Consider the following 57,671-nt stretch of genomic DNA (forward strand, 5'->3'; position numbering starts at 1 on the left):
TATCAACATATCTGGCGTTGATTTTTGGCACGCTGTTGAGTTCTCAAGGAACGGACGCTTCCTTTGTACTCACCCTCTCGGGCTTTCCTCCGGGCGCTTCCCTTCGGTGTTCCACACTCTATCAGTGTTTTTCCGTCCCCCTGACCACCTTCCTGCAGGCATGCGGAAGGTGACCCCGAGATAGGATCTGACAAGTATGGGTGCCGCTGAAGCCAGGACGCTCAGTCGCGCCGCTCGGCCCCAAGCAGGAGTACGACTGTACACGCGGCCGGGAAGCGGGTGCAAATCGATGGAGCTGGTGGTCTAGACCACTATCCGGTATCTTCCATGCGGAACCGGCAGTTCATCTGACATACCCTGCTCCACAGTGCGCCGTCCGGCACAAGCAGTGACGGCCCTATGGATCTCCATCTCTGGGAGGCTTCCCATGACCACCGTGACGTCCCCGATTGCAGGACGCGCCATCGGCCTGGCAGCAGTGCCGGATCCAGTCTTCTCCGGGGCCATGGTTGGCCCGGGTACGGCCATCGACCCCGTGCGCGAGCCGTCCGAGGCCGTTGCTCCCGTGGCCGGAGTCATCGTCTCTCTCCATCCGCACGCCTTCGTCGTTGTCGACGCGCACGGGCACGGTGTCCTCACACACCTGGGTATCGACACCGTGCAGCTCAACGGTGACGGCTTCGAGCTGCTCGTGAACAAGGGCGACACCGTGACGCGGGGACAGGGCGTGGTGCGCTGGAACCCGGCTGCCGTGGAAGCGGCCGGCAAGTCGGCGGTGTGCCCCATCGTGGCGCTCGAGGCCGCTGCCGAGGCTCTCTCCGATCTTCGTGACGATGGTGACGTGAAGGCGGGCGACAGTCTCTTCGTCTGGAAGTGACGTAAGTGCCGTCCTATGACGGCGAGCAGGACAACCACAGCGGCGGCGGGACCCGCCGCACTATCGGAGACGGTGAGATGGAGACAACGCTGCGAGGCGTCGGTGTGAGTCACGGTGTGGCGATCGGCGAGGTTCGGCACATGGGAACAGCGGTGCTGGAGCCGCCTGCCAAGCAGATTCCGGCGGAGGACGCGGAGCGTGAACAGGGGCGCGCCCGCCAGGCCGTGGACGCTGTGGCGGCCGATCTGATGGCGCGCGGCAATCTGGCCGGGGGCGAGGCCCAGGCGGTGCTCGAGGCGCAGGCCATGATGGCGCAGGACCCCGAGCTGATGGCGGATGTCGAACGGCGTATCACTGTCGGGAGCAGCGCCGAGCGTGCCGTGTACGACGCTTTCGCCGCGTACCGGGCCCTGCTGGCCGGTGCCGGCGAGTACCTGGCGGGTCGGGTGGCCGACCTGGATGACGTGCGGAATCGTATCGTCGCCCGGCTGCTCGGAGTGCCGATGCCGGGTGTTCCGGACAGCGACGAGCCGTACGTTCTTATTGCACGTGACCTTGCGCCTGCTGACACAGCCCTGCTCGATCCCGCCCTGGTCCTCGGTTTCGTCACCGAAGAGGGTGGGCCGACCAGCCACAGTGCGATTCTTGCGCGGGCGCTCGGTGTTCCGGCCGTGGTGGCGCTACCGGGTGCCGGTGAGCTGGCCGAGGGCACGGTGATCGCTGTCGACGGCAGCACCGGCGAGATCTTTGTGAACCCAAGCGAGGAGAAGAAGGGGCAGCTGGAGGCCGCGGCCGCCGAGCGCAAGGCGGCGCTCGCCGCCTCTACCGGCCCGGGCGCCACCTCAGACGGTCACAAGGTGCCGTTGCTGGCCAATGTCGGCGGGCCTGCGGATGTGCCCGCCGCAGTCGAGGCCGGGGCCGAGGGTGTGGGTCTGTTCCGCACTGAGTTCCTGTTCCTGGACGACAGCAAGAACGCCCCGTCGGAGGCGAAGCAGGTCGAGGCGTACCGGCAGGTGCTCGAGGCGTTCCCCGAGGGCCGTGTGGTGGTCCGTGTGCTCGACGCCGGCGCGGACAAGCCGCTGGAGTTCCTCACGCCCGCCGACGAACCCAATCCGGCGTTGGGCGTACGGGGTCTTCGGACGCTGCTCGATCACCCCGAGGTTCTGCGCACCCAGCTGACGGCACTCGCGAAGGCCGCGGAGGGGCTGCCGGTGTACCTCGAGGTCATGGCCCCGATGGTCGCGGACCGTGCCGATGCCAAGGCCTTCGCGGACGCGTGCCGTGAAGCAGGACTGCAGGCGAAGTTCGGCGCCATGGTCGAGATTCCTTCGGCTGCACTACGGGCTCGGTCGATTCTGCAGGAGGTCGAGTTCCTGTCGCTGGGCACCAACGACCTCGCGCAGTACACGTTCGCGGCCGACCGTCAGGTGGGTGCGGTCTCCCGCCTGCAGGATCCGTGGCAGCCTGCGCTGCTCGACCTGGTGGCGCTGTCCGCGGAGGCGGCGAGGGCCGAGGGCAAGAGCTGTGGTGTCTGCGGTGAGGCGGCGTCCGACCCGCTGCTCGCGTGTGTGCTGACCGGTCTTGGTGTCACCTCCCTCTCCATGGGTGCGGCGTCGATTCCCTATGTGCGGGCCACTCTCGGCAAGTACACGCTGGCCCAGTGCGAGCGTGCGGCCGCAGCGGCCCGGGCCGCGGAGAGCGCCGAGGATGCGCGCAACGCGGCTCAGGCGGTGCTGTCCGGCGAGTAGCCGAGTCGGCCGTCGGCTGTTGTTGCACCGGCTGTTCTTGAGGGGCGCTCCACTCACGGGTGGAGCGCCCCCTCTGCCTTCAGTGGCGGTGACCCGGTGTCTGTCCTTCCTCTCCGAGGTCCGGCGGTACGCAGTAGTCGACGTCCGATTCCGGGGAGATGATGTCTCCGGATTCGATGTCGGTGCAGTAGGCGTCGAACACCTCGCCGGCCGTGAGGGGTTCGAGGCCATCGCCGCGCACACGCCAGCCGTAGACGCGGTCGGTGGCGCCGGGGGCGCTGGTGCGGATGACGAGTCCGCCAGGGCTCTGGGTGGCGATGCCGAGCGCCAGGACTGTGGTGAATTCGAGGGCTTCGGCCTCGTCGAGTTGGATGGCGCCTCGGTCGTCCTCGTCTGCGTGGAGGACGGAGACGAGTGTCTCGGGTGTCGCCGTGACACTGCAGACGAGGTGGCGATTGCCTGCCCCTGCTGTGTCGAGGATGCGTACGAGAAGGTGGGAGGCGCGTGTGAAGGCGGCGCGGCCGACGTCCTCGCCGCAGGAGGCGCAGGCGCCGAGGCGGGCGAGGAGCGTGGACGCGTACTCCCAGGTGGCCTGTCGGACGGCTTCGTCGACAAGGGCGGGGACGAGGTCGGCCAGGGGCTGGCCCTCGTAGGGAAGCACCGGTCCTGTGGTGGCCAGTTCAGCGGTGAAGCGTGTGCGGCTGGACTGGACGTCGGGGTCGAGGCCTGTGTCCGCGCAGAATTCTGCGTACTCCTGCGGGTCGAAGAGGGCCACCGTGGTGTGGCTGCCTTGGGAGGCACGTGTCTTGAGAAGCGCCTCGACCTGTTGGAGGTAGCTCGTGTGGTTGTCGAAGGTGAAGCTGCGGTAGCGCCGCATGGCACGGAAGTCGTGCTCGTCGGTCAGCAGGCCGATGGTGCCTGCGATTTCGCGGCGCAGGTCGCGTCGCATGGTCTGGTCGTCGGTGTGCGCCATGTTTCCCCCTGTGCACGGTCGATCAATGCTCACTCACAGTAACCGTCGGCACTGACAATGGTGTCCGAGCGAGGCGATCGCGGACCAGGCGGTGCTGAATCAGGCTGGTCAGGCCGATGATCGCGCCGAAGGTCAACCAGCCTGCCGGGCCGGTGGTGATGGCCGCGGTGACGGCCAGTGGCCCGACGCTGCGTTGGGCGGACTGGGCCAGGCCGTGCACGCCGAGGTAGGCGCCCTGCGCGGTGCCGGGGGCGAGGGCGACGGAGAGTTCCCAGGAGACGGTGGCGTGGAGCATCTCGGCCAGGGTGAACGCTGCGGCCGAGGCCGTGAGGAGCAGGGTCGCGGTGACGGTTTCGCAGGTGGCCGAGAGCGCCATGGCGATGCCGCCGAGAGCGAAGACGGCTGACAGCGGTAGGAGAAGCGCTCGGGCGGCCGCAGTGGTGGTCCCGAAGCGGGCCAGGGGTACCTGGAGGGCCACCACCATCACGTTGTTGAGGACCAGTAGCAGGGGCGCGAGGCCGTGCGGTGCGTTGCCCGCGTGTGCGATCCAAAGGGGCAGGCCGACCTTGAAGACGGCGTCGTCGAGGAAGAGAAACGTTTCGGTGGCGGCGTATGCGAGGTAGGTGCGGTCGTGCCAGGGACTTGTGCTGGCCGGTTTCCTCGCGGGTGCCGGGGCATTCGAGGTGGCGACGATGTGGGACGCGGACGGGGGCTCGCCGCAGCGCAGGGTGAGGAGGGCGCAGGCCAGGAAGGAAAGGGCGTCGCCGGCGAGGAGCCACTGGTAGGCGGTGGTGGTGCCGAGGGCCAGGGCGGCCGCGGCGGCGAGGCCACCCAGGGCCCAGCCCGCGTTGGCGATGGTGCGGTGGACGGCCTGGTAGCGGACGCGGTCGGGTCCCGCCACGCGGGTGGCATAGAGCCTGGTGAGGACGCTTGCCGCGCGGTCTCCGAGGCTGCCGACCGCGGAAAAGGCGAGGAGTAGGGCGTAGTCGTTCGTGGTCAGGAGCGCCAGGGAGGCCAGTGCGCGCAGGAGTTGGACGGTGAGCAGAACGCGGGTGAGCGGGAATCGGTCGGCGATGCGGCCCCCTAGGGGCGCTCCGGCGATGCCGATGGCTCCGGCGGTTGCGGCGAGCGTGCCGACCTGGGTGACGGAGAGGCCCGAGACGTAGGTCAAATACAGGACGGACACGGAGGCCCACAAGCCGCTGCCGATACGGTCGACGAGGGCGATCGTGAGCATTCTGCGTCCGTCGCGCCCTCCCGGTATGCGGCTCGACCATGCGGCTGCGCGGCGCATCCGATGCACTGCTCCCCCTTGCCCTCAATTATGTATTGATACATAATTTCTAATGTGGCAACACAATATGGGATCTCTGGTACGACGGCCAAGGGAATTGCGGCGTCCGTCGAACGGGCCGTGGCGGAGGGATCGTTGCGGCCCGAGGCCGCACTGCCTCCCGTGCGACGGCTCGCGGACGACCTCGGGGTCAGTCCCGGCACCGTCGCCACCGCCTACAAGGAGCTGCGCGGGCGAGGCATCGTCGTCACGCGCGGGCGGGGCGGCACCGTGGTGGCGCCGGCTGCCGCGGTTGCGTCACGGCGGCCGCCCAAGGTTCCACAGGGGCTGCGGGACTTGTCGGGCGGACACCCGGATCCGGCACTGCTGCCGGCTCTCGTACCGCCGTCACGGCTGTCCCCGGGCGCCCGGTCGCACCGTTCGACGCCCAGGCTGGCGCGGCTGGAGGACGCCGCGCGTTACTGGATGGGGGCCGACGGGGTGCCCGTGGAGCATGTGACGTTCGCGCATGGGGCGTTGGATCTGATCGGGCGGCTGTTGTCCGTCGAGTTGCGGCCCGGCGACGCCGTGGCGATGGAGGACCCGGGGTATCACCATCTGCTGGACCTGATCACGGCGTTGGGGCTGCGCATCGTGCCGGTGGCCGTGGACGACGAGGGTGTGCGGCCCGAGGCCCTGCGGGTGGCGCTGCGGGCCGGTGTGCGGGCTGTCGTGTGCAGTCCTCGGGCGCAGAATCCGTACGGCGGCTGCTTCTCCGTGGCACGCCGGGACGCGCTCGCGGACGTGCTCCGGTACGAGCCGGACGTACTGGTCGTCGAGAACGACCACGCGTCCGCCGTCGCCGCCGCGCCCCTCCACTCGCTGACCGGAAGCGGATTGACGCGCTGGGTGCATGTGCGCACGGTGAGCAAGTTCCTCGGGACCGATCTGCGGTGGGCGGCAGCTGCGTGTGACGCGACCACCCTGGCCCGGCACGACGGGCGATTGCTGCTGACCTCCGGCTGGGTCAGTCATCTCCTCCAGGAGACCGTGCACGGGTTGCTGACCGATGCAGCCACGCGCGCGTTGGTGGCGCGTGCCGAGGAGACGTACGAAGAGCGCCGCGGCGCACTCCTGCGAGAGCTTGACGATCGTGGCATTCCGGCGTGCGGGGCAAGCGGGATGAACCTGTGGGTGCCCGTGCACGACGAGTCGGCCGCGGTGAACGGGCTGCGCTCGTACGGCTGGTGGGTTGCCGCCGGGGCCCGGTTCCGGTCGTCGTCACCCCCGGGAGTGCGGATCTCCGTGGCCGAGCTGGAACCGGCCGACGCCGCGCGGCTGGCCTCGGACTTCGCTGCCGTGCTCGGTGAGTCCGAGGCCACCTACGGCGGTTGAGCCGCACCCGTCAGGCGCGTTTGCGGGCGAGGTCCTCGTAGAAGTGCAGCAGATCCAGGTTGTCGATGGAGCCCGGATTGACCGCCTTTTCGAGTGGAGTGCCCTGGAGGAGGCGCTTGACGGGGACCTCGATGCGCTTTCCGGTGAGGGTGTGCGGAATGCCGGGGACCTCGATGATCTCGTCGGGGACGTGGCGCGGTGAGAGCTGTTCGCGGATGGTCTGCTTGATACGGGCCAGCAGGGCATCGTCCAGGGTGGCGCCGGGAACGAGGTGCACGAAGAGGGGCATCCAGTAGCCGCCGTCTGGTTGTTCGATGCCGATGACGAGGGATTCCCTGATCTCGGGGATGCGCTCGACGGCTTCGTAGATGTCCGCCGACCCCATGCGCACGCCCTGGCGGTTCAGGGTGGAGTCGGAGCGGCCGTGGATGACGACGGAGCCGCGGGAGGTGACGGTGATCCAGTCGCCGTGGCGCCATACACCGGGGTAGGTGTCGAAGTAGCTGTCGTGGTAGCGGCTGCCGTCTGGGTCGTTCCAGAAGCGGATCGGCATCGACGGCATGGGGTTGGTGACCACGAGCTCGCCGACCTCGTCGGTCACGGGCTTGCCGGCCGGGTCCCAGGACTGCAGGTCGGTGCCGAGTCCGGGTGCCTGGAGCTCGCCGATGTACACCGGGAGGGTCGGGACGGCTCCTGCGAAGCAGGAGCACACGTCCGTGCCGCCGCTGACGGATGCGATCCACAGATCGTCGCGCACCTCGTCGTGCAGCCAGCGGAATCCGTCGGGTGGCAGGGGGGATCCGGTGGTGGCGACGCACTGCACCTTGGAGAGGTCGAAGTCGCGCGACGGGTGGACGCCGGCCTTGCGGCAGGCCATGACGTACGCCGCCGAGGTGCCGTAGAGGGTGGCCCCGGTCCGTTCGGCGATGCGCCATTGGGCGGCCGTGTCCGGGAAGCCGGGGCTGCCGTCGTAGAGCACGATCGTCGTTCCGGTCAGGAGGCCGGAGACGAGGAAGTTCCACATCATCCAGCCGGTCGAGGTGTACCAGAAGAAACGGTCCTCCGGGCCCAGGTCGCAGTGCAGGCCGAGCTGTTTGAGATGCTCGATCAGGATGCCGCCCTGGGACTGGACGATCGCCTTGGGCAGGCCGGTCGTGCCCGAGGAGTAGAGCACCCAGAGGGGGTGGTCGAAGGGCACCCGCTCGAAGACCGGTTCCACGTCCGCGCCGGTCAGGGCGGACCAGTCCAGGGCACCTGCGGGGGGTTCCGTCCCGAGAAGGGGGATGTGGACGACGGCACGCAGCGTGGGCAGTTCGTGGCGCAGCTCGGCGACGATGTCGCGGCGGTCGTGCTCCTTGCCGCCGTAGCGGTAGCCGTCGACGGTGAACAGGACGACCGGTTCGACCTGCTGGAAGCGGTCCAGGACGCTACGGGCGCCGAAGTCGGGGGCGCAGGAGGTCCAGACGCCCCCCACGGCAGCCGTGGCGAGGAGGGCGACGACCGCCTGCGGGATGTTCGGGAGGTAGCCGCTGACGCGGTCTCCGGGGCGTACGCCGAGGGCGCGCAGTTCGGCGGCCAGGGAGCCGACCTGGCGGCGCAGCTCGGCCCAGGTCACGGGGCGCGGCTCGTGTGTCTCGTCGACGTGCAGGAGGGCCGGTTCGTCCGCGCGGGTGGCGGCCGCGCGCAGGGCGTGCTCGGCGTAGTTGAGAGTGGCCCCGGGGAACCACTGGGCGCCCGGCATCGAGCGGTCGCCGAGTACGCGCGCGTAGGGTGTCGAAAACCGTACGTCGAACCACTGGGTGACGGCTTTCCAGAACGTGTCCAGTTCGTCGACGGACCAGCGGTGGAGTGCCGCGTAGCCGCCCTCGGCGGGAGCGCCGTGCTGCTCGGCCGCCCAGGTCTGGAATTTTGTGACCTGCGCCTGGGCGATGCGTTCCGGATCTGGCTGCCAGAGCGGCTGGGGGTTCACGGTCGACATGGGCGGCTCCCGGACTGTGCGCGTCGTATGCGTCGGTCGCGCACGAGCTGGGGTGTGCGCGTGACGCGGCTGACACGGACGATGCCATGTGATCGACTTCTGCACCAGGGCGCGCCCCACATAGTCGGCGTCGTGAAGATGTGGTCCCGGCACGGGTGAACGGCAGTTGAACGACACGCGCGCGTGGGGCGGTCAATGGCAGGGTGAGCAGCATGGACGGTCGTGACCTGGTGCGTTCGATAAGGGTGGTCGGTTCGGTGAGGTCGGCCCAGGGGTTGCGTACCGTGAGGGCGGCGTGGCGCAGGAGGCGTGCCGACGCCTCCGCGCTGCCGTCGCGGGGTGCCGAGCGCGCGCGGGTGCCTGGGCCCGTGCAGGAGGTGGAGCCCGGCCCGGGCGGTGGCGTCGTCCGGTTCAGCCGGTCCGAGCTGCGCATCTTCGTCGGGGTGAACGGGGCGGTCTTCTGGGGCTGGGACGGGGCCTCCCCCGAGCCGTCGTACGCGCTCGCGGGCCGCTGTCCGGAGCCGGATCCCCGGGCGGTCCTGGAGCCGGACAAGGACGGCGGCTGGCGGGTCGTGGCCGAGCGGGTGACGGTCGCCGTCTCGCGGCACGGCGCGATCGAGGTGCTCACACCCGGAGGTGTGCCCCTGCGCCGTGATCTGCCGCCCCGGTGGTGGGAGCCGGTCGGTGGCGGTATCGCACGCTGGATGCAGCGCTCGGAGGTGGCCGCGGACGCGCGGTTCTTCGGGCTCGGCGGGCGGGCGTCGGGCCCGCGGCTGCGCGAAGGAACGTACCGCCTCTGGAATACGGACCCGGGGCGCGCGTTCGGTCCCGGAGAGGATCCGCTGTACCTCACCATGCCGGTGCAGCTGGTGGTGGCCGACGCGGCGACGCACCTGGTGTTCCACGACACCTCGTGGGACGGCACGGTGACGGTGCGCGAGGGCGAGGAGGGCGCCGGTTCCGGGCACGACCGGGCGGGGACCAGCGAGCTGCGGATGGACGGCGGACCGCTGCGCTGCTGGGTGGTCGTGGGCACCCCCGCGCGCGTGCTGCTCACCTGGGCGTCGCTGACGGGCGCGCCTGCGCTTCCGCCGGCGTGGGCGCTGGGTCATCACCACGCGCGCTGGGGCTTCGGCAGTGAGCAGGAGGTGCGGCGGATCGTCTCCGGCTACCAGGAGCGCGGGCTGCCGCTCGACGCCGTCCATCTGGACATCGACCACTACGACGAGCACCAGGTGTTCACGGTCGACCACGAGAACTTTCCGAAGCTGCCGGTGCTGGCCGAGGAGCTGCGCCGGGACGGCATCCGGCTGGTGTCGATCGTCGACGCTGCGGTCAAGGCCACAGCGGACAACGCGGTGTACGACAGCGGGGCCGCCGTGGACGCCTTTGTGCGGGACGCTTCTGGGCGGCTCGTGCGCGGGGTCGTCTGGCCCGGGGAGGCGGTCTTCCCGGATTTCACGCACGCGCGCGTGCGTGAGTGGTGGGGCGGTCTGTACGAGGAGCGGCTCGCCCAGGGGTTCTCGGGTTTCTGGCACGACATGAACGAGCCCACTTCGTTCGCCGCCTTCGGGGAGTCGACGCTGCCGCGTTCGGCCAGGCACGCGCTGGAAGGACGGGGCGGGGACCATCGGGAGGCGCACAACGTCTACGCGCTGTGCATGGCCAGGGCTGCCTATGAGGGGCTGCGCGAACTGGCTCCCGAGGAACGGCCTTTCATTTTCTCGCGTTCCGGTTGGGCCGGCCTGCAGCGCTACGGGGGGACGTGGTCCGGTGACGTGGCCACGGGCTGGCCCGGGCTGCGCGCCTCACTGTCGCTGGTCATGGGGCTGGGGCTGTGCGGAGTGCCGTATTCGGGGCCGGACGTGGGCGGTTTCGACGGCAGCCCGTCGCCGGAGCTGTATCTGCGCTGGCTCCAGCTGGGCGCGTACCTGCCGCTGTTCCGCACGCACGCGAGCCTGCGGGCGGGGCGCCGGGAGCCCTGGGAGTTCGGTGCGGAAGTGCTGGAACACGCGCGCGTGGCGCTCGTCGAACGCCGGCGGCTGCTGCCGTACTTCATGACGCTCGCGCATCTGGCGCGGCGTACCGGAGCGCCTTATGTCCGACCGCTGTGGTGGGCGGCGCCCGAGGACCGTGCGCTGCGCGACTGCGAGGACGCGTTCCTGCTGGGCGACTCTCTGCTGGTGGCACCGGTGCTCGACCCGGGCGCGGACCGGCGGGCGGTGCAGCTGCCCCGGGGGCGCTGGTACGACACGGTGACGGAGCAGATGTACGAGGGGCCGGCGCAGGTGATCCTCGACGCCCCCCTGTCGCGGATTCCGGTGCTCGCGCGCGCGGGTGCCGTCGTCCCCGTGCGCGGGGACGACGGCGGGCTGGAGCTGGAGGTCTGGGCACCCGTCCGGGGACGGAGCGGGGGCGGACTGGTGGTGCAGGACGCGGGTGACGGATGGGACGAGCCGGAACTGGAACGCTATGTCGCCCGTTGGACGAGACGGCGGGTCATAGTCGAGCGGCACGGCGAGGGCGGCACGAGCGAGCCGCCCTACCCGGTGCGTGTGCGAGGCCTGAAGGAGGGCTGACTCAGAGGTACCGGCCCTCGAACCAAGCCCGTACGGCGAGCGTGTGCAAGGGGAAGGCGAGCTCCTCCGGCCTGCGCAGGAGGTGCCAGCCCTCCGTCTCGTCGGTGGCCGTGGACTGCGGAAGGCCTTCGACCGGGCGCTCCGGGAGGAGTCCGAACAGCAGCAGGTGCCCGTCGGGTGAGCTCATGGCGTCGACGAGCCGTACGTCGCGCCCGGCTGCGTCGATGCCGGTCTCCTCCTTGAGCTCGCGCACGACGGCCTGCCGCCAGTCCTCGCGGTCGTCGATGTAGCCACCGGGCAACGCGATGCCTCCGCGCGCGGGGGCGACGGTTCGGGTGATGACGACCAGGGCGGTGCCCTTCGTGTCGTACACGGGCTGGAGGGCGATGGCCACCGGCAGAGGGTTGCGGTAAGCCACCGTGTGGCAGGCCGGGCAGGTGCGGGGCCAGCCGGAGACGCCCTCTCCATAGGGCGCTCCGCAGCTCGAACAGTGGGAGTCGGGCGCGGAGTTGGGGGTGGAGGCATGAGTTTCGGACACGAAGCGGAATGTATCCGATCAACTGATGGGCGTCTTCGGCGGGCGGCTCAGTGGTCGCCGGTGAGCGACTTCCAGGAGACGGGGAAGTCGAAATAGGTGTCCGGGTAGGGCTCGGGCTTGTACGTGTAGTGCCACCACTCCTCGGCGAGGTTCACAAATCCGAGCCCTTCCATGGTGGTTTTGAGGAGCAGCCTGTTGGCGCGCTGTTCGCCCTGGATACGCGGGTCGAGGGTGTGGGCGAGGGTATCGAAGCAGTCGAACCCGGTGCCCATGTCGACGGAGTTGTCGGGGAAGCGCTCGTCCTTGGGGGCGTAGCAGGGCACCAGGGACTGTCCCGGGTGGTACGGCCGGGTCGGTTCGGCGGGGAGCTTCACGATGGTGAGGTCCATGGTCGAGCCGCGGCTGTGGCCGGATTTCTTCGCGATGTAACCGTCCTCGAACAGACGGGTCTTGTCGACGTTCGGATAGAACTCGCTCTTCATCGCCTGGTCCTCGAGGTCCTGGGCCCAGTGCACGAAGTGGTTCACGGCGCGCTGCGGCCGGTAGCAGTCGTAGACCTTGAGGGTGTAGCCCTTGCGCAGCAGCCTGAGCTGGGCCTTGTGGAGTGCTTCGGCGGCCGGCCGGGTGAGGAGGCAGATCGGCTGCTGGTAGCCGTCGATGCGCTCGCCGACGAAGTTGTGCGGGGTGAAGTAGCGCATCTCCTGGATGATCGTCGGGTCCACGGTTCTCAGGGCCACGAAGTCCTTCGGCGCCTTGGGCTCCGTCGCGGCCCGGGTGGGGGCGGAGGCGGCGGTCACGGCAAGCACGGCGGCGAGTGCGGTGATCAGACCGCGTACTGCGCTGGAGAGACGTGTCATGTCTCCTGCATCTATCAGGTCGGTGTTCCTCTCGGGAAGCGATCGGATGCAGTTCACCCCGATGCGCAGGGGACGGCCGGAACGGAGCCCTGCCCATTTCCGGACACCCGTGCCAGACTCCTGACGTCCCGTCAGATCCATAGTGGGGAGGGATTGTGTCACGTACACGCACACCCGTGGTCGACGGTTGGTTCACCGGCGCAGGGGACGGCTTCAGGCTTCTCGGCACGCGCTGCGTGACGTGCGCCTCGGTCTTCTTCCCGCGTGAGGACGCCCACTGCCGGAATCCCGGGTGCCCCGGCGGAGATCTGGAGGAGGTGCCCCTCTCGCGGCGCGGGCGCGTCTGGTCGTACACCGACAGCCGGTATCGGCCACCGTCACCCTATGTGACCGATCCGGAACTTCCGTGGGCGCCGTACGCGTTGATCGCTGTGGAGCTGGAGTCCGAGCGGATCGTGATGCTGGGGCAGGCGGCTCCCGGGGTCACCGTCGCCGATCTGACGGTGGGCATGGAGGTGGAGGTCGTCCCGGGGGTGCTCCATGAGGACGCAGAGACGATCTGGACGACCTGGCACTGGCGGCCGACGGGGGTGAGGGCATGACAGGTGAGGTGGCGGTGCTCGGCGCGGGCATGCACCCATGGGGCAAGTGGGGGCGCAGCTTCGTCGAGTACGGGACCGCGGCGGCCCGTGCGGCGCTGGCAGACGCCGGGCTGGAGTGGCGGGACATCGGCTCGGTCGTCGGCGCCGACACGGTGCGGGGCGGCTACCCGGGCTATGTGGCCGGGGCGACCTTCGCGAAGGCTCTCGGCTGGCAGGGGGCCAGAGTCACGAGTGTGTACGCGGCGTGCGCGTCCGGGGCGCAGGCCGTCAACACCGCCCGGGCGCAGATCCTTTCGGGTCTCGCGGACGTGGTACTCGTGGTGGGCGCCGACGCGGCGCCCAAGGGGTTCTTCCGGCCGGCGGGAGGCGACCGGCCCGACGATCCGGACTGGCTGCGCTTCCAGGTGCTGGGGGCGACGAATCCGACGTACTTCGGGCTGTACGCGCGCCGCCGCATGGCCGTGCACGGCGACACCGTGGAGGACTTCGCCCAGGTCAAGGTGAAGAACTCGGCCCTGGGGGCGCTCAATCCCAACGCGCGCTACCGCAAGCGGGTCACCGCCGAGGAGGTCGCCGCCTCGGCGGTGGTCGCCGATCCATTGCGGCTCCTCGACATCTGCGCGACGTCGGACGGGGGCGCGGCTCTGGTGCTGTCGAGCATGGACTTCGCACATCGGCGCGGAGTGAGCCGGCCGGTGCGGATCCGGGCCGTGTCCACGGTGACGCCGCGTTACCCCAACACGGTCCTGGATCTGCCGGACATCGCGACGGACTCCGCGGTGGCGGTGGAGCCGGCCGCCGACACGTACCGCGCGTCTATCGCGCGGGTGGCCTACGAGGAGGCGGGCGTCGGCCCGGAGGACCTCTCCCTCGCGGAGGTCTACGACCTGTCCACCGCCCTGGAGCTGCAGTGGTACGAGGATCTGGGGCTGTGCGGGCAGGGCGAGGGCGCAAAGCTGCTGCGTGAGGGGGCGACAGCCCTGGGCGGGCGAATACCGGTGAACGTGAGCGGGGGGCTGGCCTCCTTCGGAGAGGCGGTTCCCGCTCAGGCGATTGCCCAAGTGTGCGAGCTCACCTGGCAGTTGAGGCAGCAGGCGGGTGAGCGGCAGGTCACGCAGGCGCGGGTGGGCATCACGGCGAACCAGGGACTGTTCGGACACGGGTCGGCGATCATCGCGCTGCGGTAGGCGGAGGGGCAAGCCCTTTCTCGTACGCTGCGTGATCGACCAGGAATGCTGCGTGAACGTCTCATGAACTGGGCCTGGGCGGGCGCCGGCGGAGCCATCATGCTCCCGTGCACTCCTGGACGGATACTCTCCGCTTCGCCTTCCAGCCCGTGGTCAACCTGGCCACCGGAGGGGTCGCAGGGCTGGAGATACTCGCCCGCCCGGAGACCGGCGACATCCTGGCCGAGGCCCGTCGAGACCCCGAACTGGATGGCCGGCTGGCGGTGTTGGCGGTCCGGGCGGCGGCTCGCAAGGAAACGCTGCTGCCGCTGCACGTCAACGTGTTCGCGGGCACCCTGGCCGACCTCGGCGGCCTCACCCCGCTGCACACCGCCGTGCGGGAGGCGGGACGCCTGCCGTGGGAGGTGACGATCGACATCGGGCCGCCGTACACGCACGTCCCGCAGCAGGCGCTGCTGGAGGCGGTGGACGCGCTGCGGGCGCAGGGCTTCCGAATCAGTGCCGACGGCATCGGGGACGGGGACGTACCCCTGCGGCTGCTCAACGACATGGGGCCCGACCTGGTGAAACTGGATGCGTCGCTGCTGGCGCGGCCGGCGGCGGTCAAGGCGATGCGGACGCTGTGCGAGCAGTTGGGAGCGCTCCTGTCCGTCGAGGGAGTCGAGACGGAACTGCAGTGCGCGGCAGCGGTCTCGGCCGGGGCCCAGTTGGCCCAGGGCGAGCTGTTCGCACCGCCGGCCCGGCTGCCCGCGGCGGACGTATACGTTCCGCCCCGCTCCCCCGGCGCCGTGGCAGCCCCGAGGTCGGGGCCTTCGGTGCTGGAATTCCTACGGCCCGCCGCGCTGCTGCCCGCCACCGCCTCGGCCGGTCAGGTACGGGCTCTGCTGACCGGGTCTCCCGAGGTGTCGGGCGTGCTGCTCGTGGACGCGCACGGGCTGCCCGTCCGGTCGGTGCACCGCTCACGCTTCCTGCTGTCGATGTCGGGGCGCTACGGACATGCGCTGTACGCCGACCGGCCCGCCGCCAAGCTCGGGGATGCGCCGCGGACGGTGGGCGTCGACGCGACCGCCTGGGAGGTCCTGGACGTGGTGGCCGTCGGCGACCGGGGCCGCACCTCGGACGATGTGGCCGTCGTGGACCGGATCGGGCGGTGCGTGGGTGTCGTACGGCTCGCGGACCTCGTCCGGGCACTGGCCGAGAGCCGGGTCGAGGAGGCGGCCGGCCTCAATCCGCTCACCCGGCTGCCCGGCTCGGACGCGATCACCGGCGAGGTGGACCGCCGCATCGCGGACGGCCGGCCGTTCGCGCTGAGCTGGCTGGATGTGGACCACTTCAAGCAGGTCAACGACGGAGCCGGGTTCGCGGCAGGAGACGAGCTGATTCGCTCGGTGGGGCGGGCGCTGCAACACGCGGCGTCCGGGAGCACTCGCGTCGGCCACATCGGTGGGGACGACTTCCTGGTGCTCGCCGAACCGGAGTGGCTGGATCCGCTGGCCGCCTCGGTGCTGGACGCGCCCTGGTCGGCCGGTGGGCGTCCCGTCACGTTGTCCCTGGCCACGGTCGTGTGCCCGCCGGGCAGTGTGACGGACCACCGCCAGGCCGCCGCGTGTCTGGCGCCGCTGAAGAAGGCTGCGAAATCGCTGCACGGAGCGAGTTGGGTGCTGGGCCGGGCGGGCTTGCCGGGCCACGAGATCCGGCGTGGCTCGGGGACGGCGCCAGCCCAGGCCGGGTGCGCGGTGGCGGAACCGGGCCTAGGCTGATCGTCGTAACCGACCGACCGTCTCTCCTTCCCTCGGGCACAACGGCGGCTGTCACCGTTGCCGTCGGCGACCTTGACGCTCTGTGGGCGCCGGTGAACACTTCCGGTGTCAGTCGACATCGCCGTACATACACGGTGTATCCAGGCACGCGCCGCGCGGGTCCCGCCTGAAGACAGGCTCGCTCCTCCACGGGCGATTCGGCTGCGACGGCACGCTCGTCACGGACGCCGGGCGGGGCGCGGGAGCTTCCCTGCCTTCGGCTGAAGTCGCCACGGGAAACGCACCCTGCACCGAGGACCGGGGTCGATCGCCCCGGGACAGGGCCTAGGAGCCGCCATGAGCAACGCAGACACCCACGGCGAAGGCCGCGGCACGTGGAACCCGGTGGTCGGACCGCTGATCGGCGGGGTGCTTTCCGGGCTTATCGGCACGGCAGCCCTCTGATTCAAAGCAGCCTTCTGAAGGAACGACGAAGGGGACGTCATGACGGACAAGTTCGTCGCCGCTATCGACCAGGGCACCACCTCCAGCCGCTGCATCGTGTTCAACCAGGACGGTGCGATCGTCGCTGTCGACCAGCGCGAACACCGCCAGATCTTCCCGAAGCCGGGCTGGGTGGAGCACGACGCCACGGAGATCTGGTCCAAGGTGCAGGCGGTGGTCGCAGGAGCGATCGCCAAAGCCGGGCTGCGCGCCGACCAGCTCAGCGCACTCGGTATCACCAACCAGCGCGAGACCACGGTTCTGTGGGACCGCGCAACGGGCAAGCCCGTGCACAACGCCATCGTGTGGCAGGACACCCGCACCGCGGCGCTGACCCATCAGCTCGGCGGCTCGGACGGGCAGGACCGTTTCCGCGAGCAGACCGGACTGCCGCTGGCCACCTACTTCTCCGGCCCCAAGGCCGCCTGGCTGCTGGACAACGTGCCCGGGCTCAGGGCCCGCGCCGAGAACGGCGAGATCGCCTTCGGCACCATCGACTCCTGGCTCATCTGGAACCTGACGGGCGGCACCGACGGCGGACAGCACGTCACGGACGTCACCAACGCCGGGCGCACCATGCTGATGAACCTGGAAACCCTGCAGTGGGACCCGTCCATCCTCTCCGCGATGAACATCCCCGAAGCCGTCCTCCCCGAGATCAGGTCCTCGGCCGAGGTGTACGGCACCGCCGTGGGCCAGCTGGCCGGGGTGCCGGTCGCCTCGGCCCTCGGCGACCAGCAGGCGGCCGTGTTCGGGCAGGCCTGCTATGACGTGGGCACGGCGAAGAACACCTACGGCACGGGCAGCTTCCTGCTGCTGAACACCGGCAACCGGCCGGTGGCGTCGAAGAGCGGGCTGCTGACGACCATGGGCTACAAGATCGGCAGCGAGGCGCCGGTCTACTGCCTGGAGGGGTCGATAGCCATAACGGGTGCCCTCGTGCAGTGGTTCCGCGACCAGCTGGGCATCATCCGTACCGCCGACGAGATCGAGCCCCTGGCGGCGAGTGTCGAGGACAACGGCGGCGCCTACATCGTGCCCGCCTTCTCCGGCCTGTTCGCGCCGTACTGGCGCTCCGACGCTCGCGGTGTCATCACCGGCCTGACCCGCTACGTCACCAAGGCCCACCTCGCCCGGGCCGTGCTCGAAGCGACGAGCTGGCAGACGCGCGAGGTCGTGGACGCCATGTTCCAGGACTCCGGGGTGCACATCACCACCCTGAAGGTGGACGGCGGCATGACCAAGAACAACCTGCTCATGCAGCACCAGGCGGACGTGCTCGACGTTCCGGTGGTCCGCCCGAAGGTCTCCGAGACCACCTGTCTCGGCGCCGCGTACGCGGCCGGGCTCGCCACCGGCGTGTGGAACGACCTCGACGAGCTGAAGTCCCACTGGCAGAAGGACGTCGAGTGGACGCCCGCCATGGAGCCCTCCGTACGGGACCGCCAGTACCACAACTGGCGCAAGGCCGTGGAGAAGAGCTTCGCCTGGGAGGAGGGCGAGGATTAGGCCCACGCGCGCGTGCGTGAGCCCTTTGGCTGCGGTCCGTACCCCGGTCGGCGGGGGTACGGACCGCGCACTCGGTTCAGGTGGTGACGGTCTGACGGCGGTCGGCCGCGTACGCCATGGCGTGCTGGACCACTCCGATGAGGACCTCTTTGACGGACTCGCGGTCGCGGGCGTCGCACAGCACGAGCGGCACGTCCTCGTCCAGGTCGAGGGCCTGGCGGACGTCGTCCGCGGGGTAACGGGCCGAGCCCTCGAAGCAGTTGACGGCGACGAGGAAGGGTATGGAGCGCCGCTCGAAGTAGTCGACGGCGGCGAAGCAGTCCTCCAGGCGCCGGGTGTCGGCGAGCACGACGGCTCCGAGCGCCCCCTCGGAGAGCTCGTCCCACATGAACCAGAACCGTTCCTGCCCGGGCGTGCCGAACAGGTACAGCACCAGGTCCTCACGGAGGGTGATACGGCCGAAGTCCATGGCCACGGTGGTGGTGTGCTTGCCCTCCACACCGCTCGTGTCGTCGATGGGCCGACCGGCCTCGGTGAGCAGCTCCTCGGTGCGCAGCGGCCTGATCTCGCTGACCGCGCCGACAAGGGTGGTCTTGCCTACGCCGAAGCCGCCGGCCACCAGGATCTTGAGCGTGACGGGCTCGACCGGAGGCTTCCCGCGCTCAGAACGCCCGAAGATCATCGATCTCTTCTCCTGCTTGCTGGGGGTGGGACGACGGCGGTCCGTAGCCTCCGCCGCCGGGGGTTTCGATGACGAGTACGTCGCCGGGGCCGACGTCGGCCGAGTCGCTTCCGCCGAGCTGGGTGACCGTGCCGTCCGCATGCTCCACACGGTTGGCGCCCAGCGCACCGGGCTTGCCGCCCGCCATGCCGTAGGGCGGGACCCGGCGGTGCTGGGAGAGCGTGGAGACCGTCATGGGCTCGTGGAAGCGGATGCGGCGCACGGCGCCGTCCCCGCCGGGCCAGCGGCCGGGGCCGCCACTGCCGGGCCGGACGGCGAACTCGTCGAGCTGCACGGGCAGCCGCCACTCGAGGACCTCGGGGTCGGTGAGCCGTGAGTTGGTCATGTGGGTCTGCACGACGGGCGCGCCGGGGAAGCCCTCGCCCGCGCCGGAGCCGGAGGCCACGGTCTCGTAGTACTGGTGCCGCTCGTTCCCGAAGGTGACGTTGTTCATGGTTCCGGAGCCTTCGGCCTGGACGCCGAGAGCGGCGTAGAGGGCGCCGGTGATGGCCTGGGAGGTCTCGACGTTGCCCGCGACCACTGCGGCCGGCGGCTCGGGCGCAAGCATGGAGCCGGGCGGGACGATGATGTCGAGGGGGCGCAGACAGCCGTCGTTGAGCGGGATGTCGTCGGCGACAAGGGTGCGGAACACGTACAGGACGGCCGCGTTGACCACGGCGAAGGGGGCGTTGAAGTTGCTCGCCAGCTGGGGGGAGGTACCGGTGAAGTCGACGGTCGCGCGGCGGTTTTCGCGGTCCACGCGCACGCGTACGCGGATGACGGCACCCGAGTCGGTCTCGTAGGCGTACTCGCCGTCGTCCAGGGCGTCGACGACCCGTCGTACGGCCTCCTCGGCGTTGTCCTGGACGTGCTTCATGTAGGCCTGCACCGCGTCGAGGCCGAAGTTCTCGATCATGCGGCCGACTTCGTCGACGCCCTTCTGGTTGGCGGCGATCTGTGCGCGCAGGTCGGCGAGGTTGGTCTTGGGGTTGCGGGAGGGGTACGGCGCCTCGGTGAGCAGGCCGCGTGTCTCCTCCTCGCGGAAGCGGCCGTGCTCGGCAAGGAGCCAGTTGTCGAAGAGGATGCCCTCCTCGTCGATCGTGCGGCTGTTCGCGGGCATGGAGCCTGGGGCGATGCCGCCGATCTCGGCGTGGTGGCCGCGGGAGGCGACGTAGAAGAGGATTCGGTCACCCTGCGTGCTGAAGACCGGGGTGATCACCGTGACGTCCGGCAGGTGGGTGCCGCCGTGGTACGGGTCGTTGACGGCGTAGGTGTCGCCCGGCCGCATCGAGGTGCCCCGGCGCCGGATGACCTCCTTGACGCTGGTGCCCATGGAGCCCAGGTGGACGGGGATGTGCGGCGCGTTGGCCACCAGGTTTCCGTCCGGGTCGAAGAGGGCGCAGGAGAAGTCGAGGCGCTCCTTGATGTTGACGGACTGGGCGGTGGACTCCAGCCGGGCGCCCATCTGTTCGGCGATCGACATGAAGAGGTTGTTGAAGACCTCGAGGAGAACCGGATCAGCTTTTGTGTCGAGGTCGGAACTCTCTGTAATCGCCGCGCGTTCCATGACCAGATGCCCGTCGTCTCGTGCCACGGCCTGCCAGCCGTCGTCGACGACGGTCGTCGCACTGGCCTCGGTGATGATCGCGGGGCCGGTGACGGTTTCGCCGGGAGGGAGGTGCTCGCGGCGGTGGAGGGGGACGTCGCGCCAGGCGCCGCCGCTGTGGAGGCGGACGGTCTCGGGCGTGGCCGAGCCGCCCGCGCGTGCCGCTCGGTACGGGGCGAGGACAGAGAGATCGGGGGGTTCTGTGATGCCGGTGGCTTCGACGGAGAGGGCTTCGACGACGATCGGGCGGTCAAGCGTGAAGGAGTACGTGGCGCGATGACGTTCTTCGAAGGTGTGAAGCATCGTGTCGGGCTCGGTCAGCTCGACGGTGAGGGTCGTGTCGGTGCCGTCGTAGCGCAGCTGTGCGCGGCGGATGACCTGGATGCGCTCCTCGGGGACGTCCTCGGCGAGGAGTTCCGCGCGGGCCGCTCCCTCCAGGTCGTGGGCCGTCTTGAGGACGGCGGGCATGGATGCTGGGTCCAGGGGTGCCTCGACGGCCTGTTCGCGCATGGCTGTGGTGTCCGCGAGTCCGATGCCGAGCGCGGACAGGACGCCCGCCATGGGTGGTACGAGGACGGTGCGAATGCCGAGCGAGTCGGCGACCTTGCACGCGTGCTGGCCACCCGCACCGCCGAAGGTGGTGAGGGCGTAGCGGGTGACGTCGTGGCCCTTCTGGACGGAGATCCGCTTGACGGCGTTGGCGATGTTGGCGACGGCGATCTGCAGGTACCCCTCGGCGACCTGCTCGGGGGTGCGGTCGTCCCCGGTCCTGGTGCGGATCTCGCGGGCGAGGGCGGTGAAGCGGTCGCGGACGAGCGCCGCGTCGAGGGGCTGGTCGCCGTCCGGCCCGAACACCTTGGGGAAGTGGGCGGGCTGGATCCGCCCCAGCATGACGTTGGCATCGGTGACGGTCAGCGGACCGCCGCCGCGGTAGCAGGCGGGTCCCGGGTCCGCGCCCGCCGAGTCCGGCCCTACGCGGTAGCGGGACCCGTCGAAGTGGAGGATCGAGCCGCCACCGGCTGCGACCGTGTGGATGTCCAGCATCGGCGCGCGCAGCCGGACGCCGGCGATCTGTGTGGTGAAGACGCGCTCGTACTCGCCCGCGTAGTGCGAGACATCGGTGGAGGTGCCGCCCATGTCGAAGCCGATGACGCGGTCGAAGCCGGCCAGCTGCGACATCCGGGCCATGCCGACGATGCCTCCGGCCGGTCCGGAGAGGATGGCGTCCTTGCCGCGGAACTGCCCGGCTTCGGCGAGCCCGCCGTTGGACTGCATGAACATCAGGCGTACGCCGTGGAGTTCGTCGGCGATGTGCTGGACGTAGCGGCGCAGTACGGGCGACAGGTAGGCGTCGACGACCGCGGTGTCCCCGCGCGGCACGAGCTTCATCAGCGGGCTGACCTCGCTGGACAGCGAGATCTGCAGAAATCCGACGCGTGCGGCCAGCTCCCCCACGGCCTGCTCATGAGCGGGGTGCAGATGGCTGTGCATGCAGACGACGGCCACGGCGCGGATGCCGTCGTCGTACGCCGCCTGGAGGGGACCGAGGAGGGCGTCCAGGTCGGGGGCGCGCAGCACGGTGCCGTCCGCGGCGATCCGCTCGTCGACCTCGACGACCCGCTCGTGGAGCAGTTCGGGGAGGTCGATGCGGCGGGCGAAGATGTGCTGACGGTTCTGGTAGGCGATGCGCAGCGCGTCACGGAAGCCCCGGGTGACGACGAGCAGTGTGCGTTCTCCCTTGCGTTCCAGGAGCGCGTTGGTGGCGACCGTCGTCCCCATCCGGACGGCCTCGATGGGGTCCTGGGAGCCGTCCAGCAGTTCGCGTACGCCCGCGACCGCCGCGTCGGAGTATCGCGCCGGGTTCTCCGACAACAGCTTGTGCGTCAGCAGGCGGCCGTCCGGGCGTCGCGCGACGATGTCGGTGAACGTGCCGCCGCGGTCGACCCAGAACTGCCAGCCTGTCACGTCAGTACCCCGCTCCCGCGCCTCTCACAGTGCCCGGAGGCCGTTGATCACGTCGCGCAGAATACTCTCGTCGGGCAGTTCGGCAGGGGGCACCGGCCGCGTCACATGGACGAATTCCCCGGCGACGAGGTCACCGACGAGGACGCGCACCACGCCGATCGGCAGATCGAGTCCGGCGGCGAGCTCGGCGACCGACTGGGGGGCGTCACGGCACATGTCGACGATGTCCACGTGTTCCGGGGACAGTGTCGCGTCGGCGTCCGGATCGTCCGCATGAGGCTCCGTGACGACCACCGCGATCAGGTCGAGGCGGTGCTGGCCCGCACTGGTGGTGCGCCCGCGCGTCATCGCGTACGGGCGGACGACCGGACCGGCTTCGTCGTCGAACCAGTGGCTTCTTCCCTGACCGTCAGTGCTCATGACATCCCACTACCCGCCTGCGGGCAGATCGGTGCGCGGAGCGGCCCCCAGATGCACACCGACCCTCTTGACGAGGAGCGTCATCTCATAGGCGACCTGGCCGACGTCCGAGTCGGCGTCCGAGAGGACGGCCAGGCAGCTGCCGTCGCCGGCGGCCGTCACGAAGAGAAAGGCGTCGTCCAGCTCGACGACGGTCTGCCGGACGTTGCCGGCCTCGAAGTGCCGGCCCACCCCCTTGGCCAGGCTGTGGAATCCGGAGGCGACAGCGGCGAGGTGCTCGCTGTCCTCCCGGGTCAGGTCCTTGGACACGCCGGTCGGCAGGCCGTCGCCGGAGAGCACGAGGGCCTTGCGGATGCTCGCCACACGGTCCACGAGGTCGTCCAGGAGCCAGTTGAGCTCGCCGGCCTTGCCGGTGTCGGTGTGGCCGCTCGCCTTCGGTGCGGTCATCGACCGTCCCCCTTTGTCGTTCGTTGTGGTGCTGTGCCGCTGTGGGCGTCGTCGCCCGCGGCGTTCTCGTCACGGCCACGCTGCCAGCCGCGCTGGAGCGAGGCCATACGGCTGCGTACCTCGTCGGCGTCCCGCTCGACGAGCTCCGGGCCGTCCTGCGTGCGCCGCTGGGCGCTCTGCTTGAGCTGCGGAGCCAGGTTGGCCTGCCGTACGCGCCTGGGCAGGGGCCCGGCGCCGGGGCCTGGCTCCTGTGGTGCGGTGCCGGGGCGCGGGGCGGCGGTGTCCTGGCCGCCCTGTGTGATCCCGGTGGGGCGGCTGACCATGGGGAGGGCGGGGGGCTGCGGGCTCCCGCCGCGGCCCCCTGGCTCGGGTGTCGCGGATGCGGGGCGCTCGGCAGGGCGGTCGGCCCCGCCGGTGCGCGGGCGCAGCGGTGAGGCACCGCGCCGGCGGGTCGGCAGCGGGGGCGCGGACTTCTCGTCGGAGCGGCCCGGGCCCCGCCCGGTCGGCGGTTGTTCGGCCCGGCGGCGGGACGGCAATGGTGCGGGGGCTTCCGGCTCTGGGCGTCCGGAACCCGTCGACGGCTCGTCGGCAGGGTCCTCGCGCCACGGCCGCTGCTCGGTGACCGGGCGTCCGTGCGAGCTGACCAGCTTGGGCGTGCGCCGGCGGGGCAGCGGGACGGCCGCGCTCATGTCGTCGTCGGCGTCGCCGCCCGCCGGTTCGCGGAGCTCGGGCTCGCCATGGAGCGAGCCGCCGGTGGTCTCGTCCTGTGCGAGCGCGATGGAGCGGCGCGGGCGGAAGAGCCCGCCGCGTTCGCTGTCCTCGTCGTCGAGCGCGCCGGGGAAGTCCTCGATGCCGTCGAGGTCGACCGGTGCCTCCAGTTCGACCGGGCCGTCCAGGAGCCCGGCGGGCAGACCGGGAAGCTGCGCGGGCGTCCGGGAGAGCGCGTTGCCCGGCCGCCCCTCCAGCTCGGCCTCCTTCGAGTGGTGGGGCCGGTCGAGACGGAAGCCGATGCCGTTGGTGTCCGGGACGTCGTCCGTGAGCAGCGCGTCGGGGACGAACAGCACAGCGGTGGTGCCGCCGTACGGGGACGGCTGCAGGGAGACTCGGACGTTCTGCCGCTGGGCGAGCCGGCTGACCACGAACAGTCCGAGGCGGTCGGTGTCGGACAGTTCGAACTCCGGTGTCTCGGCGAGCCGGAGGTTGGCGTCCAGAAGGGCGTCGGCCGCCATGCCGAGACCGCGGTCGTGGATCTCCAGGGTGAAGCCGTTGGCGACCCGCTCGCCCAGGACCTGGACGGCCGTGTGCGGTGGAGAGAACACCGTGGCGTTCTCCAGTAGTTCCGCCACGAGATGGGTCAGGTCGGCGACGGCCGGGCCGGTGACGGCGATCCGCGGCAGGCGGCGGACCTCGATGCGTTCGTAGTCCTCGACCTCGGCGACGGCGGCCCGGACGACGTCCATGAGTTGGACGGGCTTGCGCCACTGCCGGGAGGGGGCGGCGCCGGAGAGGATCACGAGACCCTCGGCGTGCCGTCGCATACGGGTGGTCAGATGGTCGAGGCGGAACAGGTCGGCGAGTTCGTCGGTGTCCTCGGTCCGGCGTTCCATGCTGTCCAGCAGGGTGAGCTGCTTGTGCAGCAGGACCTGGCTGCGGCGGGCGAGGTTGACGAACACTTCGGAGACCCCGGCGCGCAGTTCGGCCTGTTTGACGGCGGCCTCGACTGCGGCACGCTGCAGGGTGTTGAGGGCCTGGCCGACCTCGCCGATCTCGTTCTTGTCGTACTCCAGGCGGGGGACCTCGGTCTCCACGTCGACCTGTTCGCCCGCGGACAGGCGCCGCATGACGCTCGGCAGCCGCACGCCGGACGCCTCGTGGGCCTCCAGGCGCAGTTGACGCAGGTCGCGGATGAGAGTGCGGCCGATGCGCGCCGAGACGATCAGCGAGAGGACCACGGCGACCAGGCCCAGGACTCCGGCGACGGCCGCCTTGACGATGACGTTCATCGCGACCGGTTGCACCCGGTCCTGCAGGCGGTCGCCGGCCTGGTCGTCGAGGGTGGCGAGTGCGGTCAGGACGCTGTCCGCGTCGGCGTCCCAGCTCTTGGCGCTGACCGAACGGGGCGTACCGGCAGCGGAGTCGATGACGGACCGCTCGGCCGAGCGCAGCGGGGCGGTGGCGGCGCTCTTCCAGAACCGGTCGTAGCGTGCGCGCTCGGCCGACGGCAGCACCGGCAGGCTGATGTCGTACAACTGGGTGCGCTGTGCGACCAGGTCGGAGACCTCGCGGACCTCCTCGCGGGTGAGCGTGCCGACGACCAGGGAGGAGCCGAGCAGGGCGTCCTCCCGGGAGAGGAGTTCGCGGGCGCGGGTGATGTTGACGAGGGCGCGCGCCTGCCGGTCGATCTCCACGTTGTCGACCGCCTCGACGGCGGCCAGGAAGGTGTAGCAGGGGTCTACAACGCGGTTGTAGAGGTGGAGGGCCTCGGCGCGGGTCAGCGTGCCCTGCTCGGCGCTGCTGCGCAGGGAGTCGACGCCGTTGAAGGCGTCCAGGACGGCGGTGAGGCGTTCGTCGTCGCCCGCGTCCAGTCCGTCGCGGACGTCGGGGTCGTTTGCATTCTTGCGGACCTTGGCGATGGCCTCGTCGGAGGCGCGGCGGGTGGTGCGGAGCGCGGCGAGCGCGTCGGAAGCCCGCGGGTCGGCGAGATAGACGAGGGTCTGTCGGCGTTCCTGCTGGAGGACGCGGACGGTGTCCTCGATGGGATAGCCCATGTCCTTGACGGCCGTGGACACCTGGAACAGCTGAGTGACCGCCCGTCCCGTGAGTACCGTGGCGAATCCCCAGATCGCGGTGAGGGACACCAGCGGCACGAGAAGCAGCGCCACGATCTTCCGGCGGATCGACTTCCCGCGAAAGCGCATGGCCTCCCCCAGCTCGACCCCCTCCGTCCGGGGGTACACATGTGCGTCAACAAACGGCGCGAGCCTACTACCGACGCACAGTTAACTCGAAGACCCGTCCGGAGGCTGAACTTCCGCACTGGCTCGGTGAGATGGGGAGTTGTCCGGGCATTGCGGGAGATTGCGGCCCGCGTTCGCGCGGGGACGGCCCATGCGGATCCGGTCGGTGTGGGCGGTCAGTTGGCCAGAATTTTTCGTTTCCTGGGAATCTTCGCAGCGCGTCGTTCGTCCTTCTCTTCGGGAAATGGGGGCGGAATCGGCCACACGAGCCGCATCCCGCAACCGGGCGGCGTAAAACAGCGCAAGCCGGGCAGCCACTGGGGAGCCGTGTGTTCGGGCACGGACGGGGGTTTCTGGCGGTGGGGAGTGACACGTTGATGGGCACGGCGGAGCGGTACGAGGCGCCCACGGCGGGCGATGCGGCGCACCAGACGGTGCAGCGGAGCCCCGAGGCACTGGATCACGACATTCCGGCGCGCAGAGGCGGGCCCGGACCCGCTGGGCGCGTCACGGCTGAAGAGCAGCCGCACTACCGGCCGTTGTGGATCGAGGAGCCCGCGCGACGGCGCCGTATGCCCGATCCGGTGCGGACGGCCGCGGTGCGGGCGGTGCTGATCATCGCTGTGACGCTGATCCAGGCGATGGTCGCGTTCCTGTGCACTCTGGCCGGATCATGGCTGGCCTTCCCCATGGTCCTCAGCAGTGTGGCGAGCACCGTGGCGGCGACGTGGGCTGCGCTCGACGTCTGGGTGACCCGCCAGGTGTGGAACCAGCGCAATGGCGTGGTGTCGGTCCCGAGCAGCACCGCCCGTGCCCTGCGGCGCGAGCGGCGCAGGGCACGCCGACAGGCACGGACTGCGGAGCGGGCTCAGCAGCGAATACAGCGGCGGGGTGGCGCAGGGCGGTTGTCGCACCCCTGAGCGAGCCGAGTGGTCGCGCGGTCGCCCGCCCCTAGGGGTTTGCAGGTGCGGGGCGTTTGAACATCCGGGTCGCGGTGATCTCGCTGTGCACCGTCTCCTCCGCCTGGGGCTGCTGCGGCAGTCCGGGGCGGAGGTGTTCCTCCACGCTGATGTACTTCAGGCCGGCTCGCAGGTCGGCATCGTTGCGCAGCCGGATCACCAGCGGGAACTCCGCGAGCGCCGTCGTGTCGAACAGGCCGGTGGTGTAGAGGAGTTGGACACCCAGCGCGTCCGACACGGCCCGCTGCAGCTCCAGCAGATAGGTCGCGTTGGCACGGCCGATGGGGTTGTCCAGGAACAGCGTGCCCGCGTGGCGGTGCTTGTCGCGGCCCCGGTCGTTCGAGCGCAGCGCGGCCATCGTGCAGTACAGGGCGATGGCCGCGGTGAGCAGCTGACCGCCGGAGAACACGTCACCCATCTGCCCGACGGGCACCCGCTCGGCGCGCAGTACGGCGTCCGGCTTGAGGATCTCGACGGCGACGCCCTTGGGCTGGAGCGCAGCGCCCACGCCCCGCAGCAGCAGGGACATGCCGTCGCGTCGCAGGTCTGAGTTCTTCTTCACGGCCGCCCGGGTGGCCTCGTCGATGACCTCGCCGAGCCGCTCGGTGAGCGTGGCCTGATCCGGCTCCTCGAAGCGGATGCGCAGGAACTCCTGCCCGGACCACTCCCCCAGCCCCTCCGGCAGCCGCGACAGCCGCTGAGCGGACCGCAGCGTCGCCAGCGCCGACTCCACGAGCCCGCGCAGCCGGTCCACGATCGAGTCCCGGTTCCGCTCCAGTTGCGCCAACTCATCGGTCAGGACGCGCAGTCGGGGCGCGAACGCGTCCGCCCACTTCTGGGCGTGCTCGGGCAGCGCGGCGGCGGGCAGCTCACGGATCTGCTGTCGCGCCGGGGTGCGGACCTGCTCGTAGCGGGTGGAGTTGGCGTGCCGCACGAGCACATCGCTCGCCTCGCGTACGGCGGCCTCGGCGGCCGACAGGTCGGCGGCGCAGCCGCGCAGGGAGCGGCGGGCCTCCGCGGCGGACTGCCGGGCCTCCTCCAGGCTGCCGGCGTACGGCTCCGGCTCCTCCTGCTCGTCGTCCAGGGCATGCTCGCGCAGCAGGTCGCGGAGCATCGCGGCGATCTCGTCGAAGCCGCCGGCCGCGTCCTCGGCGGCGCGGTGGGCATCGAGGAGCTCGGCGTGGGCCTCGCGGGCCTGGCTCAACGCCTCGGTGCGGGAAGCGAGTTCGGCGGTCGCGATGCGCAGCAGCGCCTGTGCGTGCTCGGCGTCGCGCGGCTCCAGCTCCTCGGGCAGCTCGGTGTGCGCCTCGCCGTCCTCGGGCGCGTGCCGCTCGGCCTCACCGCGCAGCCGTCCGAGTTGCTCGCTCGCGGTCGACGTCCGGGTCTCCAGGAGCTGCACCAGCTCCTCGGCCCGGGCGGCGGCTGCCTGCCGGGACGGCCCGTCGGAGCCGTCCGGCGACTGCAGCAGCTGCTCGGCGCGGGTGCGGACCTTGTTGCTGAGGCGGTCCAGCTCGGCGCGGGCCGCGCTCTCGTCGCTCTCCGCGCGGGCCTGCTCGGCGCGCAGATCGGCGCCGACGCCGACCTTCTCGTATACCTGGGAGGCCGTCCGGTAGGCCTCGCGGAGTGCGGGCAGCGACGACTTCGGGGCCGCTGCGTCGTCCTCGGGTACGTCGTCGGGGGCGCCCGCGATCTCCGCGCGTTCGGCGCGCAGTGCCCGTGCGGTGCGGCGGGCGTCGTCGGCGGCGCGCTGGGCGCCGCGGCGGTCCTCGTCGGCGGCGCGGGCGCGCTCCAGACAGGCCTGGGCGCGGGCCTCCGCCTCGACGCCGTCGTCGGCCAGTTCGCGCAGTTTGACCTGCCAGCCGGCCCGCTCGCGCAGCCGGAAGGCGAGCCCGGCGAGGGCGTCGGCCGCGCGCCGGGCCTTCTGCGCCGCCTCCTGCCGCTCGTCGCGCAGCTGCGCGGCCTCGGCGGCGACCTCGTCCGCCTCGGCACGTGCCGAACGTGCCTCGGTCAGCTCGGCCTCGGCCTCCTCGGCGAACACCCGCGCGTCGTGCGCGGCCCGGGCCAGCTCGACGAGCCGGCCCGCCGGGCAGCCGGTGCGCCAGGAGGCGAGCCGCGCCGCCAGCTCACGGTCCTTGCCGAGGCGTGCGGCGAGCGTCCTGATCTCCTCGTCCCGCTCGGTCGCCCGTGCGCGCAGCGCCTGCCGCTCCTCGTCCGCGGCATGCTCGTCGTGCATGGCGGGGTTCGGCGGTACGAGGAATACGTTGCTGTCGCCCGAGTCGGCGGCCGGGGTGGGGGCGAGCAGGGCGGCGGCCGTGCCGACGGCCACGGCGGACCGCGGCAGCAGCGCCGCCTCGCTGAGGGCCTCGCGGGCGCGGGCGTGGGTGTCGGGATCGGTGATGATCACGCCGTCGACCAGCTCCGGGCGGGCGGCCAGCACGCGCGCGTGGTCGGCGGGGTCCACGGCCTGGGCGAGATAGCGCCAGCCGGGCAGGGCCGGAATGCCGTGCTCGCCCAGGAACTCCACGGTGGCCAGCACGTCCGGCCCGGGCGGGAGCAGTCCGCCGTCACCGAGCGCGCCGAGGATCCGCGCGTCGTCGGCCGCGGCGGTCCGCAGCTCGAAGAGCTGCCGCTCGGCAAAGGACACGGAGTCGTCGAGCAGCTCACGCAGTTCGTCGGCGAAGCGGTCGAGCTCCTCGGGGGTGAGGGCGGCTTCGTCGCTGTCCGTTTCGTGGCGGGGGTGCGGAACCGACGGGCGTGCTTCGGGGACCGACGGCCGGGCGTCCTTGCCGGACAGGTTCAGCAGCTCCGCCAGTCGCTCCTCGGCCGCCAGCGCCTGTGCGATGCGGCGCTCGGCCTCGTACGACCGCCGCGTCGCCGCAGCCGCGTCCGCCGCGCGGGCCGCGGTCAGTTCGGCGCGGGACTCGGCGGAAGCCGCCTCGCGCGCGTGCTCCGTCGCCTTGTGCGAGGCCTCACGTGCGGTGTCCCAGGCGGCGACCGCCGTCTTCTCGGCGTCGCTGGCGGCGAGGGCGGCACGGGCCGGGTCGGCGTCGGGCGCGCTGTCGTCGAGCCATCCCGCGCGGACCGCCTCGGCGGTCTCCTGCTCGACCTCGGTGAGGCGCTGGCGCAGATGCCCGATCTCGCTGCGGGCCCGCTGCGCCTCGGTGGCGGCAGCGGTCGAGTCCCGGTAGGCGGCCTCGCCGACCTCCTGCAGCGCGGCGGACCGCTCCTCCTCCTCGTTGGCGAGGCTCTCGGCGCTCTCCGCGGCCGCGTGCAGGGCCCGTACGAGATCCACGGCGGCCTTGGCCCGGGCGGCGAGCGCGGGCGCCGCGTCCCGCTCGGCTTCCTGGATGGCGGCGGCCACGCGCGCGACGCGGTCGGCGGCGGCGCGGTGGCGCAGCACGGCCTCGGCGGCCTGCCAGGCGGAGTGCAGGGTGCGCGCGTCGGCGAGTTCGCGTTTCTGCCCGGCGGCGGACTTCTCGGCGGCGGCGAGCGCCAAGGAGGCGTTCCGGTAGGCGAGTTCCGCGGCGATCAGCGCGCTGCGCTCCCGGGCCGCCTCGGAGTGCGTGACCGCGTACGCGGCGGCGGTGACACGCTGGGCGAGGTCGGCGGCCCGGACCCGTTCCTGCACGCCCCGCGCCGACAGCCGACGCGCCAGCGTGCGGGTGCGGCGCTCGGCGCCGGTGTGGATGTCACGCGCGCGTGCCCGGGCCTCGGCGGCCTCGACGATCCGTCCGAGCAGATCCACCGATCCGGCGGTGAAATCGCGTTCGGCGATCAGCTCGGCCCGGCGGCCCAGCTTGTTGCCGAAGCCGCTGACCAGGTCGGCGAGCCCGTCGGTGTCCCGGGTGTCGGTCACGGCGCGCAGCAGCAGGTCGGTGAAGTCGGAGTCCTTCTTGACCGCGAAGAGGCCGGCCGCCTCGCCCTCGTCGGCGTTCATCTCCCGCTGGTAGCGGAAGAGTTCGGGGTCGAGGCCGAGGTCGCCGAGGTGTTCGATCCACCGGTCGTGGATCTCCTCCCAGTGCACCTCCAGGTGCGGATACGCCTTGCCCGCCTCGGTGAGGGCGTCCCGGAAGCCCTTCATGGTGCGCCGGCGACCCTGCGCGCCCGACTGGCCCTCGACGGCCGGCCGTACGGCGGTGGCCTCGGCGACGGGCAGGTTGTCCAGGGACAGCCCGGGGCCGGGCCGGAAGGAGTACCAGGCCTCGGCGAACTTCCGCGGGTCGTTGGAGACTTGCCGTCCGCGCCACTCGCTGACCTTGCCGACGACGACGCACTCGCCGGTGAGCGTGTGCTGCCACTCCAGGGCGACGTGCCCGCAGTCGTCGGCGAGCAGGAACTTGCGCAGCACGCCGGAGCTGGCGCCGCCGAGGGTGTTGCGGTGCCCCGGCAGCATCACCGAGAAGATCAGCTTCAGCAGGACCGACTTGCCGCCGCCGTTCTCCAGGAAGAGCACGCCGGCGGGCGCGGGGCGGCGCGGCGGGCCGACGGGCTCCTCCTCGAAGAACTCCGCCTGGGTGGGCGCGGGGTCGGGCACGGGCTCGCCCACGCCCCGCAGGTCGAGCACGGTGTCGGCGTAGCGCGCACCTGCTGGACCGATGGAGTAGAGGCGGACCCGGGACAGCTCGTACATGGCGGACTCTCGTAAGTCTTCGGCAGGTCGGGGAGGTTCAGGAGTGCGACGGCGCGTGGAACGGCAGCCCGGCGTCGGCCGCCAGTTCCAGATCGTCGGTGTTCTCGGGCGGCAGCAGCGTCGGAGTGCCGTCGGTCACCGGGACCACGCCCAGCTCCAGCAGTTCGGCCATCGCGGCGCTGCCCGCCATGTCGCGTACCTGGAGCTGGTAGCGGGAAGTCGTGCGGTACGTGCCGCCGTTGTCGTCGCCGGTGCGCTGCAGGAAGCCGGAGTCGGTGAGGAACGCGGCCGCCTTGCCGACGATGCCGGTGGTCGAACCGGCGAGCCTGCGCGCGTCCTTGGTGGCACCGGCCGCGCTGCGTCTCGCCCAGATCCGCCACGCGGCCTCGAGGCCGGGTGCGTCGGTGGCCGGGTCGGTGTTGTCGCCGTGTTCTTCGGCACGCTCCTCCAGGCGGCGGCAGGCCTGCCGTACGAACGCGTCGACACCGTTGACCGTCACGCGCCCGATGTACCCGTCGTCGGCGAGGTCCTCGGGGCGCGGGAAGGCCATGGCGGCGATGGCGAGATGGGCCAGTCCGTGCAGGAAGCGGTCGCCGCCGTCGGCGGACGTACGTCGCGCGTAGTCGCCCATACGGACGGCGAACACCGAGTCCTCGGCGGCCGTCACGGCCATCCCCGCGCGCGGGGACACCTCCAGCACCACCAGCCCGAGCCCGGCGGCCACGGCGTCCGCGAGCCGCGCGAACGGGGGGTCCTCGCGGTAGCGGCGCAGCAGCTCGGCGTACTCCTGGTCCCGCGCGGGCTGCAACTTGGGCTGCAGCCCGAAAGCGACGAGCCGCGCCGCGTCGGCGGCGTCGGCGGGCGTGACGGCGGCGGTCGCCGACGGGGCCGGGGCCTCCGTTTCACTCCACTCGACGTGCTCACTCACTGCTCGGGCTCCTTGTCGCGTTCCTGCTCACTCATGCTGCTTCCGTCCGGTCCGCCGCCATGCCCGCCGCGTCCAGCAGGGCCGTGCCGACGATGAGATCGGCTCCGCCGAACTCCGGATCGTCCAGCTCCGTCCCGTCGTCCACGGCGAACAGCAGCTTCTCCTCGCCCTGGCGGTATGCGGTACCGACCGCCGGGCTGGCCGCGTGCACCGCCAACAGGGCCACCAGATACGGCAGTTCGGGATCCTGTCGGCGGGCCTCGGCCAACAACCCCGACAACCGGCGCGGCGCATCGGCGGGCAGGTCCAGCAGCTCCGTCGCCGCGGCCAGCTGCTCCTCGCTGAACCGGCTGTCGTCCGGCGTCGCGATCAGATCCGGCTCGGGCATCTCCGCGCCCAGGTGCTCCCGCTCCACCGGCGGCGTCAGCAGTATGTCCACGAGGTCACCCACCCGTACGGACACCGGCGTACGCAGTCCGGTGCCCCGGGCGAAGAAGGCGTCCGTGACGCGGACCGCCTGTTCCAGCGGCAAGGGCAGCACGGGGGCGACGAGATGCCCGTAGAGGTCGATCCCCGACGACGTCATGGGGGTCGCGAACGCCTGCCGGTCCTGCTCGGCGCGGAACAGCGGGCCGGCCTCCAGCAGGCGGGACTGCAGCTGGGTGTGCCTGCGGATGCAGTCCTTGACGATGTCGACGAGCTCGGCCGCGCGCCGCTTGTGCTCGGGGTCCTCTGTCTCGTCACGGGCCTTGCGGATGTTGGTGAGGATCGCGTTCTCGTGCCGGTAGCGGTCGGCGACGTGGTCAAGTGCCTCGGCGATCATGTCGGGGACTGAGTTGAGCCAGTCCACCGCCCGGACGTTGCGCCTGGTCGCATCCAGGGCTCTGCGGAGGGTTTCCGAGTACTGCACCGTCCGGTAGCGCGCCTGTTCGGCGGCGAGCTGGGCGTCGGCGAGGCGGCCCCGGTTGATCAGGACCTCCAGTTTCACCTCGGCGGCGATCTGCGCGCTGGTGACGTCCGTGTCCAGGGCGCCGACCAGGACGTTGACCGCCTCGTCCGTGGTACGGAGATAGACGGTGCCGCCGGGGCCCGGCACCTCCTCGATCAGCTTGAAGTCGTAGTCACGGCGGACATAGCTGCCGTCGCTCGTGAACGTGCCGTAGACGGCGCGGAAGCCGCGGTCGACGCTGCCGACGTTGATCAGGTTCTCCAGGACCCAGCGGGCCACGCGCTCGTGCTCGGCGACGGGCCGCTGCGGGGCCTGGGCGGCGATGCGCGGGATGAGCCGGGCGACTATCTGGTCGTGGTCGGCGCCCGTGTCGAAGTCCATGTTCAGGGTGACCAGGTCGATGGCGGCCAGCGCCACCTCCGCCATGCCGTACACCGAGTACTCACCGGCGAGGTTGGCCTTGCGTGCGTCGAGGTCGTGCAGCGGCGCGGTGCAGGCGAGCGCGCGCAGGCGCCGCGCCAGCCCCTCGTCGGCGGCCGGGCCCGGTGCGGGGCGCGGCCCCGCGCTGAGCTGGGGCGGAACGCTGTCCGTCGATGCAGGCGAAGTCACGGTGCACAGACTAGGTCCTCGGTCTGACATCGACCCAAACGACTCAGATGCGACCAGGCGTCACGCTCGCCACAGCAGTGGCCTGGCACTCCTGCGTCCCGCTAACCGTCCTCCCCGACCCGCCGCCGGTACACCTCCACCACCCGCTCGAGCGAGTCGTCGAGGTAGACCTCCAGCAGTTTCTCGGCCGCCCGCCGGTCCCCCGCCTGCAGGGCCTGCAGAATCTGCCGGTTGCGGGCCAGGTACGGCTCGTGCAGGGCTTTGGGGTCGTCCACGATGTGGAAGGCCAGCCGCAGTTCGGCGAAGACGCTGCGCATCAGCTCGTCGGTGCGGGCGCTGCCGGCGAGGGCCACCAGCTCCCGGTGGAAGTGGATGTTGGCGGTACCCACGCCTTTCCAGTCACCCTCGCGCGCCGCCCGCTGCCCCTCCCCGACGACCTCGGCGAGTGCGTCCAGGCCGTACGGCGGCTCGCCCAGCCCGCGGACGACGGCACACTCGACGAGGCGCCGGGTGCGGTAGATGTCCTCGACGTCCTCGACGGTCAGGACCCGGACGAAGACGCCCCGGTTCAGCTCGTGCACAAGCAGACGTTCGTGGGTGAGCAGCCGGAACGCCTCGCGCAGTGTGTTGCGGGAGACTCCGAGCGCGCCCCCGATGCTGTCCTCCGACAGCCGGGTGCCGGGCGGGAAGAACCCCTCGGCGATACGGCCCCTGAGGATGTCCGAGACGCGCTCGGCGGTGCTGGTGCGCCCCAGGAGAGCCCGGTCGTCGGCCAGTCCGGTCAGCTGCTCTGCCATGCCCGGAATTCAATCGCAGATACGAGGACGAAACAACATGGGTATTGAAGGATCGTTCAACGATCCTCTACCTTGCTACGCACGGCGCCGCTTTCGCCCCGGGCGCCGACCGCTCCTCCCGCACGGCACGGCTCATTTCTGAAGCACCCTTCGTCCTCCCACTGCGAGGTGCCCATGAGTACGACCCCACCACCCCAGGCCCTGACCGAACAGCCCGGAACCGATGAAAACGCCCCTGATGACGGCGCGTTGGGCTGGCTGCGCGCCCTCGGGCCGCGCGGCCGACGCGCCTTCGCGGGCGCCTTCGGCGGCTATGCCCTGGACTCGTACGACTACTTCACGCTGCCCCTGAGCATGGTCGCGCTGGCCGCGTACTTCGGCCTGGACAGCGGCCAGACGGGCCTGTTCACGACGGTCACCCTCGTGGTCTCCGCGGTGGGCGGCGCCGTCGCGGGCGTGGTGGCGGACCGGGTCGGCCGGGTCAGGGCGCTGATGATCACCGTGATCACCTACGCGGTCTTCACCGTGGCCTGCGGCTTCGCGCCCAACTTCGAGACGCTGCTGGTCTTCCGCGCGCTGCAGGGCCTCGGTTTCGGTGGTGAGTGGGCGGTCGGCGCGATCCTCGTCGCCGAGTACGCGAGCGCCAGGCACCGGGGCCGTACCCTCGGAGCCGTCCAGAGTTCGTGGGCCGTGGGCTGGGCGCTGGCCGCGGTCGTGTACACCCTGGTCTTCTCGTTCGCCGGCGACGATCTGGCCTGGCGCATCATGTTCTGGACCGGTGCGCTGCCCGCACTGCTGGTGATCTGGATGCGCCGCCAGGTGCACGACGCCCCGGAAGCGGCGGCCGTACGCGAACAGAGCACGCAGAAGGGCTCGTTCACCGCGATCTTCAAGCCCGGCCTGCTGCGCACGACGGTCTTCGCCGGACTCCTGTCCACCGGCGTCCAGGGCGGCTACTACACGCTCGCCACCTGGGTACCGACGTACCTGAAGACCGACCGCGGGCTGTCGGTCGTCGGCACCGGCGGGTATCTGACGTTCCTGATCTCCGGCGCCTTCCTGGGCTATCTGACCGGCGGCTACCTCACCGACCGGCTGGGCCGCAGGCGCAACATCTGGCTGTTCGCCCTGCTGTCGGCCGTGTGCATCCTGGCGTACGCGAACATCCCGCACGGCGCCAACACCCTGCTCCTGGTGCTCGGTTTCCCGCTCGGGTTCTGCATGTCGGCGATCTTCAGCGGCTTCGGTTCCTACCTGAGCGAGCTGTATCCGACGGCGGTACGGGGCACGGGACAGGGCTTCACGTACAACACCGGGCGCGCCGTGGGCGCCGTCTTCCCGACGACCGTCGGCTTCCTGGCCGACAGCTGGGGCGTGGGCGGCGCGCTCGTGTTCGGTGCGATCGGTTACGGCCTAGCGGCGCTGGCGCTGCTGGGGCTGCCGGAGACCCGTGGGAAGGAACTCGCGTGAACCGTACGGAAGACCGCCCTGTGACAGCAGTCGACGAGCACGCGCACGCGTGGAGCCCGAAAGCCGCCCGGGCCCGCTTCCGGGAAGGACTCAGCGGACCCACCGCCGGGGTCGCGGCCGGACACACCCAGGTGAACCTGATCTCGGTGCCCGCCGACTGGGCGTACGACATGCTGCTGTTCTGCCAGCGCAACCCCAAGCCCTGTCCGGTGCTCGACGTCACGGACGCCGGCTCCGCCACGACGATCCTGGCGGACGGCGCGGACCTGCGCACCGACCTGCCGCGCTACCGGGTGTGGCAGGACGGCGCGCTGGTGGACGAGCCGACGGACGTCCGCGCGCACTGGCGCGATGACCTGGTGTCCTTCCTGATCGGCTGCAGCTTCACCTTCGAGTGGGCACTGACCGAGGCGGGCGTGCCGATCCGCCACGTCGAGCAGGGCCGTAACGTCCCGATGTATGTGACGAGCCGTCAGTGCCGTCCGGCGGGGCGGCTGCACGGCCCGCTGGTGGTGTCCATGCGGCCGGTGCCACCGCAGCACCTGGCGGCGGCGATCCGGGAGAGCAGTCTGCTCCCGGCGGTGCACGGCAGCCCCGTACACTGCGGCACTCCTTCGGCGCTGGGCATCGACGATCTCGGCCGCCCCGACTTCGGCGACCCGGTGGACCTCGAACCGGACGACATCCCCGTGTTCTGGGCCTGCGGAGTGACCCCGCAGGCGGCCGTGATGGCCTCCCTCCCGCCCTTCGCCATCACCCATGCACCCGGCCAGATGTTCCTGACCGACGCCCGCGACGAGCAGTACCGCGTGGCCTGAGAGAAACACGAAGGACCCATGACCTCCATCGATCTGAACGCCGACCTCGGCGAGGGCTTCGGCCGCTGGCAGCTGACCGACGACGAGCAGCTGCTGTCCGTCGTCACCAGCGCCAACGTGGCCTGCGGCTTCCACGCCGGGGACGCGGCCACCATGCGGCGGGTGTGCGACCTGGCGGCCGAGCGCGGCGTCCGGATCGGCGCCCAGGTCTCCTACCGGGACCTGGCGGGGTTCGGGCGGCGCGCGATGGACGTGCCGCCCGCGGAGCTCGCGGCCGAGGTGGCCTACCAGATCGGCGCCCTGGAGGTCTTCGCGCGCGCGGCGGGCACGCGCGTGTCGTACGTCAAGCCGCACGGCGCGCTCTACAACCGCGTCGTGCACGACGAGGAGCAGGCCGGCGCGGTCGTGGACGGCGTACGGCTCGCCGACGCCTCGCTGCCCGTGCTCGGCCTGCCCGGCTCGCGCCTGCTGGAGCTCGCCGGCAAGGCGGGTCTGCCGGCCGTCACGGAGGCCTTCGCGGACCGTGCGTACACCCCGGAGGGAACGCTCGTGCCGCGCGGCCACGAAGGTGCCGTGGTCACCGACCCGGAGGCCGTGGTGGAGCGCTCGGTGGGCCTGGCCCGCTTCGGCACGGTCACCTCGCACTCCGGGGCGCGCGTCGAGGTACGCGCGCGTTCCCTGTGCCTGCACGGGGACACGCCCGGCGCCGTCGAACTGGCCCGGCGCGTCCGCGAACGCCTGCAGGAGTCGGGGATCCGGGTGGAGGCCTTCGCATGAGGGCGCTGCCTGTAGGGGACAGCGCCCTGCTCGTCGAGGTGACCTCCGGGGACGAGGCACAGGCCCTGCACGCGGAGTTGCTGAGGCGCCGTGCGGAGGGCCTGCTCACGGTGCGCGAGATCGTCCCCGCTGCCCGCACCGTCCTGCTCGACGGCCTCGACGACCCGGTCCGTCTGGCATCCGAACTGACCGCCTCCGAGGTGCCCCCCGCTCCCCCTCGCGAGCAGGCGGTCGTGGACATCCCGGTGCGCTACGACGGTCCCGACCTGGCCGACGTCGCCGCGCACTGGGGCGTCGACGAGCGGGAAGTGGCCCGTATCCACGCGGCCACCGAGTTCAGCGTGGCCTTCTGCGGGTTCGCCCCGGGCTTCGGCTACCTCACCGGCCTCCCGCCGCGGTACGACGTCCCGCGCCGAGCCACCCCCCGCACGGCCGTCCCGGCGGGTTCGGTGGCGCTGGCGGGCCCGTACACGGGCGTGTACCCGCGCTCGTCGCCGGGCGGCTGGCAGCTGATCGGACGCACCGACACCGTGCTGTGGGACCACGCGCGTGTGCCGGCCGCGCTGCTGTCGCCCGGCACGCGCGTGCGCTTCGTCCCGGTGGGGTGCCCGTGACGGACCGCGCACTCGTCGTCGTACGAGCCGGAGCGCTCACCACCGTGCAGGACCGGGGACGCGCAGGCCACGCCCACCTCGGCGTGCCCCGCTCCGGTGCGCTCGACGCCCCGGCGGCGGCGCTCGTCAACCGGGTGGTCGGCAACCCGCCCGAGGCGGCCGTCCTGGAGACCACGGTCAACGGGTGCGCCGTACGGCCGCGTTCGGCGGCCACGGTCGCGGTCTGCGGCGCCCCCTGTCCGGTCACGGTGGACGGCAGGCCGGCCGCCTGGGGAGCACCGGTGCGAGTGCCCGCGGGTGCGCTCCTGGAGGTCGGCACCGTCGTCTCCGGACTACGCAGCTATGTGGCCGTCTCGGGAGGCATCACCGTCGAGCCGGTACTCGGCAGCCGCTCGACGGACCTGCTGTCCGGACTCGGCCCCGCGCCTCTCACGGACGGCATGGTGCTGCCCCTGGGGACGCCGAAACGCGTCCACGCGCGCGTGGACTTCGCTCCCCAGCCCGCACCTCCGGCCGAACTCGTCCTACGGGTGACGCTGGGACCGCGCGACGACTGGTTCACACCGGAGGCCTTGCGTACGTTCACGTCCCGCCCGTACCGCGTGTCCGCCGCGAGCAACCGTATCGGCCTGCGCACGGAAGGCCCCGCACTGCAACGGGCCCTGCCCGGCGAACTCCCCAGCGAGGGCATGGTGCTGGGCGCGATCCAGGTCCCGCCGGACGGCAGACCGGTCGTCTTCCTGGCCGACCATCCGACCACCGGGGGCTACCCGGTGATCGCGGTCGTCGACCCACAGGACCTCCCTGCCGCAGCCCAGTCGGCACCGGGCATACCGGTCCGCTTCGTGCCAATACGCACACGCCAACGCTTTTAGGGGCGCGGGGCTGCTTCGATGTGGGGCTCCGCCGCGTGGGCGCGACCAGCCACAACGGACCCGCACCGACCTCCAAACCGCACCACTCACCGAGCTTTCATCGCCCTCCGGGGAGCTAGGCGGCATCCGGCTGCTCCACAACAGAAACCGCAGCCAAGGCTGCCGAAACCGCCGCAGCGGCCCGCAGATCCAGCCGCGCACTCGTCCCCCGCACCCGGTGCCGCATCTCGTCGGCGGCGAGCGTCAGCAGCTGCGGCAGCAGGTCCGTGCACCGCCGTGCCACCCATGCCGTACCCGCCGTGGCCAGCCACAACAGGCTCGCCGACCGCGTGGGCACGGGGAACTCCGGCTCGGGCGAAGGCGCGGCACCCGCGGCACGGCCCGCTTCCACCAGCAGCGAATGGAAGCGCACGGCCAGCTGCCGGTGCCCCTGCTCGCCCGGGTGCAGCCGGTCCGCGCTCCACATCGCGCGGTCGGTGATCCAGGCTTCCTCGGCCGCGTGCAGATGGACGGCCCCGTAGCGGTCGGAGAGGGCGTGGACCACCCGGTTAACCGCCCGTTGCCGCCGGGCCAGCGGTCGGGCCAGGGAGCCGGGCAGGCCGAGCATCGAGCCGGGGTCGGGCAGACAGGCCGTGAGCAGGGTCGCCCCCTGCTCGGTGAAGGCGGCGTACACCTTGTCGAGCCGTTCGGCCACGGCGTGGATGTCGAAGGTGCAGCGCAGGGTGTCGTTGACGCCGATGACCACGGACACCACGTCCGGCCGCAGGGCGAGCCCGGCCGGCGTCTGCTGCTCCAGCACCTCCCGGGTCTGCGCGCCGCTGAGGGCGAGGTTGGTGAACTCGACGGGCTCCTCGGCGAGCCCGCCGGCGAGCAGTGCGGCCCAGCCGCGCCACCCGTCGGCTACGGGATCGCCCACGCCCTCGGTCAGCGAGTCCCCGAGGGCGACGAAACGCACCGGTCTCATGCCACGCCCCCGGGCACGGAACGACGCGCCGGTACCGGCGCGTCGTGCGCGGCGAGAAACGCGTCCACCGCCGTGTTCCATCCGAAGCACTCCGCACGCGCGCGTGCGGTCTCGCGCCGCTCCCGCTCCGGGAGCCCGAGCAGCATGTCGACGGCGTCCGCGAAGGCCTCCCCGTGGTCCGCCGCGACGGCTCCGGCGGATCCGATCACCTCGGGCAGCGCGGACGACGTGCTCACCACCACGGGCGTGCCGCAGGCCATCGCCTCCAGCGCGGCGAGCCCGAAGGTCTCTGCGGGTCCGGGTGCCAGGCACACGTCGGCGGAGGCCTGGAGGGCGCCGAGCGCGCCGCGGTCGGAGACGTGCCCGAGGAAGGTGACCGGCAGCCCGCGTTCCCGCGCCCGCTGTTCGAGCCGCGGTCGCAGCGGCCCGTCGCCGGCCACCACCAGCACCGCCCGCCGGCCCCGCCGCAGCAGTGCCTCCAGGGCGTCCAGCGCCGTGCCGGGCCGCTTCTCCACGGACAGCCGGGTGCAGGTCACGAGCAGCGACTCGGCCAGGTGCGCGTAGCGTGCCCGCAGCCCCGGGTCGTGCAGCGCGGGATGCCGCTCGACCAGGTCGACGCCCAGCGGGGCCCGTACGACATTGCGGGCGCCGATCCGCACGAACTCCCGCTCGGCGAACTCGGTGGTGCACACCACGCGCGCGTACGTGTGCGCCGTACGCACGTTGAGGGCGTCGGCGGCGCGGCGGGCCGCCGCCTCCGGCAGCCCCCAGGTGCGCAGGACGCCGTCGGCGGTCTCGTGGGAGACCATCACGGCGGGGATGCGGGCGCGCCGTGCCCACTTGCCGGTCCAGCGCAGGGTCGTACGGTCGGAGACCTCCAGACGGTCGGGCGCCAGCTCCTCCAGGACCCGGGCCACCCGCCGCTTGTCGGTGAGCACGCGGTACCCGCCCGTGCCGGGCAGCAGCGGCCCGGGCAGGGTGATGACCCGTCCCTGCTCGGTGTCACGGTCGTCGGCGCGTTCGCCGGGGACGATGAGCACGGGCTCGTGTCCTGCGGCCTTGAAGCCCTTGCCGAGTTCCCGCAGGGCGGTGCGCAGCCCCCCGGAGGAGGGGGCGACGAAGTTCGCGAGTCGCACGATCCGCAACGAGGTCATGCCGCCACCACCGTCTTCTGCCGCGCGGCGAGCACGTCGGCGTAGTGCCCGATCAGCTGACCGCCCACGGCGGCCCAGGTGCGTCCCTCGACGGTGGCGCGCGCGGTGGCGCCGAAGGTGATCCGCCGCTCCGGGTCCGCGGCCAGGGACTGCACGGCGTCCCGTACGGCGTCCGCGTCATGAGGCGGCACCAGCAGCCCTGTGCGCCCGTGGGCGACCAGGTCGAGGGGGCCGCCGGCGGCGGGCGCGACGACGGGGACGCCGCTCGCCATGGCCTCCTGCACGGTCTGGCAGAACGTCTCGAAGGGGCCGGTGTGCGCGAAGACGTCCAGCGAGGCGTAGATCCGGGCCAGTTCGTCGCCGGTGCGACGGCCGAGGAAGACCGCGCCCGGCAGCGCCTCGGCGAGGCTCGGCTGGCTCGGGCCGTCGCCCACGATCACGACCTTCACTCCGTCGAGGCCGCAGACGCCGGCCAGGAGCTCGATGTGCTTCTCGGGGGCGAGCCGGCCGACGTAGCCGACGATCAGCTCGCCGTTCGGGGCGAGTTCGCGGCGCAGGGCCTCGTCGCGCAGGTGCGGGCGGAAGCGGACGGTGTCCACGCCGCGCTGCCAGAGCTTGACCCGGGGCACGTCGTGGGTCTTCAGGTCGTGCATCGAGGCGCTGGAGGGGGCGAGGGTGAGGTCGGCGGCGGAGTGGACGGAGCGGATGCGCCGCCAGGCCGCGGCCTCACCGGCGCCCATGTAGGTACGGGCGTATCCGGCCAGATCCGTCTGGTAGACGGCCACGGCCGGGACGCCCAGCCGGGCGGCGACCGCCATGCCGCGGACGCCGAGGACGAAGGGGCTGGCCAGGTGGACGATGTCGGCCCGGTGCTCCATGACGGCCGCGGCCAGGCGGCGGCTGGGCAGGGCGACACGGACCTGGGGATAGCCCGGGAGCGGGAGGGAGGGGACACGGACGACGGGGCACGGCGCCTGGGCGTCGGGCCCGGTCCCGGCCCGGACGGCAAGAGCGGTGCCGGCCGGGGCGACGACGAGCGGAAGGTGACCGCGATCTACGAGGTGCCGGGCGGTCTGGAGCGCGCAGTGGGCCACGCCGTTCACGTCGGGGGGAAAGGATTCGGTCACTATGACGACACGCATACGGGTGTTGTCGCCGGGCTGGACGTGGTCGCGTCAAAGTGGATCTTTGCGAACGGTGAACGTCCCGTGAGCGTTGCTGTGCACACCCGAGCAGGTCAGGCCGTGTCCATGACCGCCTGACCCGCGGGTCACCCGTTGTTCATCCAGTGGCCCTGCGGCAGCCCGGGGAGCCCGTGTGTGGCCGGCTCAGACAGTGGGTCCTTCGGGTGCGATGCGACTTCGTACGGCGGTCTGCACTTCGGCTTCCTCGGCCGGGTCGGCGGCGAGCCGGCGGAGCTGTTCGACGACCCGTGCGTCGCCGGTCTCGGCGTGCCGGGCGGCGATTTCGCGGGTGGTCTCCTCGCAGTCCCAGAGGCACTCGACGGCGAAGCCTGCGGGGAAGGAGGGATCGGTGGCGGCCAGGGCGCGGGCGGCCCGGCCGCGGAGATGGGAGGAGGCGGTTTCGCGGTAGATGTGGCGCAGTACCGGGGCGGCGCAGGCGATGCCGAGCCGGCCGGTGCCGTCCACGAGGGTCCACAGCGTGGGGGCGTCCGGCCCCTCGCCCCGTACGGCCTCGCGCAACGCCCCCAGTACCAGGTCCTTGTCCCCGGCTCCTCCGCGGCAGGCGAGCATACGGCCGGCGGCGGCGCCGAGGGGGTCGGGCCGGTGGGCCCAGCCGCGGGCCCGGTCGACGGCGGCGACACTGCGCATCCGTTCGAAGGCGTCCACGGCGGCGTCCACGACGGCCGGTGAGCCGGTGAGCACGGCCCCCTCGATCAGATCGAGGGCGTCGGGGTCATTGCTCTCGGCGAGATAGCGCAGCGCGGTGCAGCGTGCTCCGTCGGTGCCGTCCTTGGCGGCCTGCACGATCTCGGGCCGGTCCTCGGGGCCCGCGACGGCGGTGAGACAGCGGGCGGCCGGGACGTGCAGCGCGGCGCCCCGTTCGACGCCCTGTTGGGCCCACTCGAACACGGCCTGCACGCTCCACCCCGGACGGGGCCCGGATGGTCGCATCTGGCGTTGCCAGCGGTCGAAACAGCCGGTCTCCTGAGCGGCACGCACGCGCGTGGCGATCGATTCGCGCGGATCCTCCGCCCACAGCCGCCACGGCCGGGGCTCGAAGGCGTCACGCACGACGGCCGCCAGTTCGGCCTCGCCCTCGGCGTCGGTGGCGAACCGGGCCAGCACGGGTGCCGCGAGGGCCCGTAGGCCGGCGTCGTCGTCGCGCAGCGCCAGTTCGTCGAGGGCCCAGGCCCAGTTGGAGCCGGAGGCGGCGTACCTGCGCAGCAGTGCGAGCGCGTCCCGCCTGCCGTAGGAGGCGAGGTGGCCGAGGACGGCCAGGGCCAGTCCCGTGCGGGACTCCTCTGTGTCGAAGACGTCCTCGACGTCGAAGAGGTGCGCCTCGATCTCGTCCAGCTCGCCGTTCAGGTCGAGGTAGAGACGGGCGTAGTAGAGGGAGCGGTTCTCCACCTGCCAGTCGTGGCGGGGGTCGCGCAGCACACAGTGGTTCAGCGCCGCGAGCGCCTCGGCGCGCGGGGCGGTGAGCGCGTGCAGTGTGCCGTCGCCGCGGCCCCGCTGGAGCAGGCCGAGCAGCGTACCGCTGGGCGCTATGACCGGATCGAACATGGGAAACAGCCTCACATCAAGCGTCGACGCAACCGGGGAACACGCATTACCTGGCCGCGTGACACAACGTCGGGGCGCCCGCCGTCTCGTGCTTGCTGTAGACCATCTTCCTCTGCCTCTCGTCAGTGGCCCTCGCGGACCTCATCACGGCCCGCGCGGTGCGGCAACACCTGCCCGGCCATCGCGTCCGTGAATCACGACGTCATGATGACCCGGCACTTCGACCTGCCGCGACCGAAATTTCGGCGGCCCTGTACCGCCTCCCCCGTTTTCTGTGTTTGTGCTGGTCAGAACATTCGGATCAGTGTGCGCCGAACAACTCGAGCAGTTCCGTCTTGCCGAACATCCGCGCGGTGTCGACGGCCGACGGGGTTCCCGCGGCCGGATCGGCACCACCCTCCAGGAGGGCCTTGATGACGTCCGTCTCGCCCTTGAAGACGGCCCCGGCGAGCGGGGTCTGGCCCCGGTCGTTGATCCGGTCGCCCTCCGCGCCACGGGCGAGCAGGGCTTGTACCGCGTCCGCGTGTCCGTGGTAGGCGGCGAGCATCACGAGCGAGTCACCGCGGTCGTTGGTGAGGTTGGCCGGAACACCCGCGTCGACGTATGCCACGAGCGCCTCGGTCTGCCCCTGCCGGGCCAGATCGAAGATCTTGGTCGCCAGCTCCACGACCTCGGGGTCGGGGGCTTCAGTCATCGGCCGGACCGCCTCTCAAATACAACCGTTCAGGTGAATCGCCAGGGTACTGGCTTCCGCGGTACATGACCCGGTGCGCCGGAGGTAAAGATCACCACAGACCAGGCAGGCCACGGAGGTTCGGCCCGGTCGGCCCGAGCCGGCTCGACCACTTGAGGGAAATCTACCGAGATTCATCCATTTGCACCTTTAATACTATGGATACATGCTGTGATCCTGGAAGTACTCATGGTGACTGTCCCCGTGAACCAGGAGAAAAAAATGATCCTGTCCATCTCCGGCGTGGTCCTGCTCGGCATCATCGTCTTCCTCTTCTTCCGCAAGGACGGCCTGAAGGCGTCGCACGCCCTGGTCTCGGCCCTGTTCGGCTTCTACCTCGCGAGCACTGCGATCGCCCCGAGCATCAAGGCCGGCGGCGAGAGCCTCGCGAGTCTGCTCGGCGGCATCAAGTTCTGACGCCGCCCCTCCCGCCCGTACGCACCACCAGGAGAACGCAGTGGCCCGGCGCCCCCTCCCCCGCATCCTGAGCAAGGACAACGCGCAGATCGCCCGGATGCAGCTCGCCCGGAGCCGGGAGCTGGCCCGGACGGCGGCCGACAGCGCCACCGACGTCCTCCACCCGCTGATCACGATCACCCGCGGTCTGCGCCGACTGGCGGCGGCCGGGCGGCACAAGTGGGCCGACACCCCCAAGGACCGGCGTGGGCCGCTGCTGTTCCTGGCGGCCTCCGTGATCCTGGTCGTGGCACTCGTGCCGTACGGCCCCCTGCTCGCCGTCATCGGCCTGATGACGGCGGCAGCCCTGCACGGCCGGGACCGCCGGCCGGCAGCGCCCGAAGGGCCGGACGAGTCACAGGTGCAGCGCCTCAAGTCGCTGTACGAGGCCCTGATCCCGTACTTCTCGATCGCCGAGGACCCCTCCCCGCTGTACGCCTACGGCGGCGAGTGGGAGAAGGCCTTCCCCGCGTACGAGTTCGACGAGTCGGGCCGTGTCACCCGGCTCGTGATCCGCTACCCGGCGTACTTCACCGACGGCGAGGCCGAGTCCCGGGCCCGGATCGAGCAGCTGCTGCACGCCAAGTCGGGGCGCGGCCGCGAGTACCACTGCGCCTGGGAGGAAGAGGGCAACGAGCTGACGGTCACGGTGCTGCCCCCGTTGCCCACCGACATCGCCGCCCAGCGATTCGTCACGGCGCCGGGCGAGACGGTCCTCGGCTTCACCGACCCCACCCAGGTCCAGCGCACGCTTCCGCTCACCTACGGAGAGAACAAGCGCGACGTTCCGCCGGTCGTCTGGCGCACCGGCATCCGCTCCACCGAACCGCACCTCCTGATCATGGGCCAGCCCGGCAGCGGCACCTCGACCCTGCTGCGCTCCATCGCCGTGCAGGCGCTGCAGCACGGCGACGTCGTGATCGTCGAGGGCGGCACCGGCGAGTACGCGTGCCTGACCGGCCGGGACGGTGTGCTGGCCGTCGAGTGCGGGCTGACCGGGGCGCTGACGAGCCTCGAGTGGGCCGCCCTCGAGACGGAGCGCCGTCTGATCGCCGCGAACCGCGCCCGCCAGGCCGGGCAGCCGCCGCCGGAGGACACCAAGCGTCCTCTGTGGCTCCTCCTGGACCGCCCGAGCGCCTTCACCCATCTCGCCGCCGCGGACGGCCGCGAGGACCCGCAGTCCCTGCTCCAGGTCCCGCTCCGGCACGGCCGGGCGGTGAATGTGACGGTCGTGGTGGGCGAGCAGTTCGACCACGCCGAAGCGCTGAGCGATGACGTACGGCAGCACACACGCGCGCGTGTCGTGCTGGGCCCCGCCACGGCGGAGCAACTCTCAGGGGTCCTGGGTGCGCTGCCGTCCACCACTCCGGCCGCCGAGGTCCCGCCCGGCCGCGGCTACGCCCGTCTCGGCACAGGCCCGGTGCACCGGCTTCAGGTGCCGTCGACTCCGGACCCGTACGACGACACGGCGAGCGACGCGCACCGCAAGGCGGTGCTGGCGCTGCTGCCGCCTCGGACCACGCCGGCCGACCAGGAGTCCGCCGAGGCCAAGCCCTTCGAGGCCATGCCGGTCGAGGCCATGCCGGTCGAGACCATGCCGGTCGAGACCGTGCCCATCGACGAGGAGCCGGTCGAGGCGAAGCCGGTGCCCGCAGAGGCCGTGGCGGCGGAGGCGCAGTAGGTTCCGCCGCCGGCGGCCGCAGTCCTGGAGAACGGCCCCCCAGGCCCGCAGTCACGCCACGAACGTCCGCGGCGACTCCCCGCCCCCCGACGCCCCGCTCGCAACCAACCGGGCCGCCGCCGCCAGCCGCATCGCCGCCTCGTCGGCCAGCGCACCGCCCACGGTGAACGGCAGCCGCACATACCCCTCGAAGGCACCGTCGACCCCGAAGCGCGGCCCGGACGGCACCCGCACCCCGACCCGCTCCCCCACCTCCGCGAGCCGGGAGCCCGACAGCCCCCCGGTCCGCACCCACAGCGTCAGTCCGCCCCTCGGGACCTCGAACTCCCAGTCGGGCAGCTCCCGCCGCACCGCGGTGACGAGCGCGTCCCTGTTCTCCCGGGCCTGGCTGCGGCGCACTTCCACGGCCTCCTCCCAACCTCCCGTGCTGAACAGCCAGTTCACGGCGAGCTGCTCCAGCACGGGGGTGCCCAGATCGGCGTACGCGCGCGCGGCGACCAGGCTGCGGATCACATCCGGTGCCGCGCGCACCCAGCCGATGCGCATCCCCGCCCAGAAGGCCTTGCTGGCCGATCCGACGGTGATCACCGTGGACCCGGCCGGGTCGAAGCCACACACGGGCCGCGGCATCTCGACCCCTTCGTCCAGCCACAGCTCGCTCATCGTCTCGTCGGCGATCAGCACCGTCCCCGCCGACCTGGCCGCCTCCACGAGCTGACGCCGCTGGTCGTCGTCGGCGAGCGCTCCGGTCGGATTGTGGAAGTCGGCGACGATGTACGCGATCCGCGGTGCGGCGTCGCGCAGCACCTGCCGCCAGCGGTCCAGGTCCCAGCCGGCCAGGCCCTCGGCCATCGCCACGGGCACCAGCCGCGCCCCCGCCTCCCGCATCAGCTGGAGGATGTTGGCGTACGACGGCGACTCGACGGCGACGCGCTCGCCCCGGCCGGCGAAGAGGTGACAGATCGCGTCGATCGCTCCCATGGCGCCCGTCGTCACCATGATCTGCTCGGGCATCGTCGGGATCCCGCGCGCGGTGTACCGGTCGGCGATCATCGAACGCAGCGCGGGCAGCCCCGCCGGGTAGTCGCCATGCGTGTGGGCGTACGGCGGCAGTTCCTCCAGGGCGCCCTGGACGGCGCGGGTCAGCCATGGCTCGGGCGCGGGGAGCGCCGCGGTGCCCAGGTCGATCATCGAGCCCAGTGCCTCGGGCGGCAGGGGCTCCAGGCCGCGTGCGGGGAGCGGGTTTCCGGCCGGAACGGCGGTCCAGCTGCCCGCGCCGCGCCGGGACTCCAGGAATCCCTCGGTGCGCAGCGCCTCATAGGCCGCCGCGACCGTCGTACGGCTGACGGACAGGGCCAGGGCCAGCTCGCGCTCGGCGGGCAGCCGGGCGGCCACCGGAACGCGACCCTCCAGCACCAGCAGCCGGATGCCGTCGGCCAGGGCACGGTAGGCGGGCGGACGGCGGGTGCCGGGCCCGGCCGGGCGGTCCTGCTGGGAGTTGAGCAGCCGGGCGAGCTGCGCCGCGCCCATCGCCGAAGTCCACGTCGCCATGGAAATCAGTCCACCTTCCCCGGATTGGCCATGGATGAGGTTTCCACCCAAGCCACAGGGTGTCACGAACCAGGCCACTGCGACCACAGGGGGACCCCTTGTCCACGAAGCACCGTCTCGGGCGACGGTTGATCCAGCTCTACGTCGGTCTCGCGCTCTACGGCGTGAGTTCCGCACTCCTCGTGGAGGCGGGCCTGGGACTCGAACCCTGGGGGGTGCTGCACCAGGGCCTGGCCAGGCTCACCGGCCTGACCATCGGTGTCGTGTCGATCGTCGTGGGCGCGGCGGTGCTGCTGCTGTGGATCCCGCTGCGCCAGCGCCCGGGCCTCGGCACGGTCTCCAATGTCTTCATGATCGGCCTCGCCATGGACGGCACGCTCGCCCTCGTCCCGGCCGTGCACTCCCTGGCCGTCCGGGTCCCTCTCCTGCTGGCCGGCATCCTGCTCAACGGCGTGGCCACCGGGCTCTACATCTCCGCCCGTTTCGGGCCGGGCCCGCGGGACGGGCTGATGACGGGCCTGCACCGGCGTACCGGGCGCTCGATCCGGCTGATGCGGACGGCGATCGAGGTGGCGGTCGTCGTCACCGGCTTCGCCCTCGGCGGCACCGTCGGCATCGGCACGGTCCTCTACGCGGTGTCGATCGGCCCGCTCGCCCAGCTCTTCCTGCGGGTGTTCGACGTCCCGTCGGCATCCGGCGGCAGCACGGTCGTTGCCGAAGGGCAACCCCCCAAGGCCATACTTCGACGGTGACCACGCGGATACGCCACCCCTATCTCGACCATCCCGGCCCGATCCCCTTCGCCCACCGGGGCGGGGCCGCGGACGGCCTGGAGAACACCGTGCTGCAGTTCCGGCGGGCGGTGGAGGCGGGCTACCGCTACATCGAGACCGACGTCCACACCACGGCGGACGGCAAGCTGGTCGCCTTCCACGACTCGACCCTGGACCGGATGACGGACGGCGCCGGGCGCATAGCCGACCTGCCGTGGAAGGACGTGAGCCACGCGCGCGTGGCGGGCAAGGAGCCGGTGCCCCTCTTCGAGGAGCTGCTCGAGACCTTCCCCGAGGTGCGCTGGAACGTCGACCTGAAGGCGGAGTCCTCGCTGCACCCCTTCCTGGACCTGATCGAGCGCACGCGCGCGTGGGACCGGATCTGCGTGGGCTCCTTCTCCGAGGCGCGCGTGGTGCGTGCCCAGCGGCTGGCCGGTCCGCGCCTGGCGACGTCGTACGGCACGCGTGGCGTGCTCAACCTGCGGCTGCGCTCCTGGGGCGTCCCCGCCGCACTGCGCGCCTCCGCGGTCGCCGCGCAGGTGCCCGAGTCGCAGTCCGGCATCCAGGTCGTCGACCACCGCTTCGTCCTCGCCGCCCACGCACGCGGGCTGCAGGTGCACGTGTGGACCGTCAACGATCCCGATCGCATGCACCGGCTCCTGGACCTGGGAGTCGATGGCATCATGACCGATCACATCGACACGTTGCGCAAGGTCATGGAAGAACGCGGCGTCTGGTCCTGAGTGCCCGGCCCCCGCCCCCGAGCCTTCGCACAGCACTTCAGCGGGGAAGCGAGGGCACGGGTGAGCGCCGACACCGTGCGTACGGACGTCATCGACCGGCAGCGCGAGCAGCGCGGCTGGTACTTCTACGACTGGGCCTGCTCCGTCTACTCGACGAGCGTGCTCACGGTGTTCCTGGGCCCCTATCTGACGGCGGTGGCCAAGTCGGCGGCGGACGCGGACGGGTTCGTGCATCCGCTGGGCATCCCGGTGCGCGCCGGGTCGTTCTTCGCGTACTGCGTCTCCGCGTCCGTGATCGTGTCGATCCTCGTGATGCCGCTGGTGGGCGCGGCCGCCGACCGCACGGGGCGGAAGAAGCCGCTGCTCGCCGCCTGCGCCTATGTGGGGGCGACGGCCACCACGGGCCTGTTCTTCCTCTCCGGTGACCGCTATCTGCTGGGCGGCCTCCTGCTGATCGTCGCCAACTCGTCCGTGGCCGTCTCGATGGTCGTCTACAACTCCTACCTGCCGCAGATCGCACCGCCCGAGGACCGCGACCGGGTCTCCTCGCGCGGCTGGGCCTTCGGCTATGCGGCCGGCTCCTCGATGCTGATCGTGAACCTGGTGCTGTTCACCGGGCACGACTCCTTCGGCGTCTCCGAATCGACGGCGGTCCGCATCTGCCTGGCCTCCGCGGGCCTGTGGTGGGGTGCCTTCACCCTCGTACCGCTGAAGCGGCTGCGCGACCGCCGTACGACGCCCTCGGCGCCCGCGGCACACGGCTGGCGGCAGCTGGCGTCCACCGTCCGGGACATGCGCGGCAAACCGCTCACCCTGGGGTTCCTGCTCGCCTACCTCATCTACAACGACGGCATCCAGACGGTGATCTCCCAGGCGTCGGTGTACGGCTCCCAGGAGCTGGGCCTGAGCCAGTCCACGCTCATCACGGCCGTGCTGATGGTCCAGGTGCTGGCGGTGGCGGGCGCGCTGGGGATGGGAAGGCTGGCCCGGACGTACGGAGCCAAGCGCACCATCCTCGGCTCTCTGGTGGCCTGGACGGTGACCTTGGCGGCGGGATACTTCCTGCCGGCCGGGGCGCCGGTGTGGTTCTTCGTGCTGGCGGCCGGGATCGGCCTCGTGCTGGGCGGCAGCCAGGCCCTGTCCCGCTCCCTGTTCTCGCATCTGGTCCCGCCCGGCAAGGAGGCCGAATACTTCTCGGCGTACGAGATGAGCGACCGGGGCATGAGCTGGCTCGGGCCCCTTCTGTTCGGGATCACCTACCAGCTGACCGGAAGTTATCGCGACGCGATCATCTCGCTCGTGGCCTTCTTCGTCATCGGATTTGCCCTGCTCGCAAGGGTTCCGGTGCGGCAGGCGATCCTGGATGCGGGCAATCCCGTCCCCGAAAGGATTTAGCACTCACGGCGAAAGGGCTGTAGTGTACGCGTTTGGCCTGCCAGGCGTACCGTTACTGCGCGTCAAAGATGCCGAAACGCTGGGTGACATCTGCTAGCAGATGTGACAAACCGGGCGCTGGTGGGTACAACAAGGGGCGGCTACGACGGCGACGCATGACCCGGAACGGGACACGGAACGGGAATCTTTACCGCCGACCGGACGTTGACCGGATGACGACGACAGCGACACCTGTCCTGTGGGCGACAAGCCCGGGAGGCACGATTCATGAGTGAGCGAGCTCTTCGCGGCACGCGCCTCGTGGTGACCAGCTACGAGACGGACCGCGGCATCGACCTGGCCCCGCGCCAGGCCGTGGAGTACGCATGCGAGAAGGGGCATCGGTTCGAAATGCCCTTCTCGGTCGAGGCGGAGATCCCGCCGGAGTGGGAGTGCAAGGTCTGCGGGGCCCAGGCACTCCTCGTTGACGGCGACGGCCCTGAGGAAAAGAAGGCCAAGCCCGCGCGTACGCATTGGGACATGCTGATGGAGCGACGCACCCGCGAGGAACTCGAAGAGGTCCTCGAGGAGCGTCTGGCCGTTCTCCGTTCGGGCGCGATGAACATCGCGGTTCACCCGCGGGACAGCCGCAAGTCGGCCTAGTTCCTGCCGGGGTCGGGCGGACCAACTACGCACGCAAGCGACTGCGGGCGTCCACGTGGTTTCACGTGGGCGCCCGCAGTCGTGTGTCCGGCCGCGTTCTCAGTGGGTCAGCGGCGGTCGCGGGCCCTGCGGGGCGCCGCCACCCGGCTCGTCCCTGATGACCTCGCCCTGGACGACCTTGCCGTCGGGACGGTGGATGCGCGCCTGCTGGAAGGCGTCACCGAAGCTGCCGGGACCGGCCTCGCGCAGCTTGCGGTCGAGGGTGCGCTCGGTGAAGCGGCTCAGGGCCTTCTGGACCGGGGGGATCAGCAGAAGCAGACCCACCGCGTCCGAGATCAGGCCGGGGATCATCAGGAGCAGACCGCCGAGCATCAACAGGCCGTTGCCGCCGCCGCTCTGCGGGGTGCCGCCGCGCTGAAGCGCCTCGTTGAGGTTCTGGAAGGCGCGCCGGCCCGCCTTCTTGATCACCGCGGCACCGAACACGAAGCCCGCGAGCAGCAGCAGGAACACGGTGAACCCGCTCGAGGCGCCCGCGACCACGGTCAGCAGCCAGATCTCCAGCACCAGCCAGGCCGCGACGCCGAGCGGCAGCCAGGTCCGCAGCCTGGAGCGCCGGGGCCGGACGGGATACGTGGGGGTCGGAGCACCTGTCGTCATGCATCCAGTGTGCCTGGGCCCGCCTCAGTGCGGGATAAGCGAATGATCAACCGTGCCTGAAAGACGCACGCGGGCCCTGTGCGGACGGACGACGATCAGGCCTTCTTGCCGCGGCCCGTGACCTTGGCGACGCGCTCGCCCACGCCCCACGCCGTGACCCGCCACAGGGCCTCGACGAGGATGTCGCGGCTCATCTTGGAGTCGCCCAGTTCGCGCTCGACGAAGGTGATGGGCACCTCGACGACGTGGTAGCCGGCCTTGACCGCACGGCGGGCCAGGTCGACCTGGAAGCAGTAGCCCTGGGAGGCGACCTCGTCGAGGCCGAGGCCCTCGAGGGTCTCGCGGCGGAAGGCGCGGTAGCCGCCGGTGATGTCGCGCAGCGGCAGGGCGAGGGCGAGGCGGGAGTAGAGGCTGCCGCCGCGGGAGATGAACTCACGGCTCTTGGGCCAGTTCACCACCCGGCCGCCGGCCACCCAGCGGGAGCCGAGGACCAGGTCGGCGCTCTTGAGCGCGGTGAGCAGCCGGGGCAGTTCCTCGGGCTGGTGGGAGCCGTCGGCGTCCATCTCGACCAGCACGCCGTAGCCGTTTTCCAGGCCCCAGCGGAAGCCCGCGAGGTAGGCGGCGCCGAGGCCCTCCTTGCCCTTGCGGTGCATCACCTGGACGTGGTCGTCCTCGGCGGCCAGTTCGTCGGCGAGCTTGCCGGTGCCGTCGGGGCTGTTGTCGTCGGCCACGAGGACGTGAGCCTCGGGGACCGCCTTCCGCACCCGGCCCACGATGGACTTGATGTTCTCCGCCTCGTTGTAGGTCGGAATGATCACCAAGGCCGTGCCGAGCGGGCCGAACTGCCTCCCCTGGGCCTTTGCCGCGAGGGTCCCGTCGCCGTCGTTCACTGCTGCCCCTTCGTGTCCGTACGCAGACGTCCACCATAGTGGCCACGGCCTGCGATGACGCGACAGGACGTTCGTATAGTGGTGTCGATTCCACAAGAGCGGGGTAAGAGCGCGTTTTCGGGCAGGTTCGCGGAGCTACGGATGGGGGCCCGGCGCCCTTCGGGCCGACCTGGGGCCCGCTGGCTGCGGGTCGACCGAAAGCCGTTGTCTACTGAGCCCGGGCCCCACCCGGGTCACACCTCCCCGACCGGCCGGAACTCTCCTCCCGTCGCGGCGCGGGCGCTGAGCCTGGCTCCCAGTGGCGGTGCCCCGGTGCGGCACACCGTCCCTGACCCAGCGGCGCTGCGACGAGTGCGCGGAAGTTCCCCGGTCGGGCGTCCGGTGGTGGACTCGGCCGAACCTACCGGCCCCCTGCCATTGGCTGTCAACAGCCGTTTGACCTGCGCATTTTGCATCAAAGCCCTGGTCAGGGCGGAGGATACGCAGGTCGTGCGACGCCGCCGGGGGCGTCGATCAGCGTCGCGCCACCCCGGGAGATCACTCGCCCGGCCGTACGAACACCGTCCGCCCGCCGACCACGGTACGCAGACAGACCGGCAGGTCGCGGCCGAGGCTCAGGTCGGGCAGGCCGGGGGTGCCGGAGCGGGGGTCGGTGGACCAGCGGGCGACCCGGTCGTCGGGGGCCTGGACCACCAGCTCGTCCGTGCGCCACACGGCGTAGTCCGCGGGTGCGCCGGGCACCAGGAGGCCCGCGTCGTCCCGGCCGATCGCCCGCCAGCCGCCGCGGGTGTGGGCCGTGAATGCGGCCCGCACGGAGATGCGGTGCTCGGGCGTGCGGTGGAAGGCGGCGGCGCGGACCGTGCCCCAGGGGTCGAGCGGGGTGACCGGGCTGTCGGAGCCGAACGCGAGCGGGACACCCGCCCTGAGCAGGGCCGCGAAGGGGTTGAGGGTGCGCGCCCGGTCGGCGCCCAGGCGCTGGGCGTACATGCCGTCCTCGCCGCCCCACAGCGCGTCGAAGGCGGGCTGCACGGAGGCGGTCAGGCCCAGTTCGGCGAAGGCCGCGATCGTCTCGGGGGTGAGCATCTCGGCGTGCTCCACGCGGTGGCGGGCGGCGCGGACCCGGGCCAGGCCGACCTTCTCGGCGGCGGCGCGCGCACCGTCCACGACCGTGGTCACGGCCGCGTCGCCGATCGCGTGGAAGCCCGCCTGCACGCCCGCCTCGGTGCAGGCCACGACGTGGGCGGCGACCGCGGCGGCATCCAGGTAGGCGGTGCCCGCGTGGTCGGCGTCGGTGTACGGCGTGTGCAGACAGGCAGTGTGCGAGCCGAGGGCGCCGTCGACGAAGAGGTCACCGGCGGCGCCCGCCGCGCCCAGTTCGCGCGCCTTCTCCACCCCTTCTTCGGCCTGTTCCGCCCAGTAGCCGATCACTCGCGGTCCCGGCTCCTCGGTCGCGAGCCGGAGCAGCCCGGTGAAGTCGTCCTCGGAGGAGATCTCCGGCCCCGCGCATTCGTGGACCGAGCCGATACCGAGGGAGGCGGCGTGGGCGAGCGCGGTGCGCTGGGCCTCGGTGCGCTGGGCCGGCGTCACGGCTGCGAACGCGGCGGCGCGCACGGCGTGGTGGGCGTCGGCGGTCAGCGGGCCGTCCGCTGCGGCGACACCGTGGGCCAGGTCGAGCAGGGCCGTGGTGACGACCGCCGAGTGGACGTCGATGCGGGAGAGATAGAGGGGACGGCCGCCGGTGGCCTCGTCGAGTTCCGCGCGCGTCGGGGGTCGGCCGCCGGGCCAGCGGGCAGCGTCCCAGCCGTGGCCGAGCAGCACCTTTTCCTGCGGGCGGGCCGCCGCGAAGTCCCGTACCAGGGCGAGTGCGGCCTCCAGGGAGGGTGCGTCGGACAGATCGAGGCCGGTGAGCGCGAGGCCGGTGGAGGTGGTGTGCACATGGGCGTCGGTGAAGGCCGGGGTGACGAGGGCGCCGTCCAGGTCGACCACCTCGTCGACACCGTCCGCGAAGGCGTCCGCGGCGCCCTCGGAACCGACCCAGGCGACCTGCCCCCGTTCCACGACCATCGCGGTCGCGAAGGGGTCGGCGGGGCTGTGGACCTCTCCGCGGCGGAGGAGGACGGTGGTCGGCTCGGGGGTGCGATCGCTCATGGGGACCAGTCTCGCGCGTCTCCTGGATCACTGTGCACGAGGGGCGCCGCCAACGCCCCTGCAAGGGGCGCGGGGAACTGCGTGACAAGCCCCCACCGACCCGCAGCCGGCGAGCGACCAACACCGCTCAGATCCGCGGCGGCCGTGCCTCGTACGGCGTCGACAGGACCACCGTCGTCCGGGTCGAGACCCCGGCCAGGGTTCGCAGCCGCGCCAGCAGCTCCTCCAGCTCGTGCGGTGTGGCCACGCGCACCTTGAGGATGTAGTTCTCGTCGCCCGCGACGCTGTGGCAGGCCTCGATCTCCGGGACTCCGGCCAGACGGTCCGAGATGTCGTCCGGGGCGCTGGGGTCGAAGGGTTTGACCGAGATGAACGCGGTCATGGGCAGCCCGACGGCCTCCGGGTCGACCACCGCGGCATAGCCGCGGATGACGCCACGCTGTTCGAGCCGCCGCACCCGCTGGTGCACGGCCGACGTGGACAGGCCCGTGGCCTTGCCCAGGTCTGTGTAGCTCATCCGCCCGTCCTTGACGAGCAGCTGCACGATTTGACGGTCCAGCTCCTCCATGACGCAAGAACCTACAGTGCGCTTGATCTCCTCGGATACCTGAGCAGTCCAGGTCATACCCGGTTTGTGATGTGCCCGAGAGCTGCCCGTGAGCCGTCCGGGGGACAAATCGTCCGCCGCGGGCACCTGCGGGCGGCATGTGACGAAGGACACAGCCGCCGGGACGTCTCCGTGATGCTCTCGTGATTACCGCCGAGACCGGGCGGGAAGTGCTTGCTGTGGTCGAGGCCGCAGTGCCCGAACGGCCCAGCCCGAGGGGGAGAACCCATGCAGAGTCTTAAGCGCCCTGGTCGTACCGCAGCCAAGCGGCTCCAGGCGGTCGTCGAGCCCGAGCCGGAGGGCGTCGAACCCGACGCCTTCGAGGACGAACTCGACGCGTACGACACCTTCGAGATGTACCGGGTGATCTGCCCGGACTGCACGCAGCCCATCGCCCTGCTGGCGGACGAACAGGTCCTGCCGGAGCATGCGCTGTGCGCCTCGCCGTGGAACCCGTTCGGCCTCACGGTCTGCGCCGGCACCGGCCGCCGGGCGGCCGAGGCCCGCTCCGCGGACGAGTCGGCCGAGCCCCAGGAGCAGGACACCGCCCTCCTGTTGACGCTCCCTCAGGGGCTCGACTGGCGGACGCAGCCGTTCTCGCACGTCGGCGGCCCGGGCTCGCGCCCGATGCGGGTGCCGGCGATGCGCCGTCAGGCCGCCTGAACCGCCACGCTCAATCCCAGTAACTGCCCTGCACCATGGCCCGCAGGCTGCCGTGGTGCAGGATCAGTGTGTCCGGATCCGCCGGAACGGCTGCCTCACCGAAGTGCACCTGCCGGTAGGCGACCCGGAGCATCACGATCGCGTGCCGCAGCGCGGCGTACAGCGTGTGGAAGTCCATGTCGCGCGGTGTGTGGCCGGTGAGTTCGGCGTAGCGGGACTCGATGCGGTCGCGGCGCAGGAAGTCCGGCAGACCGCGCTGGCCGAAGGCGACCGTGAGGTCCTGGAAGAAGCGGTGCAGATAGACGGTCCAGCCGAGGTCGACCTCGCGCGGGGCCAGGGCCGCCATCTCCCAGTCGAGGACGGCGGCGGGTTCGAAGCCGTCGTAGACGACGTTCCCGATGCGTGCGTCGCCCCAGTTGAGCACCGGTGTGCCCGGATCGCGCGGCCAGAGCTCCTCCAGGTGGTCGAACGCGGCCTCGATGAGCGGTGAGCGGGCGCGTCCGTCGACGACCCAGTCGTAGTAGGCGCGTTGGGCGGTGACATGGCGGCGCAGGGCGTCGCCCTCG

46 protein-coding genes (1 of these 46 running past the window's edge) are annotated in these 57,671 nt (G+C 71.5%); 21 read left to right on the forward strand and 25 right to left on the reverse strand.

Annotated elements, in window-relative coordinates; all coding sequences use genetic code 11:
- The first annotated feature begins 427 nt into the window (after positions 1-427).
- Positions 428-877, forward strand: a complete 450-nt coding sequence (locus ACWCRD_RS35455) for a PTS sugar transporter subunit IIA (protein WP_450969831.1) — start codon at positions 428-430, stop codon at positions 875-877.
- A 77-nt stretch (positions 878-954) separates the two neighbouring features.
- Complete coding sequence (gene ptsP, locus ACWCRD_RS35460) at positions 955-2,625, forward strand: phosphoenolpyruvate--protein phosphotransferase (RefSeq protein WP_450969832.1); 1,671 nt, start codon at positions 955-957, stop codon at positions 2,623-2,625.
- 79 nt (positions 2,626-2,704) lie between these two features.
- Here the strand turns inward: ptsP and ACWCRD_RS35465 are convergent, their stop codons facing one another.
- Complete coding sequence (locus ACWCRD_RS35465; RefSeq protein WP_450969833.1) at positions 2,705-3,598, reverse strand: hypothetical protein; 894 nt, start codon at positions 3,596-3,598, stop codon at positions 2,705-2,707.
- 22 nt (positions 3,599-3,620) lie between these two features.
- Positions 3,621-4,835 carry an MFS transporter gene (locus ACWCRD_RS35470; RefSeq protein ID WP_450969834.1) on the reverse strand — a complete coding sequence of 405 codons (1,215 nt, stop codon included), beginning with the start codon at positions 4,833-4,835 and terminating at the stop codon, positions 3,621-3,623.
- 111 nt (positions 4,836-4,946) lie between these two features.
- Here ACWCRD_RS35470 and ACWCRD_RS35475 point away from each other — a divergent pair, with 111 nt between their 5' ends.
- Positions 4,947-6,266 (forward strand): aminotransferase class I/II-fold pyridoxal phosphate-dependent enzyme, encoded by a 1,320-nt coding sequence (locus ACWCRD_RS35475; protein WP_450969835.1) that lies wholly within the window; start codon positions 4,947-4,949, stop codon positions 6,264-6,266.
- 10 nt (positions 6,267-6,276) lie between these two features.
- Here the strand turns inward: ACWCRD_RS35475 and ACWCRD_RS35480 are convergent, their stop codons facing one another.
- Positions 6,277-8,244 (reverse strand): acetoacetate--CoA ligase, encoded by a 1,968-nt coding sequence (locus ACWCRD_RS35480; RefSeq protein WP_450969836.1) that lies wholly within the window; start codon positions 8,242-8,244, stop codon positions 6,277-6,279.
- A 212-nt stretch (positions 8,245-8,456) separates the two neighbouring features.
- Between ACWCRD_RS35480 and ACWCRD_RS35485 the strand changes: the two genes are divergently transcribed.
- Positions 8,457-10,823: a glycoside hydrolase family 31 protein gene (locus ACWCRD_RS35485; RefSeq protein ID WP_450969837.1), complete on the forward strand. Its 2,367-nt coding sequence runs from the start codon at positions 8,457-8,459 to the stop codon at positions 10,821-10,823.
- A 1-nt stretch (position 10,824) separates the two neighbouring features.
- On the opposite strand, the gene ACWCRD_RS35490 is transcribed toward ACWCRD_RS35485, so the two are convergent.
- Positions 10,825-11,361 (reverse strand): NUDIX domain-containing protein, encoded by a 537-nt coding sequence (locus ACWCRD_RS35490; RefSeq protein WP_450969838.1) that lies wholly within the window; start codon positions 11,359-11,361, stop codon positions 10,825-10,827.
- Positions 11,362-11,408: 47 nt separating this feature from the next.
- Positions 11,409-12,218, reverse strand: a complete 810-nt coding sequence (locus ACWCRD_RS35495; protein WP_450969839.1) for a M15 family metallopeptidase — start codon at positions 12,216-12,218, stop codon at positions 11,409-11,411.
- Positions 12,219-12,394: 176 nt separating this feature from the next.
- Here ACWCRD_RS35495 and ACWCRD_RS35500 point away from each other — a divergent pair, with 176 nt between their 5' ends.
- The 4 genes from ACWCRD_RS35500 to glpK all read left to right on the forward strand — a co-directional run bounded on the left by ACWCRD_RS35500 (position 12,395) and on the right by glpK (position 17,759).
- Positions 12,395-12,820: a Zn-ribbon domain-containing OB-fold protein gene (locus ACWCRD_RS35500; RefSeq protein ID WP_450969960.1), complete on the forward strand. Its 426-nt coding sequence runs from the start codon at positions 12,395-12,397 to the stop codon at positions 12,818-12,820.
- Positions 12,817-14,007 carry a lipid-transfer protein gene (locus tag ACWCRD_RS35505; RefSeq protein WP_450969840.1) on the forward strand — a complete coding sequence of 397 codons (1,191 nt, stop codon included), beginning with the start codon at positions 12,817-12,819 and terminating at the stop codon, positions 14,005-14,007. The genes ACWCRD_RS35500 and ACWCRD_RS35505 overlap by 4 nt, the downstream gene beginning before the upstream one ends.
- A 107-nt stretch (positions 14,008-14,114) precedes the next feature.
- Entirely contained in the window at positions 14,115-15,767 is a 1,653-nt protein-coding gene (locus tag ACWCRD_RS35510) for an EAL domain-containing protein (RefSeq protein ID WP_450969841.1), read from the forward strand.
- Positions 15,768-16,250: 483 nt separating this feature from the next.
- On the forward strand, positions 16,251-17,759 hold the full coding sequence (gene glpK / locus ACWCRD_RS35515; protein ID WP_450969842.1) for a glycerol kinase GlpK: 1,509 nt from the start codon (positions 16,251-16,253) through the stop codon (positions 17,757-17,759).
- A 76-nt stretch (positions 17,760-17,835) separates the two neighbouring features.
- Here glpK and ACWCRD_RS35520 read toward each other — a convergent pair whose 3' ends face one another.
- From ACWCRD_RS35520 to ACWCRD_RS35540, 5 genes are read right to left on the reverse strand one after another with little or no spacing between them, the layout of a single operon-like run.
- Positions 17,836-18,441: a GTP-binding protein gene (locus tag ACWCRD_RS35520; protein ID WP_450969843.1), complete on the reverse strand. Its 606-nt coding sequence runs from the start codon at positions 18,439-18,441 to the stop codon at positions 17,836-17,838.
- Positions 18,422-22,051, reverse strand: a complete 3,630-nt coding sequence (locus ACWCRD_RS35525; protein WP_450969844.1) for a hydantoinase B/oxoprolinase family protein — start codon at positions 22,049-22,051, stop codon at positions 18,422-18,424. The genes ACWCRD_RS35520 and ACWCRD_RS35525 overlap by 20 nt, the downstream gene beginning before the upstream one ends.
- A 24-nt stretch (positions 22,052-22,075) precedes the next feature.
- On the reverse strand, positions 22,076-22,471 hold the full coding sequence (locus ACWCRD_RS35530; RefSeq protein ID WP_351466847.1) for a DUF742 domain-containing protein: 396 nt from the start codon (positions 22,469-22,471) through the stop codon (positions 22,076-22,078).
- Between the two features lie 9 nt (positions 22,472-22,480).
- Entirely contained in the window at positions 22,481-22,918 is a 438-nt protein-coding gene (locus tag ACWCRD_RS35535; RefSeq protein ID WP_115909427.1) for a roadblock/LC7 domain-containing protein, read from the reverse strand.
- Positions 22,915-25,836 (reverse strand): nitrate- and nitrite sensing domain-containing protein, encoded by a 2,922-nt coding sequence (locus ACWCRD_RS35540; RefSeq protein WP_450969845.1) that lies wholly within the window; start codon positions 25,834-25,836, stop codon positions 22,915-22,917. Before ACWCRD_RS35540 ends, ACWCRD_RS35535 begins: the two co-directional genes overlap by 4 nt.
- Positions 25,837-26,252: 416 nt before the next feature.
- On the opposite strand from ACWCRD_RS35540, the gene ACWCRD_RS35545 reads away from it, so the two are divergent.
- Positions 26,253-26,795 carry a hypothetical protein gene (locus tag ACWCRD_RS35545; RefSeq protein WP_450969846.1) on the forward strand — a complete coding sequence of 181 codons (543 nt, stop codon included), beginning with the start codon at positions 26,253-26,255 and terminating at the stop codon, positions 26,793-26,795.
- A gap of 31 nt (positions 26,796-26,826) precedes the next feature.
- Here ACWCRD_RS35545 and ACWCRD_RS35550 read toward each other — a convergent pair whose 3' ends face one another.
- The 4 genes from ACWCRD_RS35550 to ACWCRD_RS35565 form a co-directional block, all read right to left on the reverse strand.
- Positions 26,827-31,464: a hypothetical protein gene (locus tag ACWCRD_RS35550; RefSeq protein WP_450969847.1), complete on the reverse strand. Its 4,638-nt coding sequence runs from the start codon at positions 31,462-31,464 to the stop codon at positions 26,827-26,829.
- Between the two features lie 37 nt (positions 31,465-31,501).
- The gene (locus tag ACWCRD_RS35555; protein WP_450969848.1) at positions 31,502-32,392 is read right to left on the reverse strand and encodes a hypothetical protein; all 891 of its coding nucleotides are present in this window, start codon (positions 32,390-32,392) and stop codon (positions 31,502-31,504) included.
- Positions 32,393-32,423: 31 nt separating this feature from the next.
- Positions 32,424-33,950, reverse strand: coding sequence for a hypothetical protein (locus tag ACWCRD_RS35560; RefSeq protein WP_450969849.1), 1,527 nt, complete (start codon positions 33,948-33,950; stop codon positions 32,424-32,426).
- A 101-nt stretch (positions 33,951-34,051) separates the two neighbouring features.
- Positions 34,052-34,747: a GntR family transcriptional regulator gene (locus ACWCRD_RS35565; RefSeq protein ID WP_450969850.1), complete on the reverse strand. Its 696-nt coding sequence runs from the start codon at positions 34,745-34,747 to the stop codon at positions 34,052-34,054.
- Between the two features lie 174 nt (positions 34,748-34,921).
- Here ACWCRD_RS35565 and ACWCRD_RS35570 point away from each other — a divergent pair, with 174 nt between their 5' ends.
- The 5 genes from ACWCRD_RS35570 to ACWCRD_RS35590 are packed head-to-tail and all read left to right on the forward strand — an operon-like array spanning position 34,922 to position 39,301.
- Positions 34,922-36,217, forward strand: coding sequence for an MFS transporter (locus ACWCRD_RS35570; RefSeq protein WP_450969851.1), 1,296 nt, complete (start codon positions 34,922-34,924; stop codon positions 36,215-36,217).
- On the forward strand, positions 36,214-37,035 hold the full coding sequence (locus ACWCRD_RS35575) for a putative hydro-lyase (protein ID WP_450969852.1): 822 nt from the start codon (positions 36,214-36,216) through the stop codon (positions 37,033-37,035). Before ACWCRD_RS35570 ends, ACWCRD_RS35575 begins: the two co-directional genes overlap by 4 nt.
- A gap of 18 nt (positions 37,036-37,053) precedes the next feature.
- The gene (locus ACWCRD_RS35580; protein WP_450969853.1) at positions 37,054-37,812 is read left to right on the forward strand and encodes a LamB/YcsF family protein; all 759 of its coding nucleotides are present in this window, start codon (positions 37,054-37,056) and stop codon (positions 37,810-37,812) included.
- The gene (pxpB, locus tag ACWCRD_RS35585) at positions 37,809-38,426 is read left to right on the forward strand and encodes a 5-oxoprolinase subunit PxpB (RefSeq protein ID WP_450969854.1); all 618 of its coding nucleotides are present in this window, start codon (positions 37,809-37,811) and stop codon (positions 38,424-38,426) included. The genes ACWCRD_RS35580 and pxpB overlap by 4 nt, the downstream gene beginning before the upstream one ends.
- Complete coding sequence (locus ACWCRD_RS35590; protein WP_450969855.1) at positions 38,423-39,301, forward strand: 5-oxoprolinase subunit C family protein; 879 nt, start codon at positions 38,423-38,425, stop codon at positions 39,299-39,301. Before pxpB ends, ACWCRD_RS35590 begins: the two co-directional genes overlap by 4 nt.
- A 115-nt stretch (positions 39,302-39,416) precedes the next feature.
- Here the strand turns inward: ACWCRD_RS35590 and ACWCRD_RS35595 are convergent, their stop codons facing one another.
- From ACWCRD_RS35595 to ACWCRD_RS35615, 5 genes are all read right to left on the reverse strand, one after another.
- The gene (locus ACWCRD_RS35595) at positions 39,417-40,265 is read right to left on the reverse strand and encodes an SGNH/GDSL hydrolase family protein (RefSeq protein ID WP_450969856.1); all 849 of its coding nucleotides are present in this window, start codon (positions 40,263-40,265) and stop codon (positions 39,417-39,419) included.
- On the reverse strand, positions 40,262-41,419 hold the full coding sequence (locus ACWCRD_RS35600) for a glycosyltransferase (protein ID WP_450969857.1): 1,158 nt from the start codon (positions 41,417-41,419) through the stop codon (positions 40,262-40,264). The genes ACWCRD_RS35595 and ACWCRD_RS35600 overlap by 4 nt, the downstream gene beginning before the upstream one ends.
- Complete coding sequence (locus ACWCRD_RS35605) at positions 41,416-42,561, reverse strand: glycosyltransferase family 4 protein (RefSeq protein WP_450969858.1); 1,146 nt, start codon at positions 42,559-42,561, stop codon at positions 41,416-41,418. The genes ACWCRD_RS35600 and ACWCRD_RS35605 overlap by 4 nt, the downstream gene beginning before the upstream one ends.
- A 186-nt stretch (positions 42,562-42,747) precedes the next feature.
- The gene (locus ACWCRD_RS35610) at positions 42,748-44,166 is read right to left on the reverse strand and encodes a HEAT repeat domain-containing protein (RefSeq protein WP_450969859.1); all 1,419 of its coding nucleotides are present in this window, start codon (positions 44,164-44,166) and stop codon (positions 42,748-42,750) included.
- A 301-nt stretch (positions 44,167-44,467) separates the two neighbouring features.
- Positions 44,468-44,860: an ankyrin repeat domain-containing protein gene (locus ACWCRD_RS35615; RefSeq protein WP_450969860.1), complete on the reverse strand. Its 393-nt coding sequence runs from the start codon at positions 44,858-44,860 to the stop codon at positions 44,468-44,470.
- Positions 44,861-45,121: 261 nt separating this feature from the next.
- On the opposite strand from ACWCRD_RS35615, the gene ACWCRD_RS35620 reads away from it, so the two are divergent.
- Together ACWCRD_RS35620 and ACWCRD_RS35625 are read left to right on the forward strand one after the other, a co-directional pair.
- A complete protein-coding gene (locus ACWCRD_RS35620; RefSeq protein WP_016434155.1) occupies positions 45,122-45,316 on the forward strand; it encodes a hypothetical protein in 195 nt (64 codons plus the stop codon).
- 40 nt (positions 45,317-45,356) lie between these two features.
- On the forward strand, positions 45,357-47,036 hold the full coding sequence (locus ACWCRD_RS35625; protein WP_450969861.1) for an ATP-binding protein: 1,680 nt from the start codon (positions 45,357-45,359) through the stop codon (positions 47,034-47,036).
- A 51-nt stretch (positions 47,037-47,087) separates the two neighbouring features.
- Here ACWCRD_RS35625 and ACWCRD_RS35630 read toward each other — a convergent pair whose 3' ends face one another.
- Complete coding sequence (locus ACWCRD_RS35630; protein WP_450969862.1) at positions 47,088-48,587, reverse strand: SCO1417 family MocR-like transcription factor; 1,500 nt, start codon at positions 48,585-48,587, stop codon at positions 47,088-47,090.
- 98 nt (positions 48,588-48,685) lie between these two features.
- On the opposite strand from ACWCRD_RS35630, the gene yczE reads away from it, so the two are divergent.
- From yczE to ACWCRD_RS35650, 4 genes are all read left to right on the forward strand, one after another.
- Positions 48,686-49,339 carry a membrane protein YczE gene (gene yczE, locus ACWCRD_RS35635; RefSeq protein WP_450969863.1) on the forward strand — a complete coding sequence of 218 codons (654 nt, stop codon included), beginning with the start codon at positions 48,686-48,688 and terminating at the stop codon, positions 49,337-49,339.
- Positions 49,336-50,103, forward strand: coding sequence for a glycerophosphodiester phosphodiesterase (locus ACWCRD_RS35640; RefSeq protein ID WP_450969864.1), 768 nt, complete (start codon positions 49,336-49,338; stop codon positions 50,101-50,103). Before yczE ends, ACWCRD_RS35640 begins: the two co-directional genes overlap by 4 nt.
- A 60-nt stretch (positions 50,104-50,163) precedes the next feature.
- Positions 50,164-51,498: an MFS transporter gene (locus ACWCRD_RS35645; RefSeq protein WP_450969865.1), complete on the forward strand. Its 1,335-nt coding sequence runs from the start codon at positions 50,164-50,166 to the stop codon at positions 51,496-51,498.
- Positions 51,499-51,765: 267 nt separating this feature from the next.
- On the forward strand, positions 51,766-52,140 hold the full coding sequence (locus ACWCRD_RS35650) for an RNA polymerase-binding protein RbpA (protein WP_003977404.1): 375 nt from the start codon (positions 51,766-51,768) through the stop codon (positions 52,138-52,140).
- A 99-nt stretch (positions 52,141-52,239) separates the two neighbouring features.
- On the opposite strand, the gene fxsA is transcribed toward ACWCRD_RS35650, so the two are convergent.
- From fxsA to ACWCRD_RS35670, 4 genes are all read right to left on the reverse strand, one after another.
- Entirely contained in the window at positions 52,240-52,797 is a 558-nt protein-coding gene (gene fxsA, locus ACWCRD_RS35655; protein WP_450969866.1) for an FxsA family membrane protein, read from the reverse strand.
- Between the two features lie 95 nt (positions 52,798-52,892).
- The gene (locus ACWCRD_RS35660; protein WP_450969867.1) at positions 52,893-53,687 is read right to left on the reverse strand and encodes a polyprenol monophosphomannose synthase; all 795 of its coding nucleotides are present in this window, start codon (positions 53,685-53,687) and stop codon (positions 52,893-52,895) included.
- Positions 53,688-54,224: 537 nt separating this feature from the next.
- The gene (locus tag ACWCRD_RS35665; RefSeq protein WP_450969868.1) at positions 54,225-55,835 is read right to left on the reverse strand and encodes an amidohydrolase; all 1,611 of its coding nucleotides are present in this window, start codon (positions 55,833-55,835) and stop codon (positions 54,225-54,227) included.
- A gap of 127 nt (positions 55,836-55,962) precedes the next feature.
- Entirely contained in the window at positions 55,963-56,403 is a 441-nt protein-coding gene (locus tag ACWCRD_RS35670; protein WP_030946711.1) for an Lrp/AsnC family transcriptional regulator, read from the reverse strand.
- A gap of 267 nt (positions 56,404-56,670) precedes the next feature.
- Between ACWCRD_RS35670 and ACWCRD_RS35675 the strand changes: the two genes are divergently transcribed.
- Complete coding sequence (locus tag ACWCRD_RS35675; RefSeq protein WP_450969869.1) at positions 56,671-57,105, forward strand: hypothetical protein; 435 nt, start codon at positions 56,671-56,673, stop codon at positions 57,103-57,105.
- 10 nt (positions 57,106-57,115) lie between these two features.
- On the opposite strand, the gene ACWCRD_RS35680 is transcribed toward ACWCRD_RS35675, so the two are convergent.
- On the reverse strand, positions 57,116-57,671 hold the 3' portion of the coding sequence (locus ACWCRD_RS35680; protein WP_450969870.1) for a phosphotransferase family protein. The gene runs 542 nt beyond the window's last position; the window shows 556 of its 1,098 coding nt (coding positions 543-1,098); its start codon lies off the right edge, out of view; the stop codon is at positions 57,116-57,118.

The sequence above is a fragment of the Streptomyces sp. NPDC002092 genome (genome assembly GCF_053593775.1).

Excerpts from the sequence above, each read along its gene's own strand:
- ACWCRD_RS35455 (WP_450969831.1), top strand. The coding sequence starts at position 428 with ATGACCACCGTGACGTCCCCGATTGCAGGACGCGCCATCGGCCTGGCA.
- ptsP (WP_450969832.1), top strand. The coding sequence starts at position 955 with ATGGAGACAACGCTGCGAGGCGTCGGTGTGAGTCACGGTGTGGCGATC.
- ACWCRD_RS35465 (WP_450969833.1), bottom strand. The coding sequence starts at position 3,598 with ATGGCGCACACCGACGACCAGACCATGCGACGCGACCTGCGCCGCGAA.
- ACWCRD_RS35470 (WP_450969834.1), bottom strand. The coding sequence starts at position 4,835 with ATGCTCACGATCGCCCTCGTCGACCGTATCGGCAGCGGCTTGTGGGCC.
- ACWCRD_RS35480 (WP_450969836.1), bottom strand. The coding sequence starts at position 8,244 with ATGTCGACCGTGAACCCCCAGCCGCTCTGGCAGCCAGATCCGGAACGC.
- ACWCRD_RS35485 (WP_450969837.1), top strand. The coding sequence starts at position 8,457 with ATGGACGGTCGTGACCTGGTGCGTTCGATAAGGGTGGTCGGTTCGGTG.
- ACWCRD_RS35495 (WP_450969839.1), bottom strand. The coding sequence starts at position 12,218 with ATGACACGTCTCTCCAGCGCAGTACGCGGTCTGATCACCGCACTCGCC.
- ACWCRD_RS35505 (WP_450969840.1), top strand. The coding sequence starts at position 12,817 with ATGACAGGTGAGGTGGCGGTGCTCGGCGCGGGCATGCACCCATGGGGC.
- glpK (WP_450969842.1), top strand. The coding sequence starts at position 16,251 with ATGACGGACAAGTTCGTCGCCGCTATCGACCAGGGCACCACCTCCAGC.
- ACWCRD_RS35520 (WP_450969843.1), bottom strand. The coding sequence starts at position 18,441 with ATGATCTTCGGGCGTTCTGAGCGCGGGAAGCCTCCGGTCGAGCCCGTC.
- ACWCRD_RS35530 (WP_351466847.1), bottom strand. The coding sequence starts at position 22,471 with ATGAGCACTGACGGTCAGGGAAGAAGCCACTGGTTCGACGACGAAGCC.
- ACWCRD_RS35535 (WP_115909427.1), bottom strand. The coding sequence starts at position 22,918 with ATGACCGCACCGAAGGCGAGCGGCCACACCGACACCGGCAAGGCCGGC.
- ACWCRD_RS35540 (WP_450969845.1), bottom strand. The coding sequence starts at position 25,836 with ATGCGCTTTCGCGGGAAGTCGATCCGCCGGAAGATCGTGGCGCTGCTT.
- ACWCRD_RS35545 (WP_450969846.1), top strand. The coding sequence starts at position 26,253 with ATGGGCACGGCGGAGCGGTACGAGGCGCCCACGGCGGGCGATGCGGCG.
- ACWCRD_RS35550 (WP_450969847.1), bottom strand. The coding sequence starts at position 31,464 with ATGTACGAGCTGTCCCGGGTCCGCCTCTACTCCATCGGTCCAGCAGGT.
- ACWCRD_RS35565 (WP_450969850.1), bottom strand. The coding sequence starts at position 34,747 with ATGGCAGAGCAGCTGACCGGACTGGCCGACGACCGGGCTCTCCTGGGG.
- ACWCRD_RS35570 (WP_450969851.1), top strand. The coding sequence starts at position 34,922 with ATGAGTACGACCCCACCACCCCAGGCCCTGACCGAACAGCCCGGAACC.
- ACWCRD_RS35580 (WP_450969853.1), top strand. The coding sequence starts at position 37,054 with ATGACCTCCATCGATCTGAACGCCGACCTCGGCGAGGGCTTCGGCCGC.
- pxpB (WP_450969854.1), top strand. The coding sequence starts at position 37,809 with ATGAGGGCGCTGCCTGTAGGGGACAGCGCCCTGCTCGTCGAGGTGACC.
- ACWCRD_RS35595 (WP_450969856.1), bottom strand. The coding sequence starts at position 40,265 with ATGAGACCGGTGCGTTTCGTCGCCCTCGGGGACTCGCTGACCGAGGGC.
- ACWCRD_RS35600 (WP_450969857.1), bottom strand. The coding sequence starts at position 41,419 with ATGACCTCGTTGCGGATCGTGCGACTCGCGAACTTCGTCGCCCCCTCC.
- ACWCRD_RS35605 (WP_450969858.1), bottom strand. The coding sequence starts at position 42,561 with ATGCGTGTCGTCATAGTGACCGAATCCTTTCCCCCCGACGTGAACGGC.
- ACWCRD_RS35610 (WP_450969859.1), bottom strand. The coding sequence starts at position 44,166 with ATGTTCGATCCGGTCATAGCGCCCAGCGGTACGCTGCTCGGCCTGCTC.
- ACWCRD_RS35615 (WP_450969860.1), bottom strand. The coding sequence starts at position 44,860 with ATGACTGAAGCCCCCGACCCCGAGGTCGTGGAGCTGGCGACCAAGATC.
- ACWCRD_RS35620 (WP_016434155.1), top strand. The coding sequence starts at position 45,122 with ATGATCCTGTCCATCTCCGGCGTGGTCCTGCTCGGCATCATCGTCTTC.
- ACWCRD_RS35630 (WP_450969862.1), bottom strand. The coding sequence starts at position 48,587 with ATGGCGACGTGGACTTCGGCGATGGGCGCGGCGCAGCTCGCCCGGCTG.
- ACWCRD_RS35650 (WP_003977404.1), top strand. The coding sequence starts at position 51,766 with ATGAGTGAGCGAGCTCTTCGCGGCACGCGCCTCGTGGTGACCAGCTAC.
- fxsA (WP_450969866.1), bottom strand. The coding sequence starts at position 52,797 with ATGACGACAGGTGCTCCGACCCCCACGTATCCCGTCCGGCCCCGGCGC.
- ACWCRD_RS35665 (WP_450969868.1), bottom strand. The coding sequence starts at position 55,835 with ATGAGCGATCGCACCCCCGAGCCGACCACCGTCCTCCTCCGCCGCGGA.
- ACWCRD_RS35670 (WP_030946711.1), bottom strand. The coding sequence starts at position 56,403 with ATGGAGGAGCTGGACCGTCAAATCGTGCAGCTGCTCGTCAAGGACGGG.
- ACWCRD_RS35675 (WP_450969869.1), top strand. The coding sequence starts at position 56,671 with ATGCAGAGTCTTAAGCGCCCTGGTCGTACCGCAGCCAAGCGGCTCCAG.